This window comes from Phenylobacterium soli, assembly GCF_003254475.1.
Classification (GTDB): domain Bacteria; phylum Pseudomonadota; class Alphaproteobacteria; order Caulobacterales; family Caulobacteraceae; genus Phenylobacterium; species Phenylobacterium soli.
Genome location: NZ_QFYQ01000003.1, coordinates 55,143 through 102,341, shown reverse-complemented (window position 1 = coordinate 102,341; position 47,199 = coordinate 55,143). Strand labels below are relative to the sequence as shown.

The following is a 47,199-nucleotide window of genomic DNA, read 5'->3' as shown; positions in this document are numbered from 1 at the left end:
ATAAGCCCCCCGGTTCATTCCCCGGTTGAGAGCTTGGCGCCTAACCCGGCCTGACGCAAACCCGATGGGTCACAGATGTATATAGGTCCCCCACAGCTTCATCGGGTTTGCAAAGTATATAATCGCCCTAGCGCTTCCTGAACACGAACTCGTCGCAGCCGGAGCCCCAAAGGCCCAATCCAGCCGGGCGCAGGAATTCCCGCTCAAGCGAGAACCCCATGGCCGAGATCCTCTCCCGGATCACGGGCGGCGCGGCGGACTCGTAAGGATAGCCGCCAAGCCAATCGTGCGCGTCGTGCGACCAGCTCATCCCCCGCTGGCTTCGGTAATTGCGAATGGTGCGGATGATCGGCTTGAAGCGAATGAAGTCGGTCACGAAGCGGGCGCTCATGTAGGCCCATCGGATCGGCGTTTGCGCCCATCGAGGCGCACGAGAGTAGAAGCGCTTCTCGATCTTCCAGAAGCCACACATCCCGGTCTTCCGGTAGAGCGCCACGGCAAAGAGGCCGCCGGGTTTCACCATCGAGGCGGCGGTCTCGACGGCCCGCCACATGTCGCCCGTGTGGTGCAGGACGCCCCACGAATAGACGACATCGAACCGGCCATCGGAAGGCGCGAGGTCGAAGACGCTGCGCTCCTCGGCCGCCCACGGACCGCCAGGGGCAAGGCGCGAGAGTAGCCCGGCCGTCGCCTCGACAGAGTGGCGGTCGATGTCGGTTGCGACGAGGGACTTCACGCCGAGTTTCAGGGCGGCAAGGGACGAGAGCCCCGAGCCCGAGCCGATGTCGAGGAAGGTCTTCCCCTTAAGCTCGCCGCCCGGAAATAGCCTGCGAAGCCCAGCCTCGGCCTGGGTGATCCGTTCGTCGTCCAAGGTTCCGAGGAACGACTTCCAGTTCTCGCCGAACGCGAAGTGGCTCTCGGCCGCGGTCAAGTCAGTCATGGCCCGCAACTAGGGCGAGTAGCGTGGTTAAAGTCAAGGTCGCGCGTTCCCCTGAGGGCCTGAGATTATCGGCCATCATCTGACGCATGGCTGGTTATGCGATCCCCGCAATCAAGTCCCTGCCGAGCTTCCAGCAGCAGCTCAACGCGCTGCTCGGCTCGGTCGGGGACGCCCTGAACCTGCTGACCGCGGCCGACATCACCGATGAGCTGTATGTGCCGCTGGAGACCGAGGCCGGAGCGCTTCTGGAGCTAGATCCATGACAAAGATATCGGCGCTTTCCTCCGCATCCACGCTGGACGGGACGGAGAGCGTTCCTGTTGTCCAGGGCGGGACGACCAAGAAAACCACGGTGACGGGGCTTCGAACCCTTAAGCAGGGCGCCAACGGCCCGGTGGGAACCTTCGTGCTGAACGGAGCGACGCCAGTCACCGTCAGCAATACGTCGGTGGCCATCTCCGACGCGATCATCATTTCGCTGAACACGGTCGGCGGCACGGTCGGGGCGGTTCCGGCGATCAAGACCATCACGGCCGCGACCGGTTTCACTGTCGCGGGGACGGCGGGAGATACGAGCACTTATAACTACGCGATCATCAAGAACTCGCCCTAGCGCGCCGCTGAGAGCCCTACCGTCCGGGCCACACTCGGCCCATGGCGGACAAGGACTATTCCCAGCTCACGAGCACGACAACGGCGTCCGACGCCGACCTGTTGGCCATCTATCCGACCGGCGGCCCGCTCAAGAAGCTGACCTTCCTGACGTTCAAGAACCTCGTCATCACGGCGCTGGGCTCGTCCTACCTCACCGTCACCAACAACCTATCGGATCTGAACTCCGCGTCGTCGGCTAGGGCCAACCTCGGACTTGGGTCTGCGGCCCTGCTGGGCTCGGGCGCCGTCTTCCAGGTGGCCAACAACTTCTCCGAGGTCTCCAACGCCACGACGGCGCGCACCAACCTCGGGGCTGCGGCGTCCAGCGCTCCGACGATCACAGGCGGCATGACCTTCTCGGGCTCGGTGGCCCAGAACGTCCAGGCCATCGCGGCGACGTCCATTGATTGGTCTGTGGCCGAGTATCAGACCAAATCCATCTCGGCGGGGACGACCTTCACCTTTACCGGGATCACGTCGAGCAAGGGCCAGGGGCTTCTGCTCCTGCTGACGGTCAGCTCCAGCGCGACCCCGACCTGGCCGGCGGCGGTCAAGTGGCCGGGCGGCGTCACTCCGACGTTTCCGAACGGAATCCACCTGGTCGGCTTCGTGACTTTCGACGGCGGGACGACGGTCTATGGCTCGGTGGGCGGCTTGTCGTTCGCATGAGCATAGCGATCAAGCTTGCCTCGCTGTGGGGGCAGGGCGGCGCGGGCGCGGCGACCTTCGTTGGCGGGGGCGGCGGGTATTCCAACGGCACGTTCTCGGTGTCCTACAGCGGCGCCCAGGCGGGCGACCTGTGCGTCATCTGGAAAACCCACCAGGGCGTGGACGTCACCGGCTACACGGCGCAGGCCATGCCGGCTCGGACGCCGTGGGACGGGTTCAACGGCGCGCTCTACTACCGCGCCCTGACCTCCGGTGACATTTCCACCGGCAGCGTAAGCGTCAACACGGCCGGCGGCTGCATCACCGCCTATGGGATCTATCGCGGCCCGACCACGGCCATCCTGCAAACCACGGCGAAGGCCGCTTCTGCCACCGGCGTAACGGTCTCCGGGTTCGTGAAGAACGGAAGCGAGAGCGGGGTTCTGGCCGGCTGCTTCCATCAGGGCTCAAGCGCCCCCACGGGGCCGACAGTGACGAACACGCGGGAGTCGGTCGCCGGAACGGTCTTCGGCTCCCTTCGCCTGTCCGATTACGACCCGCCAAGTTCCTACCCGACCGCGGGGAATGTGAGTTGGACCTTCGGGGCGACGACCAACGGCGAAGCGTGGCTTGCGGCCCTTCGATAGGAGAGACGGATGAACCAGTCGCAATACCTTGCCCAGGCTCTGAACCAATCGACGCAGTTCGCGACGCCGACCTTCGACACGCCCGATCCGCAGACGATGAAGGCGTTCATGGACAAGGCGAAAGCCTTTCACCAAGCGAACCCGGACGGCTCGTTCATCGGCCACCAATTCATGCAGGCGGGGCGTAACCTGATGGGCGCTCCACAGAACGCCATGACCGGCTTCCAGAAGATGATGCAGGGCCTTCCGGGCATGGGCGCCCCGCAGGCGCAGACGCCGTTCCAGCCCAATGGGCCGATGATCACGCCACCGAGCGTGAGCTTCTAAGGGATTGGCCGAGGCGGCAGGATTCGAACCTGCTCTCTGCGATTTAGAAGATCGCTGTGCTGTCCGTTACACTACGCCCCGGAAATGGCAGCGACGGGAGGACTTGAACCTCCAACGCGGCGTTCGGAACACCGCATGATTTCCGGTTTCAACACGTCGCCGTGGTCGCGCCGGATGGATTCGAACCATCGACCAGCCCGTTATGAGCGGGCGTCTCTACCTCTGAGCTACGGTGCTGTGATTGGCATGGGTGGGCAGAATCGAACTGCCCTCGGCGGTTTTGGAGACCGATGCATCGCCACAATGCTTCACCCATGTGAAGTCGCGGCGATGGGCTCCAACGCTAGGCGTGCGTCATCCTTCGCCGCATTCGGGCGAGGGGCCATCGGGATATGGCGGGCGCAAGCGTCATATCTGGACCGTAGGCGAAAAGACATTGCGATTCAAGCTGTTTCTGCTATTGTTCCGCAATGACCTTTCGACCGCGACAGCGCCGAACATAACGCGTCCCCAAGCGGGGCGCGCGCGAGCCTGCGTGTAGCTCAGCTTGGTAGAGTACCTGCCTTGGAAGCAGGGGGTCAGAGGTTCAAGTCCTCTCACGCAGACCACGCCACGATCAGGCGTCGGCTAACTGGTAGGCCAGCAGACTTTGACTCTGCCCGTCTAGGTTCGAACCCTAGCGCCTGAACCACCCTCCGCTTCCCCAATGCCCGGCTAGTTCAACGGCAGAACGCGCCCTTCGTACGGCCGAGATTGGGGTTCAATTCCTCAGCCGGGCTCCAACCTTCTAGCGCCTCGCTGAGCGGTCTCCACTCGCCTGCACACTAGCGGCAGGAGAGCAGACTGAAAGCATGGCGCGATCCCGTCTTTGCCGCGTGTGTCACGAGTTCCACGACCTCAACGAGGCGTGGCCGGAGGCGTGCGCCGGACACTTCGGGCATCGAGGCGATGATGCCGGCCTTTATGTGATCTCGGACAGCATGGACCCGATCCGCTCGATGGCGGATGGCCGCATGTACGATTCCAAGAGCGCCTACCGCCGGGAACTTCGCGCCAGGGGTTGCTACGAGCTGGGCAACGACAGCGTGTCCCGTGCCGCGAGCCCCAGGCCGCCAGTCCGCGAAACTCTCCGTCAGACGCTTCAACAACTGAAGGGCTGCTAGGTGAGCAAGCTTCGCGAACAACTCCAGGCGGCCTTCCGGGGCGAAAGCCTCGATGCGCCGGAGGTCCCGGCCGAGATCGAGACCCCCGAAGCCCCGGCGGCAGAGACCCCGGCCCAGGTAGAGGCCGAAGCCCCGCCGTCGCCCGACCGCGACGAGAACGGCCGGTTCAAGGCCAAGGAACAGCAAGCCCCGGAAGGCGCGGCCGAAGCCGCCGCGACGCCGGAGGCCCCGAAAGAACCCGAGACCGCAAAGCCGGAGGCTGCGGAAGCTCCCCAGGAGCCGATCCGCATTCCCCCGTCCTTGCCCGCAGCCGTGAAGGCGCAATGGGCCGACCTCAAGCCGGAAGTGCAGCAAGCCTTCCACAAGCTTGAGGACACGGTTCAGAACGCCAAGGCCGAGTGGGGCAGGAAAGGCGAACGGCTCAACCGCTATGACGAGATCATGGCGCCTCGTAAGGACAAGCTCGACCTTCAAGGGGTTGACGAGTTCACGTTCCTGAAAACCCTGTGCGCTGCACAGGACTATCTCGAACGCGACCCCGTGGGCGGCATCCAGTACCTGGCCCGCTCGTATGGCGTCGATCTGCGACAGTTCGGAGGCGGACAGTCGCCGCAGTTGACCGGCGCGGAGGGCCAGCAAGCCCCGACCGCTCAGCCGGAATTTGCGGCCGTTCTGACCCCGCTCCAACAGCAGGTCCAGGCCCTGCAACAGCAACTGCAACAGTTCTCCCAGCACTCCGAGGCTGAAAAGCTCGCCCAGGCGCAGGCCGAGGTGGATGCGTTCGCCGCCAACCCCGCCAACATCTACTTCGAGAACGTCCGTCCGATGGTCGCGAAGTATCTGGAAACGGGTCAGGCCCAGACGCTCCAAGACGCCTACGACATGGCCGTGTGGGCGCACCCCGAGACCCGCGAGATCCTCATTCAGGCTCAGACCCAGAATGCGGCGAAGGCCACTCAGGAAGCGCAGGCCAAGAAGGCGCAGGAAGAACAGCAGAAGGCCAAGGCGCAAGCCGCGGCCAAGGCAGCAGGGTCCGTCACCGGAGCCCCCACACCCGGCGCCAGCGCGCCGGCTCCGGGCTCTACCGGAAACCTGCGCGAAGACCTCCTGGCGGCCAAGCGGCTCGTAGAATCCAGGGCGTAGTCGCGCGCTACGGCCTCTCCGCGCGAGAGGCAGGAGCGTGACACATGGCCTCTCCCGGCCTTGACGAAATCGTCACGACCACGCTGCGCAACCGCAGCGGCGTCGTGGCGGACAACATGAGCAAGAACAATGCTCTGCTCTACCGCCTGAACAAGCGCGGTCGCGTGAAGCCGGTCTCCGGCGGTCGCACCATCGTGCGCGAGCTGAGCTACGCCGAGAACTCGACCTTCCAGCGCTACAGCGGGTACGAGATCCTGAACACGAGCCCCTCCGACGTGCTGAGCGCGGCCGAGTTCTCGTGGAAGCAGGCTTCCGTCGCCGTCACCATGTCGGGTCTGGAGCAATACCAGAACTCGGGTGAGGACGCCGTTCTCGACCTTCTCGAAAACCGTATCGAGGTGGCCGAGAAGACCATGGAAAACAACCTGTCCCAGGACATGTACTCGGACGGGACGGCTTCCTCGGGCAAGCAGATCGGCGGTCTTCAGCTTCTGGTGGCCGACGCCCCGACCACGGGCACGGTCGGCGGCATCAACCGCGCGACCTACACCTTCTGGCGCAACCAGAAGTACCAGGCGACCACGGATGGCGGCTCGGCGGCTTCGTCGGCCAACATCCAGAAGTACATGAACGCGCTGTATCAGAGCTGCTCGCGTCAGACCGACCGGCCGGACCTGATCATCGCGGACACGAACTACTACAACTTCTACCTCCAGAGCCTGCAAGCCATCCAGCGGATCACCTCCGACGAGATGGCCCAGGCCGGCTTCCAGACCCTGAAGTACATGGGCGCGGATGTCGTCTTCGACGGCGGCATCGGCGGCGGTTGCCCGACCAACCACATGTACATGCTGAACACGTCCTATGTGTTCTGGCAGCCGCACCGGGACCGCAACATGGTCCCCCTGGATCAGGTCAACTCGATCAACCAGGACGCGATGGTCAAGCTCATCATCTGGATGGGCAACATGACCCTCTCGAACGCCGAGCTGCAAGGCGTCCTCTTCCAGACCTAACCGGGTCTTCAACCTTTGGCGGGGGCTTCGGCTCCCGCCGATCAGACCTAAGGAGGGTCTGAGACATGGCTGCTTCTACGACTGTTTTCGCCACCGGCTCGGCTCTGGGCGTCAAGCTCGGCGCCACCGCCACCTCGACGCCGGCTTTCGCGGCCCTGACCCGTTTCTTCGGGAACGACGGCCACGATTACCTGTACGTCAAGGCGCACGGCACGATCTCCTCGACGGGCACCTGCATCATCGGTGCAGCGGGCTCGGCCTCGACGGACTCCGGTTCGGCTGGCTGGACGGCGAACGTGCCCTCTGGCGCCGTCGCCAACCAGTACTTCTTCGTCAAGCGTACCACGCTCGCCTAACCGGCGTTCCAGTAGCGTAGGGAAGGGGCGGTCTTCGGGCCGCCCTTTCTTTATGCGCGCTCCGCTGAGCGACCCCCTGGCGGCCTCACCATGAGGTCAGGCCCGCATCGGGCTCTAGCTTGGGGCTAGGTTACATGACGGCCATCAACGGCCACGCACCGTCCCGCCCGCTGGCGAACCCAGCGCTGGACATTGCCGAACGGCTCTACACGTCGGGCATCGAAGAGGGTGACGCTCTCTGGTCGGATCTGACCGACGAGGAGCGGGAAGCCCTGATCGAGTTCGCCGCTGAGCACATCGCGGCGCATGCGCAATGGCTCCGCGACAACGGCTTTCGGATCATCCCGACCGACGCCGTTCCGGTCCCCGCGAGCGAAGCGGAAGCCTTCGCCATGCTGAAGGCGGCGAAGGGCTATTTCGATGCCTCCAAGCGCAAGGGCCAGCTCATGGGCTCTGCGCCCAAGAAGCTGATCATTCCGGGGAAGCTGAATTGATGCTTCGCCCGGACGACATCGTGGAAGCCACAGAGCGCCGCGAGACGGAGCTTGGTGTCATCGAGCCGGGCGACCGCCACACGGTCCATCAGGTCAGCGCCTCGGGGGCCTTTATCCGCCTCCATGGCTCGGAGAGCTTCATTCGGGCTAGCGGGTTCAAGTGGGTGGGCGTGGATGTGCCGCCGTGGGTGAAGGAATGAACTCCTCCGATCTTGGGCCGGCGATGGCGCTGAGCGGTGCGACGTCGGAAGCGGTCAAGCGCGTGGCGGAAGCTGCATACCACGTCGCGGAAGACATCGAGGAGCTTGCGAAAGCGGAAGTCGGGACCGAGCAAGCGGCCATGCTTCAGACGGCTCTGGGGTGGCGTCTATTCGCCCTGAAGCTCGACTATCGGCCGCCATCCACGGCAGCAGCAGCGAAAGCCCCGGGGACGGTCGAGGCAGAGCGCACCGATTGGCTTTCGCGCGATGACGGGTTCGACCTCTCGCACTTTGGTGGCTCCAATCTCCTCGGCGGCGATTTCATGGGCGGCGGCGGCTCCTTCGGGGGCGGTGGCGCCTCGGGGACTTGGTGATGGGCGGCCTTCCTCATCCTGCCGCCGCTCAAGCCGTGGCTGACGCCGCCGCGCCGAGCCGCGTCAACTTCGTCTGTGTGAACGTCGGGCCGAAGTACCCGATGAGCTACGTCGAAATCCTTCGTGACATGGTGCTGCGCAACAGCAGCAACATGGACCACGACTGCGCCTTCTGGTGCGTCACGGATCGTGCCGACGAGCTGCCTGAGGGGGTCTATGCCATTCCGGCCGACCCGGCGCTTCCCGGCTGGTGGCAGAAGGTGCGCCTGTTCTCTCCGTCCATGCCATGGGCGCAAGGCGACCGCTGCGTCTACTTCGATCTCGATGTGGCGATCACCGGCCGGTTGGAAGACCTCGTAGAGCGCAAGGGGATTATGGATGACCCTCATTGGCCCATGCGGAACAGCTCCGTCATGGTCTGGGATCACGGAGAGCACGGCCAGATCTGGTACAACTTCACCGCCGACGAGATCGCGCGGGAGGCCGAGCCCGAGATCAAAGCGCTCCTTCCGAGGGGCCAGATCAACGCGGGCGACCAGCACTGGATTACGAAGTGCGCCCCGGATTGGCCGACGTTCCCCCGCGACTGGTTCGTCTCCTACCGCGCCGCTCGCGATTGGCCGCCCAACGAGTGCAAGGCGGTCATCTTCCACGGATCTCCCAAGCCGGCGGAAGTCACGGACGGCTGGGTCCCGAATATCTGGCGGGTAGGCGGGTTCACATCCTTTCCCGAGATCAAGGGCGTCAACACCTCCGAGGAGCAACGCCTCGCCAACGTCGAGGTGAACTCCAAGCGCGACCTCGACTGGTTCACCGGCTTCCGCAACGAGGGCCGATCCTGCGTCATCGTGTGCGGCTCGCCGTCGATGAAGGACTATCTCCCTGAGATCCGCGCCCATCGCAGGCGGGGCGCGCGGATCGTCAGCGTCAATAACGCCTGGCGGTTCCTGCACCAGCGCGGCATCACGCCCGATGTCAACGTGATGCTCGATGCGCGGCCTCAGAACGCCGAGTTCCTCAATGGCGCCCCGAAGGCCATGCGCTGGATGATCGCCAGCCAGTGCGACCCGAGCGTCTTCGATCTCGCCGCCGAGCTGGGCCTCGAAACCGTCCTTTGGCACAACGGCTACGACAGCGGCTATGACCGCCTGTGGGAGATGCTGGAGCCCTACCGGGACAGCAAGCCGGTGATCCTCGTTCCGGGGGGCTCGACCGTGGGCCTCAGGACCATGTGGCTCGCGGCCTTCTCGGGCTTTCGCACCCTGCACATGTACGGCATCGACTCCAGCTTTGCCGACGACGGTGCGCACCACGCCTACGCCCAGGCCCTGAACGACCACGACGAGGCGCTAGAGGTGGCGATGGGCGAGAAGCGCTACCTGTGCGCTCGCTGGATGATCCGACAGGCCAATGAATTTCAGGGCACTTGGCGGGACCTGAAGGTCTTCGCGCCGATGCCCGACAAGATCGAGCCCGTGACCGTCCACGTCAAAGGCCGCGGCCTCATTCCCGACATCGCCCGCAAGCTGCGGGAAGAGGAGAGGGCGGCATGAGCGACGTCATGGTCCGTATCGGCGACCTGTGGTGGCCCGCCGCTGACCGGGACGCCCGGCCGGTGATCGTGGGTGACTGCGCACCGGCCATCGCCGCGCTGCTGCCGCACATCGTGGGGCGCGAGGCTATGGTGCAAGCCGGCGGCAATGTCGGAACGTACCCCATTGCCCTCGCCAAGCACTTCAAGCGCGTCTGGACCGCCGAACCCGAGCCGACGAACTACGACTGCCTGGAACTGAACCTACAGGCCCACGACCCCGAGAAGCGCGTCACGGCGCTGCGGGCGGCCTTCGGGGAAAAGCTCGGCTCCTGCCGGCCGCTGATCTTCAACGCCAACAACTGCGGCGCCCATCAGGTGACGTTCGACAAGGGGGAAACCCCGGTCTGGACGATTGATGAGCTGGAGTTGGATGCCTGCGACTGCATCTGGGGTGACGTCGAGGGCTCGGAGCTTTTCATGCTCAAGGGCGCGGAGGGCACCATCGAGAAGTTCAGCCCGACCATAGCCATCGAGGACAAGGGATTGCACCGGCACTTCGGCATCCCGGACGGCGAGATCCAGCGGTGGCTTGCAGAGCGCGGCTACAGCGAAGTGGCGCGCATCGGGAACGATAAAGTCTTTCGGAGAACATCATGAAACCAGTCAACAAAGCATCCGCCGTGATCGGTGTCACGGCGCTCGCCATGGCTGCCGTGGCGGCCATCCTTGGTCACTTCGTGGCCGCGATCCTCGCTCTCGTCGCTGCCGCTTTGTTCCTGTCTGGCGAAGCGAGCCTCACCATCACTAAGGACGCCAAATGAGCGAGACACCTGATTTCATCTTGCCGCCGAAGGGCGGAGAGCAAGACCTCTCCCGCCCGCGCTTCTACATGCGCGCCGTGCAGAACAACTTCAAATCCAACCTTGAGGGTCGCCCGATCTTCGATGAGGTGGAGTTCGTGGAGATCCACGTTCCCGGCGACCGGGGCACGATCTCGGATCGGCCAGTGAACGCCTCCGACAAGGCCCGGTGGCCGCGCGAGTACGCCGCGTTCAAGGCCAATGAGGAAATCCCCGAGGAGGGCACGCCCATCGGGGAGTGGCCGGCGATCAACCGATCCCAGGCCGAGGAGCTGAAGCACGCCAAGGTCCGCACGGTGGAACAGCTCGCCGCCCTGCCTGACGAGGCCCTGATGCGCGTCGTTCCGATGGGCGGGTTCAGCCTGCGGGACAAGGCCCGGCGCTTCCTTGAGGCCGCCGCCTCGACCGCGCCGATGGAAAAGCTTTCGGCTGAGAACGACGAACTGCGCACCACAATGGCGGCGATGCAGGAGCAGATGAAGCTCCTTCAAGAGCAGATGGCGAAGCAGGCGGCCCAGGCCGCGTCGGACAAGGCGGACTGATGCACCCGAGAGAGCGTGACGTTCTTCCGCAGATCGGGCCGCACTTCCACGTCGCTGATGGCGAGGTGATGTTCGCCTTCGTCATCGACCCGACGAACGTGCTGGGTCCGCGCAAAGCGACCGAGGCTGACGCGAAGAACCATCCTGAAGCGTGGGAGCGGTTTACCGCGACGCTGGAGCGCCCCTCGTCTCAAGCGGAGGCCGCCGAGAGCGCCGTTCCGGTTGAGCCCGAGGCGAGCCCTCAGGATACCGCGCCGGCCGCCGTGGTCAGCGATGCGCCGAAGCGCCGGGGTCGGCCTCCTAAGGTGGTCGCCGCACAATGAGCGTGTTGTCGATCATTCAGGCAGCGTGCGACCGCCTGTCGCTGGCGCGCCCATCTGTCGTCGTGACCTCGACGGACCAAAACGTGCGTCAGCTTTTCGGGCTGCTGAACGAGGCCGGGATCGCCATGGCCAAGCGCGGCGACATCGGCTGGCAATCGCTGATGGCCGAATGGACCTTTGTGACGGTCGCGGCCGAGACGCAGACCAACACGCCCATCCCGACCGACTTCGCCAAGTTCGTCCCCGACAGCTTCTTCAACCGCACCCAGCAGCGCAAGCTCATCGGCCCGCTGACGCCGCAGCAGTACCAGGCGCAGAAGGCCCGGCCGTCCCTGGTCGCGCCGTACCTCGCCTACCGCGAGCGCGCCGGAACCTTCCTGATGGACCCGACGCCCGACGCCGGGGACACCATCGCCTACGAATACGTCTCGTCCTACTGGGCGAAGTCCTCGGCTGGCGTGGCGAAGGCGCAATTCACCTCCGACGACGACACGACCTATCTGGACGAGGAGCTTCTGACCCTCGACCTGAAGTGGCGCTGGAAGCAGGCCAAGGGCCTGGAGTACGGCGAAGACATGCAAACGGCCGAACGCGAGATCATGGCGGCTCTCGGGGAAGACGGCGGCGCCACGATGCTCGATGCGGGCGGTCCTCGCTATCTGGAAGACCTGACGCGCTACAACCTGCCTGAGGGCGGGTTCGGGATCTGACGTGCGCCAGCCGATGCGTCAGAACCGGGCCGGCGCGAGAACGGCGATGGCCGTCTCGATCCCCGCACCTATTGGCGGCTGGGATACCGACTCCTCGCTTCCGACCATGCCGAAGGCCAATGCGGTCATCCTCGACAACTGGATACCGCGCGGCGGCTATCTCCAGCTCCGGCGCGGCTTCGTGGAGCAGGTTTCCGGCACTGCCGATCCGGTGGAAACGCTGGTGGCCTGGCGCGGTGCGGCGTCGGGCGACAAGCTGTTCGCCTGCGCGGGAGCGAATATCTACGACGTGACCACCTCCGGCGCGCTGCCGGCGGCGTCCTACGCCTCCGCAGCCTCGGCAAAGTGGAACTATACCAACTTCGCCAACGACGCCGGCCGGTTCGCCATCCTCGTGAACGGCTCTAACACGCCGCTGAAATACGATGGCTCCTCGTTCGCGACCACGGCCATTACCGGAACCTCCGGGGCGATCACGCTAACGCCGTCGAACCTGAAGTACGTCATGGCGCACAAGGCGCGCCTTCACTTCGCTGAGAAGGACACCCTGCGGGTCTGGTATCTCGCGGTGAACGCCATCGCGGGGTCTTCTGGGCTTCTGGATCTCGGCCCGATCTTCACCAAGGGCGGCGTGCTCGTGGGACTGGCGCGACTGACGCTTGATGGCGGCATTGGTCCTGACGACTACGCGGCCTACCTGACCAGCGAGGGACAGGTTGCGCTCTACCAGGGCACGGACCCGTCCGACGCGAACAACTGGAGCCTGGTGGGCGTCTACAGCCTGCCGAAGCCTATCGGGGACCGCTGCCTCCTAGAGCACGGCACGGACGCTCTGGTGCTCACCGAGGCTGGGCTTCTGTCGCTGACCCAGGCGCTTCGTCTCTCCGAGGACGAGCAGCGCACCAACTCCTATTCCCGCTACGTGACGAACGCCTTCGCGGCGGCGGCGGCTTCCTATGGGTCCAACTTCGGTTGGTCGGTGACGAGTTATTCCGGGCGAGGGGGCCTGATCGTGGTCAACGTCCCGACCGCGGAGCTTTCGACCTCTCAACAGTTTGTGCGCTGCACCGAGACTGGCAGATGGTGCCGCTTTACCGGCATCGACGCCTTCTGCTGGGCCACGGCGAACGGCGCGATCTATTTCGGTTCCACGCTCGGGGTCTATGAGTGGGACCAGGGCGCGTCCGACAATTCCGTCACCATCGTTGGCGACATCCTTCCGGCGTTTCAGGACTTCGGCAACCGCACCATGCTCAAGAGCGCCAAGCTGGTGCGCGCTCAGCTCTACGCGCCGTCGATTGTCCGCCCCGCGCTTGACGTGGTGACGGACTACGACAAGAACACTATCCCGACCGATATTCAGACGACGGTCACGCCGGGGGACATTTCGCCCGACGACGCCAATGTGGTTCGCCAGGATTGGACCGGGGCCTCGGGGATTGGCTACGCGCTCAGCCCCCGCATGAGGGTGAGCCTGACCGGCGCCAACGACGTGGACCGCGTGTCGGTGACGGAAGACCTGACGTCCCTGCTGCTGGTGGGGCCGGGCGGAACCGACCACATCCTGACGCGCCCGAATCTCCCGCTGGACGTGGAGGTGCAATGCGTCGGCTTCGACCTGACCTATGAAGCGGGAGCGTTGATTTGAAGCTGTTGTACGGTCATGCCGAGGAAGTGGCGGCATGGGTGGGCTGGCGCATCCCACTGACCGCGAAGCGCCTGGAGCGTAACCGGACCCTGAACCCGTTCGGGCTTTGCCAAGCCATCGGGGTCCTCGACCGCAACAATGTCCTCATCGCGGGCGTGGTCTACCACAACTGGGACCCGGACTGTCAGAGCATCGAGTTAAGCTTCGCCGCCGACACGCCAAAGTGGCTGCACCCGAGCCTGATCCGGGACCTGATGGGCTACGTGTACGACACGCTGGGCTGCAACCGGGCCATGGCGGTCGTCGAGATGACGAACGCGCCGAGCCGGACCTTTGTCGAGCGCTTCGGCTTCCGGCGAGAGGGTGTGGCGACCGATGGCTTCGGCCCCGGCAAGAATGCCGTCATCTACCGCCTCCTGAAGCGGGAGTGGCAGCAAACCAGGTGGGCGCGCGCCTCACTGAGAACCTCCATCGCCGCGTGACAATGCGAGCCTGACCGGCCGCGACACCGCGATTTCCCGCGACGAGCCCTCGGCGGTCCCGAACGACGACCCGAGGGCGCGGGAGAGTGAGCGATTAGCAAAAAGGGCGGCGCACAGGTCACTCCGGTAGATCCGGTTGCGACGGCACAGGCGCAGTCGCAAGCCAATATAGAGACGGCTCGTGAACAGCAGAGACTGAATCTCATTAATACCCACGGTCCCAACGGGTCCGTGACCTACGCCGCCGATCCGAACGCGCCGGGTGGCTATTCTCAGACCACCACGCTCTCGCCCGCCGAACAGGCGCTCTACGACTCCACGAACAAGATCCAGCAGGGCGCGCTTGGCGTCGGCATCGACCAGCTCGGCCGCGTCAGCAGCGCTCTCGGAACGCCGCTCGATACCTCGGGTCTGCCGCAGCTTCGCTATGGCCACAACTTCGGCGAGGAGGTGAACCGCCTCGCGCCGGGCCAGATCACCACGAGCTTCGACCAGGGCCAGCCGATCCAAGGCGATGTCGGCGGCGACCTCAACGCTGCGCGCCAGCAGGCCATCGACGCAGTGTATGGCCAGGCGACCTCGCGCCTCGATCCGCGCTTCTCACAGGAAGAGAACGCCCTGCGCACGCGGCTAGCGAACCAGGGCCTATCGGAGAACTCCGACGCCTACAAGACCGCCCTGATGAACTTCCAGCAGGGCAAGAACGACGCCTACAATCAGGCGCAATACTCGGCCATCGGCGCTGGCGAGGACGCGGCGAACTCTCTGTTCGGGCGTCAGGTCCAGCAGGGCCAGTTCCACAACACCGCAGCGGGCCAGCAGTACACCCAGAACCAGGGCGTGGCGGCGTTCGGCAACCAGGCCGAGGCGCAGCGCTTTGGGGAAGACAAGGACGCTGCGGCGCTCCAGCTTCAGGCCCGCATCGCAGCGGCCCAGCAGAACAACACCGCCCGTCAGCAGGCGCTGCAAGAGCGGGCGTACATTCAGAATGAGCCGATCAATCAGCTAAGCTCGCTGCTCGGCATGAGCCAGGTCTCGATGCCGACCGGCGTGCAGTACACCCCAAGCCAGGTCGCCCCGACCGACGTGCTGGGCGCCTATGCGCTGAACCAGCAGGGCCAGATCGCCAACGCCCAGGCCAAGCAGGCGGCCTCCTCGGGCCTGATGGGTGGGTTGTTCTCGCTCGGCTCTGCCGCGCTGATGGCCTCCGACGCGCGACTGAAGACCGATGTCCGCTTCCTGCGTCGCCGCAAGGATGGTGTGAAGCTCTACGCCTACCGCTACAAGTGGGGCGGACCGGAGCGCGTCGGCGTCATCGCGCAGGAACTGAAGCGCGTCCGCCCCGACCTCGTGGTTCGTGGCGCTGATGGCTACCTGCGGGTGAATTACCACGGACTGGAGGCCGCCTAGATGGCTGCGCTCAGCCCTACGGTGGACATCAACCAGAACCCGCTCGCCGCCGCGCAATTCGCCAATACCTATGGCGCGCAGACGCAACAGGCGCTGCGCCGCAGCCAGTACCTGGCGGACGCCCTCAAGACCCTGACGACGGAGGGCGCGCAGAACATCCGCTCGCCGTGGGAGCTGGGGGCGAAGCTGCTGGCGACGGCGATCATGCAGCGCGCCAACAACAAGGGCCAGGACGCCCTTATCAAGGCGATGCAGGCCGACCAGCAGGACGAGACGACCCGTCTGCTCGGGCCGCTGCAATCGGCCATCCAGCCGGCTCAGCCGGTTCCGCAGGCTGCGCCGCAACCGGCGCCTCAACCCGCGCCGGAGCCGCCTCCAGCCCCGGAGCAACCGCAACCGACTGGCCTCCTGTTCTCGCCGCAGGACCGCGACGCTCTCACCCGCATGATTGCCACGGAAGCCGGCGGCGAGGGGCCGATGGGGATGCTCGCGGCGGGTCACGTCGCGCTGAACCGGCTCAAGAGTGGATATGGCGGCGCCAAGTCGCTCTCCGATGTTGTGTACGCCCCACATCAGTTCGAGGGCATCACGCGCGCGAACAGTGTCCGGCCGCAGGACTACGCCTCGGCGCAGGCCGTGGCCGACCAACTGCTGTCAGGTCAGGCTCCCGATCCGACGAACGGCGCAACCCACTTCCTGAACCCGGACCTGCAAGTCCAGCTCGGGCGTCAGATCCCGGAGTGGGCCAGGGGCAATGGGCAGCGCATCGGCCGGCACGTCTTCTTCGGCGGCCAGCCCGACGTGCAGATGACCTCCGGCCCCGCGCCGCAGGGGCCGATGCAGATTTCGCCGAGCATGGAGCAGGCGAACCAATCCTATCAGGTGGCTTCGGCTGGTCCGACGCCTCCTCCCCCTTCCGCGCCGGGCAGCTCTCCCTCGGCTGGCGGGACGCCCCCGGCCGCGACTCCTCCCCAAGCGACCGCGGCCGGGGGTTGGCCCACCTGGAAGCCCTCGCAGCAGGAATACGATTACGTCCAAGGCTTGCTGATGGACCCGCGCACTCACGCTGTCGGCGTGCAGGAAGCGCTCAAGATGCGCCAGAAGATGACGCAGCCCGTGGAAGCCACGGTGCAGATCATCAATGGCGTGCCGTTCTACGTGCCGAAGGACCCCACGGCCGGCGCGCCGACTGCGGCCATTCCGGTTCCGCGCGAGGCGATGACGCAGCATCTCGACGGCCCCGCCGGGGGTCTTCCCGCTGGGGTTCAACAGGACGTGAGTCCACTCGGCAACCGCAACACGGTCTACAAGCCCCCGGAGGGCTATCAGTCGGACGGGCAGGGCGGCCTTGTGCCGCAGCGCAACGGCCCCGCCGACCCGACGCGTGTTCAGACCCCGCCGCCGGGCTACCAGTTCTCGGGCGGTCACTACGCGCCTATTCCTGGCGGCCCGTACGACCTCACCGCGCCGCAGAACGTGGCGCAGGGGACGATGCGCTATTCCGAGATGGTGAAGCCCATCGTGGATGCGGCCATGAAGGTTCGCCAAAACTACGGCGCCGTAACGACCGGCTATCGCCAGCAGAACGGCACCGGCGACATCGCCATGGTCAACGGCCTGCAAAAGCTGATCGACGAGGGGGTGGTTCGCGGCGAAGACGTGAACCTTCAGATGAAGTCGAACGGCATCGCCGGTTCCATCGGCAGCCTGTCGCAGTACCTTCAATCCGGCGGTCTGCTCACGCCCGACGTGCGGGACAAGCTCTATCGCACGGCCAACGACCTCTACAAGAACCTGGACACGACCTATCGCTCTCGCGTCATGTCGATTAAGCCGGGCGTGGATAAGCTGTATGGCGAAGGAGCGTTTGACACCTACGTCTTCCCGCAGCCGTTCGCCGATCAGATGGGGTGGGGCGCGGCTTCGACGCAGCCAGACCAGGGTGGCGGTCCGCCAACGCTCGGCGCGAATGCTCCGGCCGGCAGCGCGGACGCTGTTTTGGCTGAGGCTGTGCGTCGCAAGTTGCCGCTGAGCCCCGCCCAGCAAGCGCGCGCCAAGCGGCTGGGTCTCATTCCATGACGGATCTTTCAAAGCTCTCCGATCAGGAATTGATGGCGCTGCTCAACGGCGGGCAGGCCGTCCAGCCGACGAACGCTCAAACCGGCGAGCCCCTCAACCCCGCGCAGTCCCAGACCTATCAGCAACTCGCGGCGACTGGTGGGCTGGACCCGCAAGCAGCTCCCGGCTCCGCGCGCCTGCCGAAGGCGCAGATCAATCCCGGGGATTTCCCGGATCAGGGCCAGTTCTTCGTCGATACCCAGGGCAAGGTTCAGCAGGTTCCGAACAGCACTGTTGGAGACATAGGAAGCTCCGTCACTGACCGCGTGCGCGCCGTCGCTCGGGGCGTTCCCGTGCTGGGAGCGTTCGCCGATGAGGCCAATGCTGCTACGGCTGCGTTGCTCGCTCCGGCGCTGGAGCCGGCGCTACGCAAGGCGCCGGCCCTTGTGCAGGCGCTGATGCAGTACGACCCTCGCCAGGAAATCGGCAACCTGCCGACCTTCGGCGAGCGATATAAGGCGGCGGAAAACCTCCAGCGCTACCGAGACCAGACGTTCGACGAGGCGCATCCAAAAGAGAGCACGGCCGAGCAAATCGGTGGCGGTCTGGCGGGGACGGTGGCCATGCTTCCCGCCCTCGCGCCCGCTAGCCGCATTGTGGAGTCTGCGGCGCCCATTGGCTCTACGCCGGGCCTCTTGCCCCGGATTGCGGCCGGAGCTGTCGAGGGCGGCGCTATTGGCGGCCTGCATGGCTACGGAATGGGTGAGGGCGGGGCCAGCGACCCGTCGCGTATTCGCGGCGCGGAGGCGGGCGGCCTCTTTGGGGGCGCGGCCGGAGCTGCGTTGCCGCTCGTGTCTAATGTGGCGGGTACAGCGTGGCGCGCGACGGGTGGGCGTCTCGTCGATGCGGTGCGTGGCGGCCGCGTAGTGCAGACGCCCGCCCAGGCTGAGGCCGAGCGGCTGGCGAGCATCCTGCGTGGAGAGAACCCCAAGGCTTCGGACATGAAGCCCGACCGGGGGGATCTGGAATCCGCCCTCGTCACGGCTCAACGCTCCGATCTCACGACGCCGGCTAGCGAGGTGGATGACGCCTACATGCGTCTGGCGAGGGCGGCCGAGCGGCAGAAGATGACGCCGGAGGAGATGGCGGCGGCGGTTCGCAACATCGGCCCATTCGGCACGCTGGCTGACACGGGGGAGGCTGCGCGCGACCTGCTGCGTGCGGCGATCAACCGGCCAGGTCGCGGCGCGACCATCGCCCAGGAAAACCTCACGCCTCGCCAAAATGGCGTCTTCGATCCAGATACGGGAACGTGGCTGGTGCGCCCGTCGTCGCTGCGCATTTCCGACCAGGCGCAGACCGGCCTTGGTCTTGGCGGCAAGGACTACTACGGCGAGCTGGACAGCATCCTCGCGGCGCGGAAGGCGCAGGCCGGACCCGCATACGCGAAGGCGTATCAAGCGCCTCCGGTAGACGTTGGCCAACTTCCTGAGTTCTCCGGAACCAAGCTGTTCAACGACGCGTACGCAAGAGCCCGCGGCATATCTGAGAAGGAGTTTGTCAAGCTACCGGACGGCAGCGAGGCCATTCAGCCCCTTCCGGAGAAAATGCCGAATACGCTGGACTGGCGCACGCTTGACCTGATGAAGCAGGGTCTCGACGATCTCGTGAAAGAGGGCAAGGTCCAAGGGATCGGGGCCAACGAGCAAGGCGCGATCAAGGGCTATCTCTCCCGTTTCGTCGGCAAGCTGGACGGGCTGAACCCGGACTACAAGGCCGCTCGCGATGCGTTCGCGGGTCCCACGGCGATGAAGGATGCGCTGGAAGAGGGGCGCGGCTTGCTTAGCGAAGACGTGCCGGTGATGTCCGCCGCCCTGGACGCCCGGCCCGAATCCGAGCGCCAGATGATGCGCCTCGGAGCCCTTCAGGCGCTGCAAACCAAGCTCGGGAATGCCAACGTCACCTATGACGCTGCCAACCAGGCGGGCCTTCTCAAGCCGAACCAACTCGCGCGCTTCAAGGCGCTATTCCCGGACGCCAAGTCGTTCGCGGACTTCTACCGCGCGATGCAGGCCGAAAAGACCATGCACGGAACGAATGCCGCGGCGTTCGGCAACTCGACGACCGCGCGGCAGATCCTGAACGCCATGGAGCCGTCAGACCCGCAGCTTGAAGGGGTGGCTCAAGCGATCCCGGCGGCGGCGGGCATGAACCCTATTGCGCTGGTCCGGGCGATCCACCGGATGGGCATGGAGAGCCCAATGCCGGAGGGGTCCGCGGAGACCATCGCCTCCGTGCTCTCCAGCCACAATGCGGAAGACCTCCCCATGGTCGTCAAGCGCATGAATGCCGCCCAACGCGCCGCCTATGTGTCGGACGTACTGCGCCGCTCGATGGGGACGGGAGCGGGTCAGGCCGCCGCCGGCCTCACTCAGCCGGGCCAGTAGGAGGCAAGCTTGTGAGCGGCCCAGACAACCAGCCAAAGCACGATGGCCCCGCCAGGGTAGATCGCGCACAAGACCGCGAAAAGCGCGAGCTTGGAAAACCGAGGCGGCTTGTACCAGAGCGGGCGGCCGAACAGGTCTTCGCGGCCCGTGAAAATCCAGCGCTTGTGCTTGGGGTCCCTGTGACGCTCACCGGGGCGGTAATGGTTGCCGACGACCTCGAACTCGGCGTCCGTCCAGTCTTTTGCCATTCGGGCCAGATAACCACGAAATCAGGGCCGTGTCATGCCTCCTAGACAGACCGTGCATGAGCGCCTGGACGAGCTGTTTGAGGAACTGGCGTCCCTGAAAACCGACGTGGGGGCGATCAAGGCGAAGGTGCTGGCCTACGACATCCTCAAGGACCGGGCCAAGGTCGCCATCACAACGGCTGGGGTCTTCATCGCCGTGATCTGGTGGCTCATCAAAAGCCGCATTGCCGCTCTGTTCGGAGCCCAGCCCTAGCGTTTGGCTGAGGCGCAACGAGGCGGGGTGATCATAGCGCCATGAGAGCGCTGGTTGTCCTCATCGTCATGTGGCTTGCGGCCTGCGCGACGCGGGCGCTGGACACCTCGACGCCGCTTCAATGGCGCGCTCCCGGCGACCTCTGCTGCGAGGCCATTCAGGCATGATCGACAACGCCTGGCCCGCGACTGCCCGGCTGCTGCACTCGGCCTACGTCGAGAAGCGCCGCGCCTGGGTCGCATCCCACCCCCACCTCCTGACGCCGCTCCCGCTTCGGCGGGGACGCAAGCGCACGAGACTTCTCCCGGGCCTCCCCGAGGTCGCCGCGGATAGCGAGGCCTGATGCCCACCCCCCCGCTCCGCAGGGAGCTTGCCGAAGAGGCCGTCGCCCGCGTCGAGGCCCAGCTACGCGCCGGATGTGTTCCCCTGGGGTTCGGGGGGGGAAAGTCAGCCGTCGAGGCCGCCGCAAGACAGGCCCTGGAAGACGGCTGGATCAACACCGTCCATGCCTTCGCCAACCGGGTCGAGGCGGCGAGGAAGAACTACGGGCTGGAGCCGGACTGGACGCTTTACCGGCCGGCCCGACCCCAGCAGCCCACCCCGAGCGTGATGCTGCGGGAGGCCCCCGCGCCAGAGCCGTCCCTCGCGGTCCCGAGCGGCGAGCCTGTGCAAGTGCTGGTGATCCCCGACCGACACAACGACCCCCGGCACGAGCACCGCCTGGCCTGCACGACGTGGATAGCACGCCTGGGCTCCGAGCGCCGGCCGTCCGTTGTGGTCGATCTGGGCGATGCGGGCACGTTCGATAGCTGCTCGCGCCACGACAAGAACGATACCCTAAGAGGCCGCCTGAAGCCATCCATTCGGGCCGATCTGGACAACCACCTTGCCAGCCTTCAAGCCTTCGAGGCGGGCAGGGCGGCGGACTGGAAGCCCAAGCGGATCAAGACCCGCGGCAACCACGAACAGCGCCTCTGGGCCTTCGAGAACGAGCACCCCGAGAGCGAGGGGACGCATACCCACACCTACGCCGAGCACTTGCTGCAATTCGGCTGGCGGGAGCGCCCCTTCGGTGAGCTGGCCTATGTCGAGGGCGTAGCGTTCACCCACGCACCGATCAACGGCATGGGGCGCCCGATGGGGGGCAAGACCGCCACACACCGCGCCGGGGCCATGCTGACCTCCGCCCTGGTCCACGGGCACACTCATCAGCTTCAGGTCTTCAACGACGCCAAGATGGGCCACCAGGAGCGCATCAGCGTCATCCAGGCGGGGTGCGCGCTGCCCTGGGGAGAATACGAGTCCTACGCCATGACCGGGCCGGGGGGCTGGTGGTGGGGCTGTCTGATGCTGACCGTCTGGGGCGGCCAGATCGTGGACTTCGAGGCGATCTCGATGCTGCGCCTTCGCGACCGCTACTCGGGCGATGGCGCGGACAGGAGGGCCGCATGATCTGGCAGCGCATCAAGGGCTGGCTATTCCCCGCCTGGCTGAGGCATCTGGTCACGGAGCGCGACAACGAGACCTTGGACGCCAAGCGCATGATCGCGCTCGCGGGCACGGTGGAATACCTCTGGCTCCCGATCCATAGCGTGGCGATCAATCACTCGCCCATGGACTTCCAGAGCTTTGCGCTGGGGCTAGCGGCGATCCTGACGAGCGTAGGGGCCATGCTGGGCCTCGCCTCGTCCTCGGAGCGGCCTCCGAATGGCTAGCCGGGGCCAGAAAGCCGCGGGCGTCATGGCGGCGGTCTTCGCATCGGCCGCCATCGCTGCGCCGCTGGTGGTCAATCGCGAGGGCTGGGTCACGAAGACCTACAGCGACCCGGTAGAGATCCCTACGGCCTGTGCCGGGGTGACGAAGGGGGTTGTGGCGGGCAAGACCTATACCGACGAGCAATGCGAGCAGATGACGGCCCAGGCGCTCGTTCAACACGGCCTGGAAGTCGCCCACTGTCTGCCTGAGAACCTGCCGACCGATACGCGAGCCGCGTTCCTGTCCTTTTCGTACAACATCGGCAGCGCGGGTTTCTGCGCTTCGCGGGTGGCGCAGCTAGCGCGCGCCGGCCGCTTGGGAGAGGCGTGTGGAGCGCTGAGGCTCTACGTCTTCGCTGGAAAGAAGAAGCTGCCCGGTCTGGTCGCCAGGAGAGCCGAGGAACAGGCGCTCTGCGAGAGGGGTCTGCGATGAGCGCCATCATCCTCGGCCTTGGCTTCTGGATCGCGAGCCTTGCGGGGCTCGTGGTCCTGATGGCCGTCCTGATGAAGCAATGGCTGAACAGGAAGTGGTTGGCGGGGATTGGGTATCCACCGAAAGCGCCTACTTCGTAGCATGAAAATGCTGGACTTTCAAGCGCTGCCGTGGGATTCTTCGAAGTCAAAAACGCCAGCAGGAGACCCGAAATGGCGACTGTCGATTCCACCTCTGATGAGCGCACCGTGAACAACGTCATGCGCCACGCGTACCGAGTTCTGAGCGACGCCGAGAAGGCGCAGATGCAGGCCATCAAGGATGAGGGTCTGAAGTTCCACGATCTGGTCGAGGACATTGGCGCGAGCCGTGAACTGTCGCTCGCCAAGACCAAGATCGAGGAAGCCGTGATGTGGGCGGTTAAGCACATCACCGCATGACGCCGATCCGAACCTCGGCGTGCGACGTCGTGTTCTCGCTGGCTGGCTGCGATGACCTGCCAGCGGCAAGAGGCGACGGGTTCATTTCGACCTATTGGAAGCCGGACGCGGAGGAGCTAGCGCTTCTTGCGGCCGGTTTTCCGGTCAAGGTGTCGATGATGGGGGCGGCCCCGCAGCCGGTCGCAATCGAGGTCGATACGCTTTGATCGCCGTCGCCCTCCTCTCCCGCTTCCGCCTCCAACTCGCCGCCGCCCTCCTGATCCTCCTCGCCCTCGGCTTCTGGTCTCACCACCAGTACGCCAAGGGGAGGGGAGATGAGCGGGCCGTGTGGCAAGCCCGCGTCGCCAAGGCCGAAGCCCGCGCCAAGCAGCTCTCCGGCCAGCTCGCCGCGAACGCCGCCAAGGCTGGATCTGACGCCACCGAGGCTCAAGCCCGCATCGTCACCCGAACCAAGACCATCATCCAGAGGATTCCCGCCGATGTCCCGAAAGGCTCTGCTGCTGACGTTGTGCTCGGCGCTGGCTGGGTGCGGAACTACAACGCCGGCCTTGGTTTGCCCGACGATCCCACCCTTGCCGGAAAGCCTGCGGATCAGCCCGCAATTTCGGCCGCTGACGCCCTCGCCGGGATCGACGGCAACTCGGCCGAATGCCTGAGAGGGTGGGACGCCTACCAGCGTGTCGTCAGGCTCTACGACGAGGCTAGAGAGAAGGTAAACGGGACGCCCCATACTAGCAAAAACACCCCGGAAGGCAACGGTTTTCGTTGATCTAGAGCGTTGGATTCGTTATAAGAGTCAGTGCTGCGGAGCGGCGCCATAGACACGGCCATCTGGTTTACTGGGTGGCGGGGAGCGAGGGGCGGACTCAAACCGGAAACGGGGCCGCTGAACCCGATCTCGCTGGCGCTGAAGGTTCGGCCGGGCCGTTCTCCGCAGCTCACTCCTTCCTCAGCAAATCCGGCAACCGTGCGATATTAACCGCCACCCTTCGTGCTTCTTCCCTGTCCAGCCTTGCCGTGATCTGAGCGTCTGTGGCGCTGAAATAGATGTTAGCTGATTGAGCGAGCGAGGGCCGCCGCCTCGGCGTTTGTCATGCGAGGGCGTCGGACCCTTGCGACGATCTGCTCTGCTGTCATTCCCAGCGCCAGCTTCACGCGGACTGAGCGATCGCCCAGCCCATATCGCCGCAGAAACTCCGATAGCGTCATCCGCTCTCCGGAGAGTTCCACATATCTATTTCGGCGGGTGTTGGAGGCTTGCTCCTTAGCCGTAGCCCACCGGCAATTGCCAGGCTCGTAGTCGCCGTTGTTGTCGATGCGATCCAGCGAGTATCCCGGCCCAGGTCGGGGCCCCATGTCGGCGAGGAACGCCTCGAAGCTTTGCCACCGCTCGCAGACCCTTATCCCGCGACCTCCCCACCGGGCGTATTTCGGGTTGCGGGCATCGTGGCAACGCGCGCGCATTGAACTCCAGATGTTGTGCTCTGGCGTGCCTTTCATCCCGTGCACCCGCTTAACCCGCTTGGCCGTCTCCGAGGCTCGCTCCCGCGAATAGCAGCCACAGCTTCGCGTGTTGCCGGTGACGAGGCACCCCATGCGAACGCGGAGTTCGACGCCGCAATCGCACCGACACAACCACGCTCTGGCTCGCCCGAAATGTCCGTCTAGTCGGATCGCGACAAGTCGTCCAAAGCGAAGTCCGGTTAGATCTCTGGCCGCCGGCATACCCCACCACAGCGCAAGTGACCCGCAAGTGATGATCACAACCATCGGATTTGATGCAGATGATACTCTTTGGCACAACGAGTCGATCTTTCGCCTCACCCAGGACCGCTTCCGGTCGCTGATGAGTGACATCGCCGCGCCGGAAATCCTCGAGGCCAAGCTGGCCGAGGTCGAGCGGCGGAATCTCTCGCTCTATGGCTACGGGGTGAAGGGTTTCACCCTGTCGATGATCGAGACGGCCATGGAGCTCACCGGCAACGAGGCGCCCTCGCGGATCATCGCCGAGATCCTCGCCGCCGGGCGCGAGATGCTGGGCCATCCGGTCGAACCCCTGCCGGGCGTCGACCAGGCGCTGGCCGAGCTCTCCAAGGACTACCGGCTCGTGCTGATCACCAAGGGCGACCTGCTGCACCAGGAGCAGAAGCTCGCCGCCTCGGGCCTCGGCGACCTCTTCGTGGCCGTGGAGATCGTCTCCGAAAAGGACGCCTCCACCTACGAGCGGGTCTTCGCCCGCCACGGCACGGGCGCGGCCCAGGGCGTGATGTGCGGCAACTCGGTGCGTTCGGACATCCTTCCCGCCCTCGAGGCGGGCGCCTACGCCGCCCACGTGCCCTATCCGCTGACCTGGGCCCACGAGATGGCCGACTCGCCCAGGGCGCACCCCCGCTTCGCCGAACTCGATACCATCGCCCACCTCCCCGCCTGGGTCCGCGGCCTCACCTAGGAAGAAGCCGAGGAAGAGGCAGAAGGGCTTTTCGCGGTCCGATCGCCGTCCGTGTCACAACCCGTCGGGCCGATCCGTCCTAGCCCCGAAACCCCCATCGGGAGGGCTATCGGATGGTTCGGATCCTCGCCTGGCTGCAGACCGCGATCCTCGGCGGCAACGGCCTCGTCATGCTGTCCGCCGGGCTCTGGTGGTACGGCGTCGTGCCGGGCGTCACCGCCACCGGCCCCTACAACCCGCATTTCGTCCGGGACATCGGCGCGGCCTACCTGGTCTGCGGCCTCGCCCACGCCGGGTTCGCCCTGAAGCCGCGCCTCGGCTGGTCGGCGCTCGCCGCCGCCGCCGGGTTCCTCACGCTGCACGCGGCGATTCACGTCTTCGACGCGGTCTGCGGAACTCGGCCCTTCGCCGACCTCGCCCGCGACTTCGCCGGCGTCTTTCTTCCCGCCTTCATCGCCCTCGGCCTGACGGTCTGGGGCGCACCTCACAGCCAACCGGAGGTCCGCCATGCTCAAGGCCTTGCTTAACCGCCAGATCGACCGCCTCGAACGCCAGTGGGGCTATGACGCGAGCTACATGCGCGCGGTGCTGGCCGCCAGCCCGAAGACCTTCCTCAGGTTCGGCTTCGTGACCGGACTGGTCGATCGCAAGGCCGCCCCGCCCGAGGCGCTCGCCGCCGCCGGCGTCGTCGCCACCCTGGTCGAGGACTGCGGCCCCTGCACCCAGATCGGCGTCGACATGGCCGCCGCGGGCGGCGCCCGGCCCGAAGTGCTGCGCGCCATCTTGGCCGGCGACGAGGCGGCCATGGGGCCGGACGCAGCGCTCGCCTTCAGCTTCGCCCGGGCCAGCATCGCCCGCGACATGGAGGCGGCCGATCCGCTGCGCGACGAGATCGTCAGGCGCTGGGGCCAGGCGGGCCTGGTGGCCATTTCCATGTCGATCACCACCGGGCGGATGTACCCGACGCTGAAGTACGCCCTCGGCTACGGCAAGGCCTGCTCCAAGGTCGTGGTGGGCGGCGTCGCCGCGCCGGTCGCACATCTGGCCGAGGCGGCGTAGGCTCATGGCCATGGACCGCACCGCCGCCTTCGAAGGCCAGCGGCCGCGCCTGAAGCGGCTGGCCTATCGCATGCTGGGCTCCGTCGCCGAGGCCGACGACGTGGTGCAGGACGCCTGGATTCGCTGGACCCGCGCGCCGGACGACGTCGCCGACCCGGCCGCCTGGCTGGTCCGCGCCGCCACCCGCCTCTCGATTGACCGCCTGCGCGCCGCCAAGGCCGAGCGCGCCCACTACCGCGGCCCCTGGTTGCCCGAGCCGATGGTCGAACCCCTGACCAACGATCCCGTCGAGCGGGCCGAGGACGTCTCGGTGGCCTTCCTCTTGGCCCTGGAGCGGCTCTCGCCGCTGGAGCGCGCGGTCTTCCTCCTGCACGACGTCTTCGACGAGGACTATGGCGCGGTGGCAAAGACCCTCGGCCGCAGCGAGGCGGCGGTGCGCCAGCTCGCCAGCCGCGCCCGCGAGCACGTCCGCGACGCGCGCCCACGCTTCTCGGTCAGCCAGGACCGCGCCCTGGCCCTGGCCGCCGCCTTCATGGAGGCGTCCTCCCGCGCCGACCTCACGGGCCTCTCCGAGCTCCTCGCCGAGGATGCGGTGCTGGTCTCCGACGGCGGCGGCAAGCGCAAGGCGGCCCTGCGGGTCCTGGTGGGGCGGGAGGACGTCCTTTCGCTGTTCCGCGGCCTGCGCTGGCGGGGCGGGGCGCTCAACCCCCGCAGCCTGGAGCTGGCCTGGATCAACGGCGCGCCTGGCGTCGTCATGCAGCTCGAGGACGGCCCGGCGACTGTCGCCGTCGAGCCGGACGCCGAGGGCCGGGTCGCGGCGGTCTACATGGTCCGCAACCCCGACAAGCTCGCCCACCTCGCCGACGCCCTGACGGCCTCGCCGGCGACCTGACCCGTCCGCCGCGCGCGCGGCCTTGCGTCACCCGGCGCGACGCCGCAGATATGCCCGCCGGCCAGACGTCGGGTCTGGCGCGGGGGAGTGATGCTGAACAAGATCGTCTACGCGTTCTATTCGGGCGGCGGGCTGATGGGCGGTCACAAGATGATCCTCCGCCACGTCGACACCCTGCGCGACCTCGGCTTCGACGCCTACGCCTACACCGGTCGTCAGAACGCGCTGCCGGCCTGGTTCTCCCACCGCGCGCCGATCGCCATTGACGAAGCGATCAACGTCGAGCGCCACGCCATCGTCCTGCCCGACGACGCCACCGGATCCCTGCGCCAGTTCGCCACGCAGCCCTGCCGGATCGTCGTCTTCGTCCAGAACCAGTTCAACTTCGCCCGCCTCGGCATGCCCCTCGTCGACGCCTATCCGGCCGACACCTTCCCGGCGCTGATAACCGTCAGCCCGGTCGCCGCCGACGTCCTGCGCCGCGTCTATCCTCGGGCCGAGGTGCGCCAGGTCCGCGCCTTCGCCGACGAGCGGGTGTTCAAGCCCGGCGGGGCCCGCGCCGACCGCATCGTCGCTTCGCCGCGCAAGCGCCCGTCCGAGCACGAGGTGATCCGCTCCCTGTTCCCCCGCCTGCATCCGGCCCACGCCGGCCTGCCGTGGCTGGAGCTCGAGAACCAGCCCGAGACGGCGGTCGCCGCGGCCTTCGCCGGCTCGACCCTGTTCCTCTCCCACAGCCGGTTCGAGAGCCTGGGGATGACGCCGCTCGAGGCCATGGCGGCGGGCTGCGTCTGCAGCGGGTTCCTCGGCGTCGGCGGCCTGTCCTTCGCCACCGCCGACAACGGATTCTGGGTTCCGGACGAGGATTGCATCGCCGCCGTCGACGCCCTGGCGAGCGCCGCCGAGGTCGTGAAGGCCGACGGGCCGGAGCTGAAGCGCCGCCGCGAGGCGGGCTTCGAGACCGCGCGCCAGTGGTCCTACGCGGCCTTCCGTCAGGAGCTGGAGGCGTTCTGGATGGAGTTCGCGCCGGGCGCGCGGCTGAAGAACGGGCCCCTGGACTAGGCGGCCGGACGCGAGCCGAGCGCGCGCTTGAGGTGGCCGGCGCCGCGGCGCGCCGCGGCGAGCAGGGCCGTGGCCATGACGACGGCGAAGATGGCGAACCAGAAGAGGTCGCGCGCCCAGGTCTGCTGCGCTTCGTGATGCACCGCGTCGTCTCCCGTTCGTCCCCCGAGGAGGGCGGTCACGCCGAAGTAGTCGAGGCAGCCCAGGGCCGCCCAGGTGAGCGCCAGGACGCCCGCGACACGAACCCACATGATCATGCGCCCGAACCCCCTACGCTGGCGCTTTGAGCGCCCCTACATCGTCTTTTGAGGCGCCGACGTCAAATTAACGACGATCCCGGCGCCGCGCGCTCTGGCCGGAGAGCGCCTGGGCGCGGGGCGGCCGAATCGGCGGACCCTGGCGCTTATCCACAGTTCGCCCCCAATTCGCTCCCAGGCGTTTTCAAGGCGCTCAACAGGTCGCGCCGCTGCGTCCGCTTCTGGCGGGACCGGCGTGTTAGCGGGAAATCTCGGGCGCCCTGCGCGCCAGGAGCAATGGTTCGGCATCGTGCGGTTCGACGAGCGGTTTCTCGATGAGATCAAGTCCCGGCTGCGGCCGAGCGACGTGATCGGCCGCACGGTCAAGCTGCGCAAGCAGGGCCGCGAGTACGTCGGCCTGTCGCCCTTCACCAAGGAGAAGACGCCCTCCTTCTACGTCAACGACGACAAGGGCCAGTTCTTCGATTTCTCCTCGGGCAAGTCCGGCGATCTGATCAGCTTCCTGCAGGAGACCGAGCGGCTGTCCTTCGTCGAGGCGGTCGAGCGGCTGGCGGCCGAGGCGGGGGTGCCGCTGCCGGCCGTCGATCCCCAGGCCGCCGCCCAGGAGACCAAGCGCCAGGGCCTGCTCGACTGGCTGGAGATGGCCGCCCAGTGGTTCGAGGCCGAGCTGCGCCGCCCCGCGGGGCGCGACGCCCGCGCCTACCTCGAACGGCGTGGCCTGCCGGAGAAGGAATGGGCGCGCTTTCGCCTGGGCTTCTCGCCTTCCGGCCGCACGGCGCTGAAGGACTACCTCGTCGCCAAGGGCGCGCGCCCGGGCGAGCTGGTCGACGCCGGCCTGCTGATCGCGCCGGAAGAGGGTGGCGCGCCCTACGATCGGTTCCGCGACCGCATCATCTTCCCGATCCTGGACGTCCGCGGCCGGGTGGTCTCGTTCGGCGGCCGGGCCATGGATCCGCAGGCCCGCGCCAAGTACCTCAACGGCCCCGAGACCACCGCCTTCCACAAGGGCCACCAGCTCTACGGCCTCTCCGAGGCCCGCAAGATGATCGCCGCCGCGCCATCCGGAGAAGAGCCGCCGCTGCTGGTCGTCGAGGGCTACATGGACGTCATCGCCTGCCAGCGGGCCGGCATCCCGGCCGTCGCGGCCATGGGCACCGCCCTCGGCGAGGAGCAGATGGAGGTGCTCTGGCGACACCATCCCGAGCCCACCCTCTGCTTCGACGGCGACCGGGCCGGGCGCCAGGCCGCCGCACGCGCCATCGACCGCGCCCTGCCGCTGCTCACCCCCGGCAAGAGCTTCAAGTTCGCCATCGTCGAGGGCGGCAAGGACCCCGACGAGGTGCTGCGCGAGCAGGGCCCCGCCGCCCTCAAATCCCAGCTCTCCAAGACCGCGCCCTTCGTCGAGGCCCTGTTCCTGCGCGAGAAGGACCTCGAGCCGCTCGACACGCCCGAGCGCCGGGCCGGCCTGAAGGTGCGCCTGCGCAAACTCGCCGCGACCATCGCCGACAAGGACCTGGCGGCCGAATACAAGGACGAGCTCCTGCGCCGCTACGAGGCGCTCTGGCCGACCGCGGCGCCGGTCAACACCGTCGGCGGCGCGGCGCGGGCCATGTCCCAGCACGGCTGGAAGCAGCGCAAGGCCGTCCAGTCGGGGCCGACGCCCGAGACCCGCGCCGCCACCGAGCGCATGCGCGCCTCGCCCAAGCCGCTGTCGGCGGCGCTCGCCGTCGCCGCCCTGCAGGACCTCAGCCTGATGGGCGACAACATCGAACTCGTCGATCGCTTCGGCTTCGGCGACGAGCGGCTGAAGGACTTCGCCCAGGAGCTGGTGCGCCTGTCCTACGAGGCCGACCACGTCGAGATGGACACCGCCGTGCGCCAGCTGCAGGCGAGGGGCCTCGACCCAAGCTTCCTGCGCGCGCTCGAGCAGGACGCCCGCCGGGCTGGGGTGGCCGCCCCGTTCCTCGATCCGGGCGCCGCCCGCGACCAGGTGCGCGCCCTCTGGAAGCAGGCTTTCGATCTGCTGGTCCGCCTGGAAGCCCTCGAGCGGGCCGTGGCCGAGGCCGCGCGCGACAACGATTTCACCGCCCTGCCGCCGCTCAAGGCCGAGCGCGACCATCTGCGCCGCCTGATCAACTCCGACTGGGCGCACGAGGACGCCGAGAAGCCGGTCCTGCCGCACTGAGGCGCCCGCTGCGGCAAAAGCGCGCGAAGCTCAGCCTTGGGCGCTGTGACGGACATCTGAGGACCCTCTTGCGGGCCTCAATGGACAACCCGGTTCCGTCACGGACTTGACACCGGCGCCTGCGGACGCCATCTCGCATCATGCGGATTTAGCGCGCTGTTGATAGACATCGATTGGGCCGTCACGCCTGCCGGGCGCGCCCCTCTTCGAGAGCTGATGATGTCTCCCTCGATGCGCGGAAATCCCGGTGGTCGCCACCGCTCGCGGTCCGATGCTCGGACGGCGGCGCCGGTTGACGTCTTCTGACGTCCTGGCGCGGGGGAGTGGGCGCGGTCCGCCGGAAACGCAACGTCCAGAACGGGAACAGTTTGCACATAAGACGGGTCGTATCGTCGCGGCCCACTCGCGTGTTGCAGCCTCGCCACCATTTTCGGCCCGCGCCTTGCAGGACGGCGGACCGATTTTCGGAGATTTCGATGAGCACCACTACGGCCGAAGCGGAAACGCCAGAAACCCAGGGCGGCGATGGTCCGCTGCTCGACCTGACGGACGCCGCGGTCAAGAAGTTCATCAAGCAGGCCAAGGCCCGCGGTTACGTCACCATGGACGAGCTGAACAAGGTTCTGCCCTCGGAAGAAGTCACTTCCGAGGCGATCGAGGACACGCTCGCCATGCTCAGCGAGATGGGCGTCAACGTCGTCGAGTCCGAGGAGGACGCCGACGGCGGCGAGGTGGCGGTCCGCGAAGAGACGGCCATGGTCGAGACGACCAAGGAGCCGGCCTACGACCGCACCGACGACCCGGTCCGCATGTACCTGCGCGAGATGGGCTCGGTGGAGCTGCTCTCCCGCGAAGGCGAAATCGCCATCGCCAAGCGCATCGAGGCCGGCCGCGACACCATGATCCGCGGCCTGTGCGAAAGCGCCCTGACCTTCGAAGCGATCATGGTCTGGCGCGAGGAGCTGGCCTCCGGCCGCATCCTGCTGCGCGAAGTGATCGACCTCGAGCAGACCTACGGCGGCCAGATGGCCGACGCCAACGAGCTGCCCGCCGAGGCCGGCATGGCCGACGCCGAGGAGAAGGAAGAGGCCGAGGCCGCCGAGGGCGCGCCGGAAGGCGAGGGCGACGAGGACTTCGACGACGGCGCCGGGCCGACCATCTCGGCCATGGAGGCCGAGCTGCGCGAGGGCGTGATGGCCGTGCTCGACGCCATCGCCTCCGAGTTCGAGAATTTCCGCCTGCTGCAGGAGAAGCTCGTCCTCCAGAAGCTGCAGGGCCAGGACCTCACCGAGGCCGACCGCAAGGCCTTCGACGCCGCGACCACCGCGATCGTCCAGCACCTCAAGGGCCTGAAGCTCAACAACAACCGCATCGAGGCGCTCGTCGAGCAGCTCTATGCGATCAACAAGCGCCTGGTGGGCCTGGAAGGCCGCCTGCTGCGCCTGGCCGACAGCTACGGCATCTCGCGCACCGAGTTCCTCAAGGCCTACTTCGGTCAGGAGATGCGTCCCGACTGGCACGAGCAGGTGAAGAGCCTGGGCGTGCGCTGGACCAAGTTCGCCGAAAACGACCTCGGCCAGATCAACGAGATCCGCTCCGAGATCGCCGCCCTGGCGCAGGAGACCGGCGTCGCCATCGACGACTTCCGCCGCATCGTCCAGACCGTGCAGAAGGGCGAGCGCGAGGCTCGTCAGGCCAAGAAGGAGATGGTCGAGGCCAACCTGCGCCTCGTGATCTCCATCGCGAAGAAGTACACCAACCGCGGCCTGCAGTTCCTGGACCTGATCCAGGAGGGCAACATCGGCCTGATGAAGGCGGTGGACAAGTTCGAGTACCGCCGGGGCTACAAGTTCTCCACCTACGCCACCTGGTGGATCCGGCAGGCGATCACCCGCTCGATCGCCGACCAGGCCCGCACCATCCGCATCCCGGTGCACATGATCGAGACGATCAACAAGATCGTCCGCACCAGCCGCCAGATGCTGCACGAGATCGGCCGCGAGCCGACCCCCGAGGAGCTGGCCGAGAAGCTCGCCATGCCCCTCGAGAAGGTGCGCAAGGTGCTGAAGATCGCCAAGGAGCCGATCTCGCTCGAAACCCCGATCGGGGACGAGGAGGATAGCCACCTCGGCGACTTCATCGAGGACAAGAACGCGGTCCTGCCGATCGACGCGGCGATCCAGTCGAACCTGCGCGAAACCACCACCCGCGTGCTGGCCTCGCTGACGCCGCGCGAGGAGCGCGTCCTGCGCATGCGCTTCGGCATCGGCATGAACACCGACCACACCCTCGAGGAGGTCGGCCAGCAGTTCTCGGTGACCCGCGAGCGTATCCGCCAGATCGAGGCCAAGGCGCTGCGCAAGCTCAAGCACCCGTCTCGGTCCCGGAAGCTCCGCAGCTTCCTCGACAGCTAAGCGGGAAGGGCGGCTTCGGCCGCCCTTTTCATTTGGCCCTCAGGCCACGTTGGCCAGGGCCTCGGCCCGCGCCTTCGCCGTCGCCGTCTGCGGCGTCGCCACGGGCTCGCCGGTGCGCGCGTCGAAGAACGGATTGGTGCGCCAGCTCCCGTCCAGCCGCGCCTTCAGCGTCATGCCGGCGAGCTTGCTCACCAGCTTCCACATCGGCGTCTGGAGGGGCTTCGGCTCGCCCTTCGCCCCGGCGGTGAACACCCGCATCGCCACCGGCCCGAAGTCGGCGTCCAGCGGGCGGGGGTCCTTCTTCAGGCAGGCGGAGACCAGGCCCAGGAACGCGACCTTGGACGACAGGGCGCCGTTGCCGATCGGGGTGTTGCAGCAGGTCGTGTACCAGCGCAGCGGCCCGCGGCCGGTCATCCGCATGCAGGCCAGCTTGTCCGCGCCCTTCGTGAACCTCACCGCCTTGGGCAGGAGCTGGACGATCTCCGAGCCGCCCCGCTCGTCGAGGATCTCCGCCGCCCGGCCGAGGTGATGGGCCCAGGCCTGGCAGTCGCGGCAGTAGCAGACCACGTGGTTGACCGGCGGGCCGGTCTCCACCGTCCCCTGCACGGCCCCGCAGGCGCACTCCAGATGACGAGCCATCGGCGTCTCCTCCAGTCCCGGCAGACGGGGCCAGAGGAACGCTGAAAACTACATCTGTCAACTGGTCGCTGGGGCTCTCCTAGTACCCCGCCGCCTTGCCCACCGGGATCCCGTCCTCGATCTGGTCGAGGTACTCGGAGAGGCCATAGCCGACGAGCTCGCCGCAGCGGTACTCGGTCATGCCTTCGGTAATGCGGGTGGTCAGCTCCACCCCGTCGGGCGTCGTCCGACGGTTGCGCAGCGGGATCAGCGAAGTGACCTTGCCGGTGACCTCATAGCTCTTGCCGCCTTCGGTCTTCACCTTGGCGCGCAGGGCCGTCTGGTAGTCGTTCTCGTCCCAGTCGCTGTCGATGACGCACTCGGTGATCAGGTCGTAGATCCCGTCCCGGAACACCATGCCGCCCTGGCGCGCGCCGCCCTTCCCGTCGCCGATCACCGACAGCATCATCCCAAAGTCGCGGCCGAAGTTCATCGGGCACCAGCGGTACCACTCGATCGCCTGCCAGTGACGCGGGCCCCAGCTCTTGTCGCGCAGCCCATAGCCCGAGAGCTCGAAGCGCTCGTCGCCTACCGTGATGACGCCCTTGGCGGCGCAATGCTGCTCGTAGTGGGCCTTGGCGAAGGATTTCTCGGGGTCGATGTCGAGCGGGCTGCCGTCGGCCTTCACCGTCTCGCCGCCGTACATCGGCGAGACGCCCTCGTACTCGAGGTCCACGGTGCAGGGCACGCTCGGATTGTTGCGGTAGGCGGTCTTGGGATCGGCCATCTCGAACGGCCGTTCCATCAGCAGCGCCTTGCCCGAATAGGTGACCTTCAGCCGCTTGAACGGCTCCTTCACCTCCACCTTCAGCCCGCCGGCCGCGAGCTCCTTGTTGCCCTCGATCGTGGGGCGGCCGAACATGAAGGCGATGCGTCCGTCCGGCAGGTAGATGCAGACGGAGATCTCGGCGTACTTCTCGTTGGGCCGGTTACCGATCCGGAACCAGCCGCCCGTTTTCTTCTCCGGGTCGAAGACGTTGAAGTACATGCTTTCGTTGTAGTTCTTGGCCTCTCCCGGATCGTGCGGATACTCGTCCTGCGGCTCCAGGCGGGTCTTGGTTCCTGCCGGCGTCCTGGCCATTTCCGTACCTTTCCTTCGATCTTTTGCGGAAAGGCTACGCCCCTGACGCAAGGGCCGCCAAGCAAGCTGCGACGGGCGGACCTGGACCGTTTGTCCTAGGCCCGGCCCGCCTTTGCGATGGCGCCCAGATGGTAGGCGCTCGGCTTCGGCGTCCGGCGGAAGGTCTCAAGGTCCACCGCCACCAGGCCGAAGTGCTTGGAGAAGCCCTGCGCCCACTCGAAATTGTCGAGCAGCGACCAGTAGAGATAGCTGTGCACCGGGATGCCCTCGTCCAGGCAGGCGCGCACCCCGTCCAGCGCCTGGTCGATGTAGTCGATGCGCCGCCTATCGTCGTCCGTGCCGATGCCGCTCTCGGTGACATAGATTGGCTTCCCGATCGCCCGGTGCGCCCAGCGGATCGTCTCGGCCAGGGCCTGTGGATAGAACTCGTAGCCCGCCGCCGTCAGCTCCGCGCCGGCCGGCGGCGCCACCATGCCATGGGCGTCGAAGCGGAAGCGGGTGTAGGTCTGCACGCCGGTGAAGTCCGAGTGGCTCTTCGCCATCTCCACCCAGCCGCCATAGAGCTTGGCCTCCATCGCCGGAGCGATGGAGCCTGGCCCCACCGGCTCGATCGCCTGGGTCGTCAGGCTGATCCCCACGGGCAGGCCGCTGCGCGCGGCCTTCATCGCCAGGTAGGCCTTACGATGGGCCTCCAGCAGCAGCGGTTGGCTGATCTCCGGGTCGGCGTAGGCGAGGGCGGTGAACCGCTCCGAACCGGTGGCCCGGCGGGCGGCGGCCAGCATCTGCGCCCGCAGCGGCGAGGACGGCGCGGCCGGCGCCATCACCTGCACCAGCAGCTGGACGTTGGCCTCGTTGAAGGTCGTGGCCATGCCCATGAGGTGGCCGAGCCGCTCGGTGACCTTGGCGCCATAGCGTGCGAAGAGATCCGGCGCGTCGGCCTGCTCCCAGCCGCCGCGAACCGAGAACCACAGGGGCGCGGAGAAGTGGTTGAAGGTGACCACCGGGGTCTGTCCGTGCGCATGGCAGGCCTCCAGCACCCGGGCGTAGTGATCGAGCTCGGCGATGGAGAACTTTCCCGGGCTCGGCTCGATCCGCGCCCATTCGATACCGAACCGGTAGCAGTTGAAGCCCAGAGCGGCGTTGAGCGCGATGTCCTCGGCGAAGCGGTGGTAGCTGTCGCAGGCGTCGCCGGAGCGGTCCTTGTAGACCGTGGGCGTCAGGTTCTCGAGCAGCCAGGTGTCGGAATTGGTGTTGTTGCCCTCGCTCTGGTGGGCCGAGATCGCCGTCCCCCAAAGGAATCCGGGCGGGACCGGCCGCCGCCGCTCGTGCGCCGTCGCCCGCGCGCTGCCTGTCCCGGCGCTCAAGGCCGCCGCCGCCCCCATCAGCGTCCGCCGATCCATCATGGCGCCTGTCCTCCCGTCGCGCCGGAAGCTGGCCTTGCGCCGATCCACCCGTCAATCCTCACTCAGGAAGGAGTGAATATAAGAAGGCGCGCAGCCCCGCTTGATCCCGCCGCCGCGCCGGCCCTAAACGGGCGCCGACGAACGGGGTCGCCATGACAACTCAGCGGATCAATCGCGCGCCATACATCGCAGCGCTCGCCTTCGTGGCGGTCGCCGGCCTGCTCTATGTGAAGTGGCTGCCCTACTGGAACCGCGCCTTCGTGGCCGCCGCCCAGCACGCCATCGGCAAGTCCATCCTCACCGCCGGCGCGGACCATCCCCCGGCCCCTTCGCTGCAGGCCGCGCTCGCCTATGCCCTGGCCTACGGCAAGGCCATCTGGCAGGCCATGGTGCTGGGGCTCGTCCTCGGCTCCGGGGTCCAGGCCCTGCTGCCGCGCGAGGCCGTGCAGCGCCTGCTCGGCGGCAAGGGCTTCGGCAGCGCCCTGGCCGGCGGCCTCCTCGCCCTGCCGGGAATGATGTGCACCTGCTGCGCCGCCCCGGTGGTCGCGGGCCTGCGCCGCCAGCAGGCCGCCGCCGGCGCGGCCGTCGCCTTCTGGCTCGGCAACACGGTGCTCAACCCCGCCACTCTCGTGTTCACGGGCTTCGTGCTCGGCTGGCATTGGACGGCCCTCCGCCTAGCCCTGGGCGTGCCCATGGTCTTCGGCCTCGGCTGGCTGGTGAACCGCATGACCACCGCCCGCGAGGCGGCCCAGGCGCAGGCCGCGCTCTCCGACCTGCCGGTCGAGCCCGCCCAGCCGCCGCTGCGCCGGTGGGCGAGCCTGCTCGGCCGGATGACTGTGCGCCTCGTGCCCGAATACGTGGTCCTGGTGCTTGTCCTCGGCTTCGCCCGCGCCTGGCTGTTCCCGGCGATCGGGCCCGAGGTCGGCAATCACCTCGGCTGGATCCTCGCCTTCGCCGTCGCCGGCATGCTGTTCGTAATCCCCACCGCCGGCGAGGTGCCGATCGTCCAGGCCATGCTGAAGCTCGGCGTCGGCGCCGGGCCGGCCGGCGCGCTGCTGATGACCCTGCCGCCGATCAGCCTGCCGTCCCTGGCCATGCTCAGCCGCTCGTTCCCGCCGCGCGTCCTGGCCGTGATCGCCGGCGCGGTCGTGCTGTTCGGCCTCGCCGCCGCCGGCTTGGCCATCGCCCTGGGGTTCTGAGGCCCTGCCTAGCGCCAGCCGTAGTTGAAGCTGACGCTGATCCGCTCCGAGCGCGCCTGGTTGGTCGTCACCTCGTGGCGCAGCCAGCTTTCCCACATGTAGATCGTGCCCGGCTGCGGCGTCAGATAGACGAACGGCTGCACCTCTTCGGGCGCATCCGTGCGCCGGGTGGGCGCGGCCATCATGTAGGGCAGGCGCGGATCCTCGATCTTCAGCGCCGAGGCCCCCTTGGGCGTGCGCACATAGATCGTCCCGGAGATCACGCTGTGCGGGTGGATGTGGCTGGTGTGGCCCGCGCCCGGCTTGAGGACGTTGACCCACAGGCTGTCCAGCTTGAGCTTGCCGCCGCCCAGGTCGAATGCCAGGGCGTCGGCGAAATCGCGCGCGTGCCGATCGAGTTTGCGTTTCAGGTCTGCGAATACGCTGGCCCTGAGCGGCAGGTCGTTCAGCGAGGCATAGGAGGTGTAGCCGCCATAGGCGTGCGCCTTGCACCAGGCCTGTCCGGCGCGGTCCTCATCGGCCAGCATCTGGCACGCCTGCTCTAATTCGGCGTTGAAATTTTCGAACGACCGGTCCGTGCTAAGCGTCGCTTCATAGATCGGAGTCGCGAATAGGGGACGGAGCGCCATGTCTCGGCGCTAAACGGCCCGACATGGATTGTCAAAAGGCGCGGGCGAAGTGGCGGTCTCAGCCGCGGTCCGCTAGACATTGTTCAACGAACGCTCCGCGCAATGACGCGGGGACGATTGGGGGGAGACGGATGAAGAGGATTGCGGCCGCGCTTGCCGTTGCGGGCGTTGTGATCGGCGGTCAGGCGCTCGTCGCGGGCTCGGCCATGGCGGCGCCGGCGAAGGCGAAACCCCAGGCGGGCAAGGCGAGCCAGGCGCTCGCCTACCGGGCGCCCCGCGGACCGGACAAGGTCCACCCCGACCTCAATGGCGTCTGGCAGGTGATGAACACGGCCGGCTGGAACGTCGAGCCGCATCCGGCCAGCGCCGCCCTGCAGATGCGCCCCGGCCCCTTCGGCCCCGTGCCGTCCAGGGAGGTCCTGGCGCTCGGCGCGGTGGGCGCCGTGCCCGCCGGCCTGGGCGTCGTCGAAGGGGGCGAGATTCCCTACACGGCCGAGGCTCGCAAGACACGCGACGAGAACCGCGCCGACTGGATCCACAAGGATCCCGAGATCAAGTGCTACCTGCCCGGCGTGCCGCGCGCCAACTACATGAGCCACCCCTTCCAGATCTTCCAGTCCGACAAGCAGCTGCTCATCGCCTACGAGTACGCCGGCGCGGTCCGGAACCTGCTGTTCACCGATCCCGGCCCGGCCCCGATCGACAGCTGGATGGGCCAGTCGGTCGCCCACTGGGAAGGCGACACCCTGGTGGTCGTGGTCACGGGCCAGAACGACTCGAGCTGGCTCGACCGGGCCGGCAACTTCCACTCCGCGGACATGAAGGTCGTCGAGCGCTACACGCCGGTCTCGGCCAACGTCATGCGCTACGAGGCCGAGATCACCGATCCCTCGGCCTTCACCCGGCCGTGGAAGATGAGCATGAACCTCTACCGCCACGTCGGCGAGGACGCCCAGCTCGGCCAGTTCAAGTGCGTCGAGTTCGTCGAAGAGCTCATGTACGGCCAGTATCGCAAGGAACCGCTGAAGTGATCGGCGCCTGCATGGGCGCCGATGTACGCCAAGCTCGGGCTCATGTAGGTTTTCCCCAACAAGAAGACGTCAGCATTGGCGCTGGAGGCGCACCATGAATTTCCGTCGTTTCAACCTTCCCACCGTTTTCGGCGCGGGCCTTCTCGCCGCCGCCGCGATCGGCGTCGGCCAGGCCGCCGCCCACCACGCCTTCTCGGCCGAATTCGACGGCAAGGCGCCGGTGCTGCTGCGCGGCAAGGTGACCAAGGTCGAGTGGATCAACCCGCACGCCTGGGTGCATGTCATGGCCGCCGGCCCCGACGGCCAGGCCCGCGAGTGGATGGTGGAAGGCGGCACGCCCAACACCCTGCTGCGCGCCGGCATCGACCGCAATTCGCTGAAGCCCGGCACTGAGGTGATCGTCCGCGGCTACCAGTCCAAGGACAAGGCCTGCACCCCGGTCTGCAAGGCCAACGGCCGCGACGTGACCTTCACCGATGGCCGCAAGGTGTTCATGGGCTCCTCCGGCACCGGCGCGCCGAAGGACGGTTCGGACCCGAACGAGAAGTAGGCCCTTCAGCTCTGGAGAGCGCGGAACGGGGAGCCTTCGGGCTCCCCGTTTTCGTTTGCGCAGGTTCGTTTGCGCAGGTTCGTTTGGGCAGGCGCTAGCGGGCGCCGTTGGCGCGGGCCAGCACCTTGGCCGCGATCCCGACCCCGGCCATCGAGGCCACCGCCAGGCCGGCCCCTACGGCGAAGGTCGCCGGTGGGCCGATGGCGTCCCACAGCTCCCCGGCCAGCAGGCTGGCGGCCAGGGTGGCAATGCCGGTGACGAGGTTCAGCGCCCCGAACCCGGTGCCCCTCAGGTCGGGCGGAGCGGTGTCGGCGACGAGGGCGCTAAGCAGGCCCTGGGTGAAGCCCATGTGCAGTCCCCACAGCACCAGGCCCAGCGCGACCCCGACCAGCGAGGGGGCGAAGGCCAGCGCCAGGTCGGCGAGGACGAGGAGGGCGATGCCGGCCAGGAACAGCCCCTGGCGCCCCAGCCGGTCGGAGAGCGCGCCCGCCGGATAGGCCGACAGCGCATAGACGATGTTCATCACCACCAGCACCATCGGGGCGAAGGCCTCGCTGAGCCCCAGAGAGCGGGCGCGCAGGATCAGGAAGGCCTCTGAGAAGCGGGCCAGGGTGAACACCGCCGCCACCGCGGTCACCAGCCAGAAGGCCAGTCCCAGGCGCTTCAGCTCCGAGGGCCGCAATGGGAACTTCGCTCGCCCGCCGTTCCGCTTCACCTCGGGCTCGCGCACCGCGAAGACGATCAGGCTCACCGAGGCGATCGCCGGGATGACGGCGATCCAGAACACCAGCCGGAAGTTGTCGCGCGTCGCCAGCATGAGCAGCACCGCCAGCCCCGGCCCCACGAAGGCGCCAATGGTGTCCAGGGTCTGGCGCAGGCCAAAGCTCGCCCCCCGCGCCCCGTCCGGGGCGATGTCGGCGATCAGGGCGTCGCGCGGCGCGCCGCGCACGCCCTTGCCGATGCGGTCGACGAAGCGCGCCGCCACCAGCCAGCCCACCGATCCGGCAAGCGGGAAGGCCGGCTTGGTGAGCGCCGCGATCCCGTAGCCCAGCGCCGCCAGCAGCTTGCGCTTGCCCAGCCAGTCCGACAGGGCGCCGGAGAAGATCTTGGTGATCAGGGCGGTGGACTCGGCCACCCCCTCGATGGCCCCGACCGTCAGGGCCGAGGCCCCCATGACACTGACCAGATAGACCGGCAGCAGGCCGTGGATCATCTCCGAGGAGACGTCCATCAGCATGGAGACGAAGCCCAGCGCCCAGATGCTGGCGGGCACGAGGCGGATGGCCCGTGGAGACTTGGCGGCGGCTTCGGCCATGGGATCCTTGCGAACTCGACGGGCGAGGACCGATGCTCTATCCGAGCCAGGGGGGAGGTCCAGCCCTTGTTGACCTATCTTTGGATCGCGTTCGGCGGCGCGCTCGGCAGCGTGGCCCGCTACGCCTGCTCCAGCGCCGCGGCCCACGCCTTCGGCGAGACCTTTCCGTGGGGCACCTTGATCATCAACGTCGGCGGGTCGTTCGTGATCGGCCTGTTCGCGACCCTCACCGGGCCGGACGGCCGCTGGCTGGTCCCGCCCGACGCGCGCCTTTTCGTCACCGTCGGGGTCTGCGGCGGCTTCACCACCTTCTCCAGCTTCAGCCTGCAGACGCTGAACCTGATGCGCACGGGGGAGCTCGGCGCCGCGGCCGGCAATGTGGCCGGCTCGGTCGTCCTGTGCATGCTCGGGGTCTGGGCAGGCTACGTCGCCGGCGCTCTCATCAACCAGGCCCTCGCCAACGCCGTCCGGGGAGGCTGACATGCCGTCCGTCCAAGAGGCCGTCCTGCTGCGTGTGTTCGTCGGCGAGCGCGCCCGCCACGCCGGCCACCCGCTCTACGAGGCCATCGTGCGCGCCGCCCGCGACGCGGGCCTGGCCGGCGCCACCGTGCTGCGCGGCGTCATGGGCTATGGCCGCGGCGGCCGCATCGAGAGCGCCAAGATTCTCGATCTCTCGGACGACCTGCCGGTGGTGGTGGAGATTGTCGACGCCGAAGCCCGCATCGAGGGGTTCCTGCCGATCCTCGAGACCATGATCGGCCCCGATCCGCGCCAGGGTCTCGTCACCCTCGAGAAGATCCGGGTCCTCAGGCCTTAGCCAAAGCACTGAACAACCGGTTTGTTCTGTCGCCTTGCGGCGCCTCCTAGGGTAAGACTGCCCAGGGATTCCTGTATTGTGCTCGATTGATTTCAAAGAAGAAATAGAGGGGGGATGCTTTGATACGTGAAGTCTTGGTCTGGCTGCAGACCGAGCTCGGGAAAGGGACGGGCGACACCGCCCAGTCCTGGAGCGAGGCGCTCCTGGGCTCGCTGAACTTCTGGGGCCTGCTCGAAGGCACCCACCTCATCTCGCTGATGCTGTTCGCCGGCACGATCTTCGTGGTCGATCTGCGGCTGCTGGGCGTCACCTTCCGGCGCACGCCGGTCTCGGTGGTCAGCGACCGGGTGCTGCCGCTGACGGTCGCCGGCTTCCTGATGGTGATCGCCACCGGCCTGCTGCTGTTCTTCGCCAAGCCACTGTTTTATTATCATAATCTGTGGTTCCGGGCGAAGATGGTCTTCCTCGTCCTGGCGATGATCAACATCGCCGTCTTCCACTTCCGTGTGCAGCGTAATCAGGCCGCCTGGGACGGCTACGAGCGGCCGCCTGCCTCGGCGCGCGCCTCGGCGGCGCTGTCGCTGCTGGCCTGGCTCTGCGTCATCACCATGGGCCGCTTCATCGCCTACGACTGGTTCGAATGCGGCAAGCCGATCCCGCACCTCGTCAACGTCCTGCAGGAGTGCAAGGTCTCGGAGAAGGGCGCGGTCGACAAGGAGGACATGACGAAGCTGAGCGGGGCCACGGTGAGCGGGGGGCAGGGGCAATGAAGCTGACGTTCGAATACTTCTTCCCGGCGCTGCGGCCCTGGGTGGTCAACCTGGTCAACGTCTGGCCGGCCTACATCATCAAGCCGCAGTTCGCGGCCTGGGAGGTGCTGCACATCCTATCCCTGGTGCTGCTCGGCGGCGCGGCCATCCTGATGAACCTGCGCCTGATCGGCGCCGGCATCACCGACGAGCCGCCCTCGGTGGTCTACCGCAACCTGCGCCGTTGGCAGGACGTCGGCGTCATCGGCATCGTGGTCTCCGGCATCCTGATCGGCATGGCCAACGCCGAGCGGCTCTACGATTCCACCGCCTTCGTCGTGAAGATGCTGGCCCTCGTCGCCGGAGTCATCCTGACCTATGGCGCGAGCCGTCCCGTCGCCCGCGACGAGGGCGCCGTCGGCCCTGGCGCCAGGCTCTCCCTGCTGGTCGGCGGCGCGCTCTTCGTGCTCGCCATTGGCGTCTTCGTCACCGGGGCCCTGATCAACGTCGGCCTGTTCCACGTGCTTACCGCCGCCGCCCTCCTGGTGCTGGCGGTGACGCGCGGGCGGTTGCGCTGGATCTATCTCGCCGGCCTCCTGGCGCTGATCGCGGTGCAGAGCTTCATCACCCACGCGATGATCCAGCCCGACGACCTCGCCAGGCTGGATCCGGTGAACAAGACCTTCTTCGTGCTGTTCTCGGTGTGGATCTTCGGCGCCGCGGCCGTGCAGCTTTTCGCGCGCCGGGCGGACGGGGACACGGCGGGGCCGCTGGCCAAGGCGATCGGCTACGCCACCATCCTGGTGTGGATCACCGGGGCGGCCGCCGGCCGCTGGATCGCCTTCGCCTGACGTGAAAGGAGGGCGGGGCCGCCGGCCGGCGGCCCCGTCGCCTTCAGCGGGTCTGGATGTCCATCAGCGAGCGCCACATCTCGTCGGCGACCTTGATGGTCCCGAGGTTGGCGCTGAACTGGTGCTTGGCCTCGATCTGCTCGACGGCCTCGGCGGCGTAGTCGATGTCAGAGCTCTGATCGCCCATCCGCGCCGTGCGGGCGGCCGAGGCATCGAAGCGCTGCGAGGCGGCCATCAGGCCGTAACGGGCGACAGTGAGCGGATCCATGGTCCTCTCCCAGGTTCGCCGCCAACCTAGACGGGCAGGGTTAAGCCTTGAGCCACCAAGGATGGTGAACCTTCCGTTGCCGGGGAGTAGTCTTCGCGCGGGGCGTCAGCGGAAGGAGAGTCTCCGAATGCTCAGAGCGATCACCCTCGGCGCCGCGATTGGCCTGGCGGCCGGCGCCGCCTTCGCCCCGTCGGCCTTTGCCCAGTCGACCTTCGACCCCACCGTCACCAGCATCTGCATCGAGCCTGGCGGCCGCACCCTGCCGGCCACCTGCCGCGCCCAGCCCTCGCACATCGACCCGCGCGAGGACATCTGCCAGTGCCTGGACGGCGGCCAGCAGGTGACGATCTCGGTCTGCCCACCGGGCGTCCGGCCGCCGGCCGAGAGCGCCGCCTACGAGCGCGCCCGCGCCGAGGCGGTGAAGAACGGCAGCGTGGTCGGCGCGACCTGGCAGGGCCGGCCGATGTGCGTCGCGCCGCGCAACCCCGCCCGCTAGGCGCAGGCGGCTACTTGCCGAGCGCCGCGTAGACCATCTTCTGGAACACCGGCAGCACCATGCGTCCGCCCATCCGCTGGCCGGTGGCGAGCTGCGAGGCGCTCTCCGGCTCCAGGGGCATGGAATCCTGGATCAGATAGATCAGGACCATCTCCTCCTTCGGGTCGGCCAGCCACCAGGTGCCGAAGGCGCCCGGCCAGCCGAAGCTGCCGTTGGAGCCGGCGCCGACCATGGCCTGCTTCTCCTCGTCGAGGATCGTCGACACGCCCAGGCCGAAGCCCTGCGCATCCCAGAACGGGAAGCCCATGAAGGGGATCTTCCGCTGGGCGTCCGTCAGCCGGTTGGCGGTCATCAGCTCGACCGTCTGCGGCTTCAGGAGGCGCACGCCGTCCACCTCGCCCTTGCCCAGCAGCATGCGGGCGAACTTCAGGTAGTCGTCGGCCGTGGAGATCAGGCCGCCGCCGCCGCCTTCGAAGGCCGGGGCCTTGCTCGGGTGGGGCAGGGAGACGTCCTCGAGCGGCCCGGCTTCGGCCGGCGCCTTGTAGAGCTTGGCCAGGCGCTCGCGCTTCTCCGGCGGCGCCCAGAAGAAGGTGTCGTCCATGCCGAGCGGGGCGAAGATCCGCTCGCGCAGCACCTCGCCCAGCGGCTTGCCCTCGATCCGCGCCACCAGGAAGCCCAGCACGTCCGTGGCGTGGCTGTAGTGGAAGCGATCGCCCGGCGGATAGCTCAGCGGCAGGCTGCCCAAGGCCGCCAGCCATTCGTCCGGCGTCATGGCGTTGACCAGCGGCGAGCCCAGCCGCTCCTCGTGGGCGTGGGCGATCGGCCCCACCGAGGTGAAGCCGTAGGCGAGGCCCGCGCGGTGGGTCATCAGGTCCTCGACCGTGATGTCGCGCGCCGCCGGGCTCGTCTGGTCGATCGGCCCGGTGGCGTCGGCCAGAACCTGCATGTCCGCGAACTCCGGCAGCCACTTGGTCACCGGGTCCTCCAGCTTCAGCTTGCCTTCCTCGAGCAGCATCAGGGTGGCGACCGAGGTGACCGGCTTGGTCATCGAGGCGATGCGGAACAGGGTGTCCCGCGTCATCGGGACCTTGCCCTCGAGGTCGCGGTGGCCGATCGCGTTGACCTGGGCGATCTCGCCCTTCCGCCAGACCAGGGTCACGAAGCCGGACAGCAGGCCCTGGTCCGCGACGCCCTGCAGCGCCGGCGGGATCTGCGCCAGAGCCTCCGGATTGAGCCCGCCCGTTCCCTGATCGCCGTACATCCCGTGTCCTCCCGCGCCGGTTATCGGCGTTCAGGAGCATTGACGCAGGCTGACGCGCGGCCCGTCAAGCGCGGCCTACTGCGGGGTGGGCGCCTCGTAGGTGGCCATCATCTCGCCCTTGGCGATGGTGTGGCCCTTGAGCGCGTTCAGCAGCTCATTCAGCGGCGTGTCGGCGTCCATCGGCAGGAAGTCGTCGAGGGCGAAGATCTGGAAGTAGTAGCGGTGCACGCCGTGGCCGGCCGGCGGCCGCGGCCCGAACCAGCCGTAGCCGCCCATGTCGTTCTTGCCCTGGATGGAGGCCTGGGGCGTCACCGGCTGCTCGGTGTTCGGCAGGCCGGCGTCGAGGTGGGTGACGCCGCCCTCGATGTTCCAGATCATCCAGTGGACGAACGGCAGCTCACGCGGGGCGTCGGGGTCCTCGACGATGATCGCCCAGGCCTTCACGTCCGGCACGTTCGACCAGCGCAGCGGCGGCGAGACGTTGTCGAAATAGGCGGAGTGCTGGTCCGCCAGGCGGCCGTCGGCGCCCTGGGCGGTGGAGGTGATCGTCACGCCCGTGGGCAGGATCGGATCGACCTTCATGATGGTGATGGCTTCGCCAGAGTGTTCCGGCATGGCGCGGTCTCCCGATGATGGCTGCCTCCTCCTAACCACGGCGCGGCGGCGCGGGTTGCCGGAACGAGCGGGGGAAATCCTTGCTGCGCTGCACATGAGAGGGAGGCGCATTTACCCGCGCCGCGCGCCCCCGCGCACGGACTTCCCCTTTGCCGCGCAAGGCGTTGCGGCTGACCGACGCAGAACGCCTTGACCCAGGGTCAACGACGCTGCAGCGCCGCATTGAAAGCCCCGGTCATCATGCGTATATGCGCGACCGGCCGCACCTGCGGCTGTCGGGAAGGATCGAGACCACCCATGCTCGTGACCTTGATGAAGGCGAAGCTGCACCGCGCCACGGTGACCCAGGCGGACCTGGACTACGAAGGCTCGATCGCCATCGACCGCGATCTGCTGGACGCCTCCGGCATCCTGCCGCACGAGCAGGTGGACGTGCTCAACATCACCACTGGCGCCCGCTTCACCACCTACGCCATCGAGGCCCCGCGCGGCTCGAAGGTGATCGGCGTCAATGGCGCCGCCGCCCGCCTGGTGCAGAAGGGTGATAAGGTGATCGTCGTCACCTACGGCATGCTGCCCTCGGAGGAAGCCCGCAACTATGCGCCGACCGTGGTCCTCCTCGACGAAGGCAATGAGATCAAGAAGGCGGCCTGACGCCGTCTCTGGGGCCGTCTCTGGCGCCGTCTCTGAGGCTATCTTCGGGGCCGGCCTTTCGCTGCTGGCCCTGGCGGCCCTCGCCGCCTGCTCCCCCACCGCGCCCAAGGGCGTGAAGAAGGACAAGCTCGACGCCGCCGTGTCGGACGCCATCGGCGATCCGGCCAGCTGCCTCGTCATCGC

60 protein-coding genes and 7 tRNA genes (1 of these 67 cut by a window edge) are annotated in these 47,199 nt (G+C 67.3%); 52 read left to right on the top strand and 15 right to left on the bottom strand.

The genetic code is table 11. From position 1 onward, the window contains the following. Positions 1–127 precede the first annotated feature (127 nt). Positions 128–931, bottom strand: a complete 804-nt coding sequence (locus DJ017_RS19870; protein WP_165830740.1) for a class I SAM-dependent methyltransferase — start codon at positions 929–931, stop codon at positions 128–130. Between the two features lie 95 nt (positions 932–1,026). On the opposite strand from DJ017_RS19870, the gene DJ017_RS20590 reads away from it, so the two are divergent. From DJ017_RS20590 to DJ017_RS19850, 5 genes are read left to right on the top strand one after another with little or no spacing between them, the layout of a single operon-like run. Then, complete coding sequence (locus tag DJ017_RS20590) at positions 1,027–1,203, top strand: hypothetical protein (RefSeq protein WP_165830739.1); 177 nt, start codon at positions 1,027–1,029, stop codon at positions 1,201–1,203. Then, the gene (locus DJ017_RS19865) at positions 1,200–1,553 is read left to right on the top strand and encodes a 2-C-methyl-D-erythritol 4-phosphate cytidylyltransferase (protein WP_111530645.1); all 354 of its coding nucleotides are present in this window, start codon (positions 1,200–1,202) and stop codon (positions 1,551–1,553) included. Before DJ017_RS20590 ends, DJ017_RS19865 begins: the two co-directional genes overlap by 4 nt. Before the next feature lie 41 nt (positions 1,554–1,594). Beyond that, positions 1,595–2,263, top strand: coding sequence for a hypothetical protein (locus tag DJ017_RS19860; RefSeq protein WP_111530644.1), 669 nt, complete (start codon positions 1,595–1,597; stop codon positions 2,261–2,263). Then, a complete protein-coding gene (locus DJ017_RS19855; protein WP_111530643.1) occupies positions 2,260–2,889 on the top strand; it encodes a hypothetical protein in 630 nt (209 codons plus the stop codon). The genes DJ017_RS19860 and DJ017_RS19855 overlap by 4 nt, the downstream gene beginning before the upstream one ends. Positions 2,890–2,898: 9 nt before the next feature. Beyond that, positions 2,899–3,216 carry a hypothetical protein gene (locus DJ017_RS19850; protein ID WP_111530642.1) on the top strand — a complete coding sequence of 106 codons (318 nt, stop codon included), beginning with the start codon at positions 2,899–2,901 and terminating at the stop codon, positions 3,214–3,216. A gap of 5 nt (positions 3,217–3,221) precedes the next feature. Here DJ017_RS19850 and DJ017_RS19845 read toward each other — a convergent pair. From DJ017_RS19845 to DJ017_RS20585, 4 genes are all read right to left on the bottom strand, one after another. Then, positions 3,222–3,297 (bottom strand) — tRNA-Arg (locus tag DJ017_RS19845). Between the two features lie 4 nt (positions 3,298–3,301). Further along, positions 3,302–3,377: transfer RNA gene (locus DJ017_RS19840), tRNA-Arg, on the bottom strand. Between the two features lies 1 nt (position 3,378). Beyond that, positions 3,379–3,453: transfer RNA gene (locus tag DJ017_RS19835), tRNA-Ile, on the bottom strand. 5 nt (positions 3,454–3,458) lie between these two features. Next, positions 3,459–3,532, bottom strand: a tRNA-Trp gene (locus tag DJ017_RS20585). A 215-nt stretch (positions 3,533–3,747) separates the two neighbouring features. Between DJ017_RS20585 and DJ017_RS19830 the strand changes: the two genes are divergently transcribed. From DJ017_RS19830 to DJ017_RS19730, 21 genes are all read left to right on the top strand, one after another. Beyond that, positions 3,748–3,824: transfer RNA gene (locus DJ017_RS19830), tRNA-Pro, on the top strand. Between the two features lie 8 nt (positions 3,825–3,832). Beyond that, a tRNA-Gln gene (locus DJ017_RS19825) sits at positions 3,833–3,907 on the top strand. A 17-nt stretch (positions 3,908–3,924) separates the two neighbouring features. Beyond that, positions 3,925–3,998 (top strand) — tRNA-Thr (locus tag DJ017_RS19820). Between the two features lie 69 nt (positions 3,999–4,067). Continuing rightward, on the top strand, positions 4,068–4,379 hold the full coding sequence (locus DJ017_RS20910) for a hypothetical protein (protein WP_227000270.1): 312 nt from the start codon (positions 4,068–4,070) through the stop codon (positions 4,377–4,379). Continuing rightward, on the top strand, positions 4,380–5,522 hold the full coding sequence (locus DJ017_RS19805; protein ID WP_165830738.1) for a hypothetical protein: 1,143 nt from the start codon (positions 4,380–4,382) through the stop codon (positions 5,520–5,522). A 44-nt stretch (positions 5,523–5,566) separates the two neighbouring features. Next, on the top strand, positions 5,567–6,538 hold the full coding sequence (locus DJ017_RS19800) for a phage major capsid protein (RefSeq protein ID WP_111530639.1): 972 nt from the start codon (positions 5,567–5,569) through the stop codon (positions 6,536–6,538). Between the two features lie 65 nt (positions 6,539–6,603). Next, the gene (locus DJ017_RS19795; RefSeq protein ID WP_111530638.1) at positions 6,604–6,894 is read left to right on the top strand and encodes a hypothetical protein; all 291 of its coding nucleotides are present in this window, start codon (positions 6,604–6,606) and stop codon (positions 6,892–6,894) included. Between the two features lie 134 nt (positions 6,895–7,028). Next, a complete protein-coding gene (locus DJ017_RS19790) occupies positions 7,029–7,388 on the top strand; it encodes a hypothetical protein (protein WP_111530637.1) in 360 nt (119 codons plus the stop codon). After that, the gene (locus DJ017_RS19785; RefSeq protein ID WP_111530636.1) at positions 7,388–7,588 is read left to right on the top strand and encodes a hypothetical protein; all 201 of its coding nucleotides are present in this window, start codon (positions 7,388–7,390) and stop codon (positions 7,586–7,588) included. Before DJ017_RS19790 ends, DJ017_RS19785 begins: the two co-directional genes overlap by 1 nt. Next, positions 7,585–7,962 carry a hypothetical protein gene (locus DJ017_RS20905; protein WP_227000269.1) on the top strand — a complete coding sequence of 126 codons (378 nt, stop codon included), beginning with the start codon at positions 7,585–7,587 and terminating at the stop codon, positions 7,960–7,962. Before DJ017_RS19785 ends, DJ017_RS20905 begins: the two co-directional genes overlap by 4 nt. Further along, positions 7,962–9,515 (top strand): 6-hydroxymethylpterin diphosphokinase MptE-like protein, encoded by a 1,554-nt coding sequence (locus DJ017_RS19775; protein WP_111530635.1) that lies wholly within the window; start codon positions 7,962–7,964, stop codon positions 9,513–9,515. Before DJ017_RS20905 ends, DJ017_RS19775 begins: the two co-directional genes overlap by 1 nt. Next, positions 9,512–10,153: an FkbM family methyltransferase gene (locus tag DJ017_RS19770; RefSeq protein WP_111530634.1), complete on the top strand. Its 642-nt coding sequence runs from the start codon at positions 9,512–9,514 to the stop codon at positions 10,151–10,153. The genes DJ017_RS19775 and DJ017_RS19770 overlap by 4 nt, the downstream gene beginning before the upstream one ends. After that, a complete protein-coding gene (locus DJ017_RS20580) occupies positions 10,150–10,317 on the top strand; it encodes a hypothetical protein (protein ID WP_165830736.1) in 168 nt (55 codons plus the stop codon). The genes DJ017_RS19770 and DJ017_RS20580 overlap by 4 nt, the downstream gene beginning before the upstream one ends. Continuing rightward, positions 10,314–10,898, top strand: coding sequence for a hypothetical protein (locus DJ017_RS19765; protein WP_111530633.1), 585 nt, complete (start codon positions 10,314–10,316; stop codon positions 10,896–10,898). The genes DJ017_RS20580 and DJ017_RS19765 overlap by 4 nt, the downstream gene beginning before the upstream one ends. A gap of 68 nt (positions 10,899–10,966) precedes the next feature. Continuing rightward, positions 10,967–11,221: a hypothetical protein gene (locus DJ017_RS19760; protein ID WP_165830735.1), complete on the top strand. Its 255-nt coding sequence runs from the start codon at positions 10,967–10,969 to the stop codon at positions 11,219–11,221. Further along, positions 11,218–11,931, top strand: a complete 714-nt coding sequence (locus tag DJ017_RS19755; RefSeq protein ID WP_111530631.1) for a phage adaptor protein — start codon at positions 11,218–11,220, stop codon at positions 11,929–11,931. The genes DJ017_RS19760 and DJ017_RS19755 overlap by 4 nt, the downstream gene beginning before the upstream one ends. A gap of 46 nt (positions 11,932–11,977) precedes the next feature. Beyond that, a complete protein-coding gene (locus DJ017_RS19750; RefSeq protein ID WP_133255519.1) occupies positions 11,978–13,579 on the top strand; it encodes a hypothetical protein in 1,602 nt (533 codons plus the stop codon). Further along, positions 13,576–14,061 (top strand): GNAT family N-acetyltransferase, encoded by a 486-nt coding sequence (locus DJ017_RS19745; RefSeq protein ID WP_133255518.1) that lies wholly within the window; start codon positions 13,576–13,578, stop codon positions 14,059–14,061. The genes DJ017_RS19750 and DJ017_RS19745 overlap by 4 nt, the downstream gene beginning before the upstream one ends. 231 nt (positions 14,062–14,292) lie before the next feature. Further along, positions 14,293–15,471 carry a tail fiber domain-containing protein gene (locus DJ017_RS19740; protein WP_111530628.1) on the top strand — a complete coding sequence of 393 codons (1,179 nt, stop codon included), beginning with the start codon at positions 14,293–14,295 and terminating at the stop codon, positions 15,469–15,471. Then, positions 15,472–17,550, top strand: a complete 2,079-nt coding sequence (locus DJ017_RS19735) for a cell wall hydrolase (RefSeq protein WP_111530627.1) — start codon at positions 15,472–15,474, stop codon at positions 17,548–17,550. After that, positions 17,547–19,976 carry a hypothetical protein gene (locus DJ017_RS19730; RefSeq protein ID WP_111530626.1) on the top strand — a complete coding sequence of 810 codons (2,430 nt, stop codon included), beginning with the start codon at positions 17,547–17,549 and terminating at the stop codon, positions 19,974–19,976. The genes DJ017_RS19735 and DJ017_RS19730 overlap by 4 nt, the downstream gene beginning before the upstream one ends. On the opposite strand, the gene DJ017_RS19725 is transcribed toward DJ017_RS19730, so the two are convergent. Next, entirely contained in the window at positions 19,961–20,224 is a 264-nt protein-coding gene (locus tag DJ017_RS19725) for a hypothetical protein (protein ID WP_111530625.1), read from the bottom strand. The genes DJ017_RS19730 and DJ017_RS19725 overlap by 16 nt on opposite strands. 52 nt (positions 20,225–20,276) lie before the next feature. Between DJ017_RS19725 and DJ017_RS19720 the strand changes: the two genes are divergently transcribed. From DJ017_RS19720 to DJ017_RS19660, 14 genes are all read left to right on the top strand, one after another. Next, complete coding sequence (locus DJ017_RS19720; protein WP_111530624.1) at positions 20,277–20,477, top strand: hypothetical protein; 201 nt, start codon at positions 20,277–20,279, stop codon at positions 20,475–20,477. Positions 20,478–20,518: 41 nt separating this feature from the next. Continuing rightward, positions 20,519–20,644, top strand: coding sequence for a hypothetical protein (locus DJ017_RS20975; RefSeq protein ID WP_264371506.1), 126 nt, complete (start codon positions 20,519–20,521; stop codon positions 20,642–20,644). A 175-nt stretch (positions 20,645–20,819) separates the two neighbouring features. Then, a complete protein-coding gene (locus DJ017_RS19710; protein ID WP_111530622.1) occupies positions 20,820–21,929 on the top strand; it encodes a hypothetical protein in 1,110 nt (369 codons plus the stop codon). Continuing rightward, positions 21,926–22,192 carry a hypothetical protein gene (locus tag DJ017_RS19705; RefSeq protein WP_111530621.1) on the top strand — a complete coding sequence of 89 codons (267 nt, stop codon included), beginning with the start codon at positions 21,926–21,928 and terminating at the stop codon, positions 22,190–22,192. Before DJ017_RS19710 ends, DJ017_RS19705 begins: the two co-directional genes overlap by 4 nt. 25 nt (positions 22,193–22,217) lie before the next feature. Continuing rightward, a complete protein-coding gene (locus DJ017_RS19700; protein ID WP_165830734.1) occupies positions 22,218–22,664 on the top strand; it encodes a lysozyme in 447 nt (148 codons plus the stop codon). Continuing rightward, positions 22,661–22,804: a hypothetical protein gene (locus DJ017_RS20575; protein WP_165830733.1), complete on the top strand. Its 144-nt coding sequence runs from the start codon at positions 22,661–22,663 to the stop codon at positions 22,802–22,804. The genes DJ017_RS19700 and DJ017_RS20575 overlap by 4 nt, the downstream gene beginning before the upstream one ends. Before the next feature lie 72 nt (positions 22,805–22,876). Continuing rightward, a complete protein-coding gene (locus DJ017_RS19695) occupies positions 22,877–23,104 on the top strand; it encodes an Acb2/Tad1 domain-containing protein (protein WP_111530619.1) in 228 nt (75 codons plus the stop codon). Beyond that, on the top strand, positions 23,101–23,310 hold the full coding sequence (locus tag DJ017_RS19690) for a hypothetical protein (RefSeq protein WP_111530618.1): 210 nt from the start codon (positions 23,101–23,103) through the stop codon (positions 23,308–23,310). The genes DJ017_RS19695 and DJ017_RS19690 overlap by 4 nt, the downstream gene beginning before the upstream one ends. Continuing rightward, positions 23,307–23,873, top strand: coding sequence for a hypothetical protein (locus DJ017_RS19685; RefSeq protein WP_111530617.1), 567 nt, complete (start codon positions 23,307–23,309; stop codon positions 23,871–23,873). Before DJ017_RS19690 ends, DJ017_RS19685 begins: the two co-directional genes overlap by 4 nt. Before the next feature lie 984 nt (positions 23,874–24,857). After that, positions 24,858–25,553 (top strand): HAD family hydrolase, encoded by a 696-nt coding sequence (locus tag DJ017_RS19680; protein ID WP_111530616.1) that lies wholly within the window; start codon positions 24,858–24,860, stop codon positions 25,551–25,553. A gap of 113 nt (positions 25,554–25,666) precedes the next feature. After that, a complete protein-coding gene (locus DJ017_RS19675) occupies positions 25,667–26,080 on the top strand; it encodes a hypothetical protein (protein ID WP_111530615.1) in 414 nt (137 codons plus the stop codon). Beyond that, positions 26,061–26,612, top strand: a complete 552-nt coding sequence (locus tag DJ017_RS19670; RefSeq protein WP_111530614.1) for a hypothetical protein — start codon at positions 26,061–26,063, stop codon at positions 26,610–26,612. The genes DJ017_RS19675 and DJ017_RS19670 overlap by 20 nt, the downstream gene beginning before the upstream one ends. A 10-nt stretch (positions 26,613–26,622) precedes the next feature. Beyond that, on the top strand, positions 26,623–27,504 hold the full coding sequence (gene sigJ / locus DJ017_RS19665) for an RNA polymerase sigma factor SigJ (protein ID WP_111530654.1): 882 nt from the start codon (positions 26,623–26,625) through the stop codon (positions 27,502–27,504). Positions 27,505–27,594: 90 nt separating this feature from the next. Continuing rightward, positions 27,595–28,563, top strand: a complete 969-nt coding sequence (locus tag DJ017_RS19660) for a glycosyltransferase (protein WP_111530613.1) — start codon at positions 27,595–27,597, stop codon at positions 28,561–28,563. Here the strand turns inward: DJ017_RS19660 and DJ017_RS19655 are convergent. Continuing rightward, positions 28,560–28,814, bottom strand: coding sequence for a hypothetical protein (locus tag DJ017_RS19655; protein WP_133255517.1), 255 nt, complete (start codon positions 28,812–28,814; stop codon positions 28,560–28,562). The two genes, DJ017_RS19660 and DJ017_RS19655, sit on opposite strands and share 4 nt — an antisense overlap. Before the next feature lie 295 nt (positions 28,815–29,109). Between DJ017_RS19655 and dnaG the strand changes: the two genes are divergently transcribed. Both dnaG and rpoD read left to right on the top strand, forming a co-directional pair. Further along, positions 29,110–31,005, top strand: coding sequence for a DNA primase (gene dnaG, locus DJ017_RS19650; RefSeq protein WP_111530611.1), 1,896 nt, complete (start codon positions 29,110–29,112; stop codon positions 31,003–31,005). A 476-nt stretch (positions 31,006–31,481) separates the two neighbouring features. Then, positions 31,482–33,419 carry an RNA polymerase sigma factor RpoD gene (gene rpoD / locus DJ017_RS19645; RefSeq protein ID WP_111530610.1) on the top strand — a complete coding sequence of 646 codons (1,938 nt, stop codon included), beginning with the start codon at positions 31,482–31,484 and terminating at the stop codon, positions 33,417–33,419. A 39-nt stretch (positions 33,420–33,458) separates the two neighbouring features. Here rpoD and DJ017_RS19640 read toward each other — a convergent pair whose 3' ends face one another. The 3 genes from DJ017_RS19640 to DJ017_RS19630 form a co-directional block, all read right to left on the bottom strand. After that, the gene (locus DJ017_RS19640) at positions 33,459–34,058 is read right to left on the bottom strand and encodes a DUF6151 family protein (RefSeq protein ID WP_111530609.1); all 600 of its coding nucleotides are present in this window, start codon (positions 34,056–34,058) and stop codon (positions 33,459–33,461) included. 79 nt (positions 34,059–34,137) lie between these two features. Then, entirely contained in the window at positions 34,138–35,178 is a 1,041-nt protein-coding gene (locus tag DJ017_RS19635; protein WP_111530608.1) for a DUF7064 domain-containing protein, read from the bottom strand. Positions 35,179–35,273: 95 nt separating this feature from the next. Next, positions 35,274–36,581 carry a glycoside hydrolase family 1 protein gene (locus tag DJ017_RS19630; RefSeq protein WP_227000268.1) on the bottom strand — a complete coding sequence of 436 codons (1,308 nt, stop codon included), beginning with the start codon at positions 36,579–36,581 and terminating at the stop codon, positions 35,274–35,276. Between the two features lie 152 nt (positions 36,582–36,733). Here DJ017_RS19630 and DJ017_RS19625 point away from each other — a divergent pair, with 152 nt between their 5' ends. Then, on the top strand, positions 36,734–37,780 hold the full coding sequence (locus DJ017_RS19625) for a permease (RefSeq protein ID WP_111530607.1): 1,047 nt from the start codon (positions 36,734–36,736) through the stop codon (positions 37,778–37,780). 8 nt (positions 37,781–37,788) lie between these two features. Here the strand turns inward: DJ017_RS19625 and DJ017_RS19620 are convergent, their stop codons facing one another. After that, complete coding sequence (locus DJ017_RS19620; RefSeq protein ID WP_111530606.1) at positions 37,789–38,409, bottom strand: TIGR02466 family protein; 621 nt, start codon at positions 38,407–38,409, stop codon at positions 37,789–37,791. A 131-nt stretch (positions 38,410–38,540) separates the two neighbouring features. Between DJ017_RS19620 and DJ017_RS19615 the strand changes: the two genes are divergently transcribed. Next, the gene (locus DJ017_RS19615) at positions 38,541–39,440 is read left to right on the top strand and encodes a hypothetical protein (RefSeq protein ID WP_111530605.1); all 900 of its coding nucleotides are present in this window, start codon (positions 38,541–38,543) and stop codon (positions 39,438–39,440) included. A gap of 94 nt (positions 39,441–39,534) precedes the next feature. After that, entirely contained in the window at positions 39,535–39,990 is a 456-nt protein-coding gene (locus DJ017_RS19610; RefSeq protein WP_111530604.1) for a DUF6152 family protein, read from the top strand. Between the two features lie 94 nt (positions 39,991–40,084). Here DJ017_RS19610 and DJ017_RS19605 read toward each other — a convergent pair whose 3' ends face one another. Beyond that, complete coding sequence (locus DJ017_RS19605; protein ID WP_111530603.1) at positions 40,085–41,305, bottom strand: MFS transporter; 1,221 nt, start codon at positions 41,303–41,305, stop codon at positions 40,085–40,087. A 66-nt stretch (positions 41,306–41,371) separates the two neighbouring features. On the opposite strand from DJ017_RS19605, the gene crcB reads away from it, so the two are divergent. The 4 genes from crcB to DJ017_RS19585 all read left to right on the top strand — a co-directional run bounded on the left by crcB (position 41,372) and on the right by DJ017_RS19585 (position 43,722). After that, positions 41,372–41,785, top strand: a complete 414-nt coding sequence (gene crcB, locus DJ017_RS19600; RefSeq protein WP_227000267.1) for a fluoride efflux transporter CrcB — start codon at positions 41,372–41,374, stop codon at positions 41,783–41,785. A gap of 1 nt (position 41,786) precedes the next feature. After that, positions 41,787–42,122, top strand: a complete 336-nt coding sequence (locus tag DJ017_RS19595; protein ID WP_111530601.1) for a DUF190 domain-containing protein — start codon at positions 41,787–41,789, stop codon at positions 42,120–42,122. A 134-nt stretch (positions 42,123–42,256) separates the two neighbouring features. Further along, positions 42,257–42,892 (top strand): DUF6644 family protein, encoded by a 636-nt coding sequence (locus DJ017_RS19590; RefSeq protein ID WP_111530600.1) that lies wholly within the window; start codon positions 42,257–42,259, stop codon positions 42,890–42,892. Next, positions 42,889–43,722, top strand: a complete 834-nt coding sequence (locus DJ017_RS19585; RefSeq protein WP_111530599.1) for a DUF6644 family protein — start codon at positions 42,889–42,891, stop codon at positions 43,720–43,722. The genes DJ017_RS19590 and DJ017_RS19585 overlap by 4 nt, the downstream gene beginning before the upstream one ends. Positions 43,723–43,765: 43 nt before the next feature. On the opposite strand, the gene DJ017_RS19580 is transcribed toward DJ017_RS19585, so the two are convergent. After that, positions 43,766–43,990 (bottom strand): flagellar basal body rod C-terminal domain-containing protein, encoded by a 225-nt coding sequence (locus DJ017_RS19580; protein ID WP_111530598.1) that lies wholly within the window; start codon positions 43,988–43,990, stop codon positions 43,766–43,768. A 127-nt stretch (positions 43,991–44,117) separates the two neighbouring features. Between DJ017_RS19580 and DJ017_RS19575 the strand changes: the two genes are divergently transcribed. Next, positions 44,118–44,486 carry a hypothetical protein gene (locus DJ017_RS19575; protein ID WP_111530597.1) on the top strand — a complete coding sequence of 123 codons (369 nt, stop codon included), beginning with the start codon at positions 44,118–44,120 and terminating at the stop codon, positions 44,484–44,486. A 10-nt stretch (positions 44,487–44,496) separates the two neighbouring features. Here the strand turns inward: DJ017_RS19575 and DJ017_RS19570 are convergent, their stop codons facing one another. After that, on the bottom strand, positions 44,497–45,747 hold the full coding sequence (locus DJ017_RS19570; RefSeq protein ID WP_111530596.1) for a serine hydrolase domain-containing protein: 1,251 nt from the start codon (positions 45,745–45,747) through the stop codon (positions 44,497–44,499). A 75-nt stretch (positions 45,748–45,822) separates the two neighbouring features. Next, entirely contained in the window at positions 45,823–46,362 is a 540-nt protein-coding gene (locus tag DJ017_RS19565) for a YbhB/YbcL family Raf kinase inhibitor-like protein (protein WP_111530595.1), read from the bottom strand. Between the two features lie 297 nt (positions 46,363–46,659). Between DJ017_RS19565 and panD the strand changes: the two genes are divergently transcribed. Together panD and DJ017_RS19555 are read left to right on the top strand one after the other, a co-directional pair. Then, complete coding sequence (panD, locus tag DJ017_RS19560) at positions 46,660–47,016, top strand: aspartate 1-decarboxylase (RefSeq protein ID WP_111530594.1); 357 nt, start codon at positions 46,660–46,662, stop codon at positions 47,014–47,016. Then, on the top strand, positions 46,994–47,199 hold the 5' end (the start) of the coding sequence (locus DJ017_RS19555) for a hypothetical protein (RefSeq protein ID WP_133255516.1). 313 nt of this gene lie beyond the right edge of the window; only the first 206 of its 519 coding nucleotides appear in the window; its start codon is at positions 46,994–46,996; its stop codon lies beyond the right edge, outside the window. Before panD ends, DJ017_RS19555 begins: the two co-directional genes overlap by 23 nt.

Bases quoted from the DNA above. Each gene is read 5' to 3' on its own strand.
- DJ017_RS20590 (WP_165830739.1), top strand. From the start codon at position 1,027: ATGGCTGGTTATGCGATCCCCGCAATCAAGTCCCTGCCGAGCTTCCAG.
- DJ017_RS19865 (WP_111530645.1), top strand. From the start codon at position 1,200: ATGACAAAGATATCGGCGCTTTCCTCCGCATCCACGCTGGACGGGACG.
- DJ017_RS19860 (WP_111530644.1), top strand. From the start codon at position 1,595: ATGGCGGACAAGGACTATTCCCAGCTCACGAGCACGACAACGGCGTCC.
- DJ017_RS19855 (WP_111530643.1), top strand. From the start codon at position 2,260: ATGAGCATAGCGATCAAGCTTGCCTCGCTGTGGGGGCAGGGCGGCGCG.
- DJ017_RS19850 (WP_111530642.1), top strand. From the start codon at position 2,899: ATGAACCAGTCGCAATACCTTGCCCAGGCTCTGAACCAATCGACGCAG.
- DJ017_RS20910 (WP_227000270.1), top strand. From the start codon at position 4,068: ATGGCGCGATCCCGTCTTTGCCGCGTGTGTCACGAGTTCCACGACCTC.
- DJ017_RS19800 (WP_111530639.1), top strand. From the start codon at position 5,567: ATGGCCTCTCCCGGCCTTGACGAAATCGTCACGACCACGCTGCGCAAC.
- DJ017_RS19795 (WP_111530638.1), top strand. From the start codon at position 6,604: ATGGCTGCTTCTACGACTGTTTTCGCCACCGGCTCGGCTCTGGGCGTC.
- DJ017_RS19790 (WP_111530637.1), top strand. From the start codon at position 7,029: ATGACGGCCATCAACGGCCACGCACCGTCCCGCCCGCTGGCGAACCCA.
- DJ017_RS19785 (WP_111530636.1), top strand. From the start codon at position 7,388: ATGCTTCGCCCGGACGACATCGTGGAAGCCACAGAGCGCCGCGAGACG.
- DJ017_RS20905 (WP_227000269.1), top strand. From the start codon at position 7,585: ATGAACTCCTCCGATCTTGGGCCGGCGATGGCGCTGAGCGGTGCGACG.
- DJ017_RS19775 (WP_111530635.1), top strand. From the start codon at position 7,962: ATGGGCGGCCTTCCTCATCCTGCCGCCGCTCAAGCCGTGGCTGACGCC.
- DJ017_RS19770 (WP_111530634.1), top strand. From the start codon at position 9,512: ATGAGCGACGTCATGGTCCGTATCGGCGACCTGTGGTGGCCCGCCGCT.
- DJ017_RS20580 (WP_165830736.1), top strand. From the start codon at position 10,150: ATGAAACCAGTCAACAAAGCATCCGCCGTGATCGGTGTCACGGCGCTC.
- DJ017_RS19765 (WP_111530633.1), top strand. From the start codon at position 10,314: ATGAGCGAGACACCTGATTTCATCTTGCCGCCGAAGGGCGGAGAGCAA.
- DJ017_RS19760 (WP_165830735.1), top strand. From the start codon at position 10,967: ATGTTCGCCTTCGTCATCGACCCGACGAACGTGCTGGGTCCGCGCAAA.
- DJ017_RS19755 (WP_111530631.1), top strand. From the start codon at position 11,218: ATGAGCGTGTTGTCGATCATTCAGGCAGCGTGCGACCGCCTGTCGCTG.
- DJ017_RS19750 (WP_133255519.1), top strand. From the start codon at position 11,978: ATGGCCGTCTCGATCCCCGCACCTATTGGCGGCTGGGATACCGACTCC.
- DJ017_RS19735 (WP_111530627.1), top strand. From the start codon at position 15,472: ATGGCTGCGCTCAGCCCTACGGTGGACATCAACCAGAACCCGCTCGCC.
- DJ017_RS19730 (WP_111530626.1), top strand. From the start codon at position 17,547: ATGACGGATCTTTCAAAGCTCTCCGATCAGGAATTGATGGCGCTGCTC.
- DJ017_RS19725 (WP_111530625.1), bottom strand. From the start codon at position 20,224: ATGGCAAAAGACTGGACGGACGCCGAGTTCGAGGTCGTCGGCAACCAT.
- DJ017_RS20975 (WP_264371506.1), top strand. From the start codon at position 20,519: ATGAGAGCGCTGGTTGTCCTCATCGTCATGTGGCTTGCGGCCTGCGCG.
- DJ017_RS19710 (WP_111530622.1), top strand. From the start codon at position 20,820: ATGCCCACCCCCCCGCTCCGCAGGGAGCTTGCCGAAGAGGCCGTCGCC.
- DJ017_RS19705 (WP_111530621.1), top strand. From the start codon at position 21,926: ATGATCTGGCAGCGCATCAAGGGCTGGCTATTCCCCGCCTGGCTGAGG.
- DJ017_RS19700 (WP_165830734.1), top strand. From the start codon at position 22,218: ATGGCGGCGGTCTTCGCATCGGCCGCCATCGCTGCGCCGCTGGTGGTC.
- DJ017_RS20575 (WP_165830733.1), top strand. From the start codon at position 22,661: ATGAGCGCCATCATCCTCGGCCTTGGCTTCTGGATCGCGAGCCTTGCG.
- DJ017_RS19695 (WP_111530619.1), top strand. From the start codon at position 22,877: ATGGCGACTGTCGATTCCACCTCTGATGAGCGCACCGTGAACAACGTC.
- DJ017_RS19690 (WP_111530618.1), top strand. From the start codon at position 23,101: ATGACGCCGATCCGAACCTCGGCGTGCGACGTCGTGTTCTCGCTGGCT.
- DJ017_RS19675 (WP_111530615.1), top strand. From the start codon at position 25,667: ATGGTTCGGATCCTCGCCTGGCTGCAGACCGCGATCCTCGGCGGCAAC.
- DJ017_RS19670 (WP_111530614.1), top strand. From the start codon at position 26,061: ATGCTCAAGGCCTTGCTTAACCGCCAGATCGACCGCCTCGAACGCCAG.
- sigJ (WP_111530654.1), top strand. From the start codon at position 26,623: ATGGACCGCACCGCCGCCTTCGAAGGCCAGCGGCCGCGCCTGAAGCGG.
- DJ017_RS19660 (WP_111530613.1), top strand. From the start codon at position 27,595: ATGCTGAACAAGATCGTCTACGCGTTCTATTCGGGCGGCGGGCTGATG.
- DJ017_RS19655 (WP_133255517.1), bottom strand. From the start codon at position 28,814: ATGTGGGTTCGTGTCGCGGGCGTCCTGGCGCTCACCTGGGCGGCCCTG.
- rpoD (WP_111530610.1), top strand. From the start codon at position 31,482: ATGAGCACCACTACGGCCGAAGCGGAAACGCCAGAAACCCAGGGCGGC.
- DJ017_RS19640 (WP_111530609.1), bottom strand. From the start codon at position 34,058: ATGGCTCGTCATCTGGAGTGCGCCTGCGGGGCCGTGCAGGGGACGGTG.
- DJ017_RS19635 (WP_111530608.1), bottom strand. From the start codon at position 35,178: ATGGCCAGGACGCCGGCAGGAACCAAGACCCGCCTGGAGCCGCAGGAC.
- DJ017_RS19630 (WP_227000268.1), bottom strand. From the start codon at position 36,581: ATGATGGATCGGCGGACGCTGATGGGGGCGGCGGCGGCCTTGAGCGCC.
- DJ017_RS19625 (WP_111530607.1), top strand. From the start codon at position 36,734: ATGACAACTCAGCGGATCAATCGCGCGCCATACATCGCAGCGCTCGCC.
- DJ017_RS19620 (WP_111530606.1), bottom strand. From the start codon at position 38,409: ATGGCGCTCCGTCCCCTATTCGCGACTCCGATCTATGAAGCGACGCTT.
- DJ017_RS19615 (WP_111530605.1), top strand. From the start codon at position 38,541: ATGAAGAGGATTGCGGCCGCGCTTGCCGTTGCGGGCGTTGTGATCGGC.
- DJ017_RS19610 (WP_111530604.1), top strand. From the start codon at position 39,535: ATGAATTTCCGTCGTTTCAACCTTCCCACCGTTTTCGGCGCGGGCCTT.
- DJ017_RS19605 (WP_111530603.1), bottom strand. From the start codon at position 41,305: ATGGCCGAAGCCGCCGCCAAGTCTCCACGGGCCATCCGCCTCGTGCCC.
- DJ017_RS19595 (WP_111530601.1), top strand. From the start codon at position 41,787: ATGCCGTCCGTCCAAGAGGCCGTCCTGCTGCGTGTGTTCGTCGGCGAG.
- DJ017_RS19585 (WP_111530599.1), top strand. From the start codon at position 42,889: ATGAAGCTGACGTTCGAATACTTCTTCCCGGCGCTGCGGCCCTGGGTG.
- DJ017_RS19580 (WP_111530598.1), bottom strand. From the start codon at position 43,990: ATGGATCCGCTCACTGTCGCCCGTTACGGCCTGATGGCCGCCTCGCAG.
- DJ017_RS19575 (WP_111530597.1), top strand. From the start codon at position 44,118: ATGCTCAGAGCGATCACCCTCGGCGCCGCGATTGGCCTGGCGGCCGGC.
- DJ017_RS19570 (WP_111530596.1), bottom strand. From the start codon at position 45,747: ATGTACGGCGATCAGGGAACGGGCGGGCTCAATCCGGAGGCTCTGGCG.
- DJ017_RS19565 (WP_111530595.1), bottom strand. From the start codon at position 46,362: ATGCCGGAACACTCTGGCGAAGCCATCACCATCATGAAGGTCGATCCG.
- panD (WP_111530594.1), top strand. From the start codon at position 46,660: ATGCTCGTGACCTTGATGAAGGCGAAGCTGCACCGCGCCACGGTGACC.